General features: G+C 67.5%; 33 protein-coding genes and 1 tRNA gene. 17 read left to right on the top strand and 17 right to left on the bottom strand.

Going from position 1 to position 57,262, the window contains the following annotated elements; genetic code table 11:
- A partial coding sequence (locus tag NWF34_RS20040) for a non-ribosomal peptide synthetase (protein WP_258325921.1) occupies positions 1 to 11,706 on the bottom strand: 11,706 nt, incomplete at its 3' end.
- A complete protein-coding gene (locus NWF34_RS20035; protein WP_258325920.1) occupies positions 11,703 to 19,901 on the bottom strand; it encodes an amino acid adenylation domain-containing protein in 8,199 nt (2,732 codons plus the stop codon). The genes NWF34_RS20035 and NWF34_RS20040, both read right to left, overlap by 4 nt.
- A 333-nt stretch (positions 19,902 to 20,234) precedes the next feature.
- Here NWF34_RS20035 and NWF34_RS20030 point away from each other — a divergent pair, with 333 nt between their 5' ends.
- Positions 20,235 to 21,137 carry a hydroxymethylglutaryl-CoA lyase gene (locus NWF34_RS20030; RefSeq protein WP_258325919.1) on the top strand — a complete coding sequence of 301 codons (903 nt, stop codon included), beginning with the start codon at positions 20,235 to 20,237 and terminating at the stop codon, positions 21,135 to 21,137.
- A gap of 38 nt (positions 21,138 to 21,175) precedes the next feature.
- Here NWF34_RS20030 and NWF34_RS20025 read toward each other — a convergent pair whose 3' ends face one another.
- Positions 21,176 to 21,622, bottom strand: coding sequence for a universal stress protein (locus NWF34_RS20025; protein WP_024498713.1), 447 nt, complete (start codon positions 21,620 to 21,622; stop codon positions 21,176 to 21,178).
- Between the two features lie 178 nt (positions 21,623 to 21,800).
- Positions 21,801 to 23,957, bottom strand: a complete 2,157-nt coding sequence (uvrB, locus tag NWF34_RS20020; protein WP_024498714.1) for an excinuclease ABC subunit UvrB — start codon at positions 23,955 to 23,957, stop codon at positions 21,801 to 21,803.
- Positions 23,958 to 24,093: 136 nt separating this feature from the next.
- On the opposite strand from uvrB, the gene NWF34_RS20015 reads away from it, so the two are divergent.
- Positions 24,094 to 24,681, top strand: a complete 588-nt coding sequence (locus NWF34_RS20015) for a DUF402 domain-containing protein (protein ID WP_258325918.1) — start codon at positions 24,094 to 24,096, stop codon at positions 24,679 to 24,681.
- Positions 24,682 to 24,736: 55 nt separating this feature from the next.
- Here NWF34_RS20015 and NWF34_RS20010 read toward each other — a convergent pair whose 3' ends face one another.
- The 4 genes from NWF34_RS20010 to NWF34_RS19995 form a co-directional block, all read right to left on the bottom strand.
- The gene (locus NWF34_RS20010; protein WP_269551367.1) at positions 24,737 to 25,207 is read right to left on the bottom strand and encodes a hypothetical protein; all 471 of its coding nucleotides are present in this window, start codon (positions 25,205 to 25,207) and stop codon (positions 24,737 to 24,739) included.
- 130 nt (positions 25,208 to 25,337) lie between these two features.
- A complete protein-coding gene (gene coaE, locus NWF34_RS20005; RefSeq protein WP_258325916.1) occupies positions 25,338 to 26,234 on the bottom strand; it encodes a dephospho-CoA kinase in 897 nt (298 codons plus the stop codon).
- A gap of 65 nt (positions 26,235 to 26,299) precedes the next feature.
- Positions 26,300 to 27,535 carry a zinc metallochaperone AztD gene (aztD, locus tag NWF34_RS20000; protein WP_258325915.1) on the bottom strand — a complete coding sequence of 412 codons (1,236 nt, stop codon included), beginning with the start codon at positions 27,533 to 27,535 and terminating at the stop codon, positions 26,300 to 26,302.
- 71 nt (positions 27,536 to 27,606) lie between these two features.
- Positions 27,607 to 28,359, bottom strand: coding sequence for a TetR/AcrR family transcriptional regulator (locus NWF34_RS19995; RefSeq protein ID WP_024498719.1), 753 nt, complete (start codon positions 28,357 to 28,359; stop codon positions 27,607 to 27,609).
- A gap of 195 nt (positions 28,360 to 28,554) precedes the next feature.
- Between NWF34_RS19995 and NWF34_RS19990 the strand changes: the two genes are divergently transcribed.
- Positions 28,555 to 29,190: an SNF2-related protein gene (locus NWF34_RS19990; protein WP_258325914.1), complete on the top strand. Its 636-nt coding sequence runs from the start codon at positions 28,555 to 28,557 to the stop codon at positions 29,188 to 29,190.
- Positions 29,191 to 29,365: 175 nt separating this feature from the next.
- Positions 29,366 to 29,950: an SWIM zinc finger family protein gene (locus NWF34_RS19985; RefSeq protein WP_024498721.1), complete on the top strand. Its 585-nt coding sequence runs from the start codon at positions 29,366 to 29,368 to the stop codon at positions 29,948 to 29,950.
- Between the two features lie 68 nt (positions 29,951 to 30,018).
- Here NWF34_RS19985 and rpsA read toward each other — a convergent pair whose 3' ends face one another.
- A complete protein-coding gene (gene rpsA / locus NWF34_RS19980) occupies positions 30,019 to 31,488 on the bottom strand; it encodes a 30S ribosomal protein S1 (protein ID WP_024498722.1) in 1,470 nt (489 codons plus the stop codon).
- Between the two features lie 328 nt (positions 31,489 to 31,816).
- Between rpsA and NWF34_RS19975 the strand changes: the two genes are divergently transcribed.
- From NWF34_RS19975 to NWF34_RS19960, 4 genes are all read left to right on the top strand, one after another.
- Entirely contained in the window at positions 31,817 to 32,395 is a 579-nt protein-coding gene (locus NWF34_RS19975; protein WP_024498723.1) for a 2'-5' RNA ligase family protein, read from the top strand.
- Positions 32,396 to 32,470: 75 nt separating this feature from the next.
- Positions 32,471 to 33,298, top strand: coding sequence for a hypothetical protein (locus tag NWF34_RS19970; RefSeq protein ID WP_024498724.1), 828 nt, complete (start codon positions 32,471 to 32,473; stop codon positions 33,296 to 33,298).
- A gap of 123 nt (positions 33,299 to 33,421) precedes the next feature.
- A complete protein-coding gene (locus NWF34_RS19965) occupies positions 33,422 to 34,174 on the top strand; it encodes a hypothetical protein (RefSeq protein WP_024498725.1) in 753 nt (250 codons plus the stop codon).
- A gap of 94 nt (positions 34,175 to 34,268) precedes the next feature.
- Complete coding sequence (locus NWF34_RS19960) at positions 34,269 to 35,135, top strand: class I SAM-dependent methyltransferase (RefSeq protein WP_258325913.1); 867 nt, start codon at positions 34,269 to 34,271, stop codon at positions 35,133 to 35,135.
- Between the two features lie 18 nt (positions 35,136 to 35,153).
- Here the strand turns inward: NWF34_RS19960 and NWF34_RS19955 are convergent, their stop codons facing one another.
- The 6 genes from NWF34_RS19955 to NWF34_RS19930 form a co-directional block, all read right to left on the bottom strand.
- On the bottom strand, positions 35,154 to 35,927 hold the full coding sequence (locus NWF34_RS19955) for an amino acid ABC transporter ATP-binding protein (protein ID WP_309148652.1): 774 nt from the start codon (positions 35,925 to 35,927) through the stop codon (positions 35,154 to 35,156).
- The gene (locus tag NWF34_RS19950) at positions 35,924 to 36,904 is read right to left on the bottom strand and encodes an amino acid ABC transporter permease (protein ID WP_024498727.1); all 981 of its coding nucleotides are present in this window, start codon (positions 36,902 to 36,904) and stop codon (positions 35,924 to 35,926) included. The genes NWF34_RS19955 and NWF34_RS19950 overlap by 4 nt, the downstream gene beginning before the upstream one ends.
- A gap of 1 nt (position 36,905) precedes the next feature.
- Entirely contained in the window at positions 36,906 to 37,844 is a 939-nt protein-coding gene (locus NWF34_RS19945) for an ABC transporter substrate-binding protein (RefSeq protein ID WP_258325912.1), read from the bottom strand.
- Between the two features lie 106 nt (positions 37,845 to 37,950).
- Positions 37,951 to 39,039 carry an isocitrate/isopropylmalate dehydrogenase family protein gene (locus tag NWF34_RS19940; protein ID WP_258325911.1) on the bottom strand — a complete coding sequence of 363 codons (1,089 nt, stop codon included), beginning with the start codon at positions 39,037 to 39,039 and terminating at the stop codon, positions 37,951 to 37,953.
- Positions 39,039 to 41,786, bottom strand: a complete 2,748-nt coding sequence (gene polA, locus NWF34_RS19935; protein WP_258325910.1) for a DNA polymerase I — start codon at positions 41,784 to 41,786, stop codon at positions 39,039 to 39,041. Before polA ends, NWF34_RS19940 begins: the two co-directional genes overlap by 1 nt.
- Positions 41,787 to 41,865: 79 nt before the next feature.
- A complete protein-coding gene (locus NWF34_RS19930; protein WP_024498730.1) occupies positions 41,866 to 42,435 on the bottom strand; it encodes a GNAT family N-acetyltransferase in 570 nt (189 codons plus the stop codon).
- A 220-nt stretch (positions 42,436 to 42,655) separates the two neighbouring features.
- Here NWF34_RS19930 and NWF34_RS19925 point away from each other — a divergent pair, with 220 nt between their 5' ends.
- The 4 genes from NWF34_RS19925 to NWF34_RS19910 are packed head-to-tail and all read left to right on the top strand — an operon-like array spanning position 42,656 to position 46,999.
- Positions 42,656 to 44,077: a branched-chain amino acid ABC transporter permease gene (locus NWF34_RS19925; RefSeq protein WP_258325909.1), complete on the top strand. Its 1,422-nt coding sequence runs from the start codon at positions 42,656 to 42,658 to the stop codon at positions 44,075 to 44,077.
- Positions 44,078 to 44,080: 3 nt separating this feature from the next.
- Entirely contained in the window at positions 44,081 to 45,070 is a 990-nt protein-coding gene (locus NWF34_RS19920) for a branched-chain amino acid ABC transporter permease (RefSeq protein WP_159405683.1), read from the top strand.
- Positions 45,063 to 46,184: an ABC transporter ATP-binding protein gene (locus NWF34_RS19915; RefSeq protein WP_024498733.1), complete on the top strand. Its 1,122-nt coding sequence runs from the start codon at positions 45,063 to 45,065 to the stop codon at positions 46,182 to 46,184. Before NWF34_RS19920 ends, NWF34_RS19915 begins: the two co-directional genes overlap by 8 nt.
- A complete protein-coding gene (locus tag NWF34_RS19910; protein WP_024498734.1) occupies positions 46,184 to 46,999 on the top strand; it encodes an ABC transporter ATP-binding protein in 816 nt (271 codons plus the stop codon). Before NWF34_RS19915 ends, NWF34_RS19910 begins: the two co-directional genes overlap by 1 nt.
- Before the next feature lie 79 nt (positions 47,000 to 47,078).
- Here the strand turns inward: NWF34_RS19910 and NWF34_RS19905 are convergent, their stop codons facing one another.
- Positions 47,079 to 48,443: an ABC transporter substrate-binding protein gene (locus NWF34_RS19905; protein ID WP_258325908.1), complete on the bottom strand. Its 1,365-nt coding sequence runs from the start codon at positions 48,441 to 48,443 to the stop codon at positions 47,079 to 47,081.
- 167 nt (positions 48,444 to 48,610) lie between these two features.
- Positions 48,611 to 49,234 (bottom strand): ANTAR domain-containing response regulator, encoded by a 624-nt coding sequence (locus NWF34_RS19900; protein WP_159405680.1) that lies wholly within the window; start codon positions 49,232 to 49,234, stop codon positions 48,611 to 48,613.
- A gap of 100 nt (positions 49,235 to 49,334) precedes the next feature.
- On the opposite strand from NWF34_RS19900, the gene NWF34_RS19895 reads away from it, so the two are divergent.
- From NWF34_RS19895 to NWF34_RS19875, 5 genes are all read left to right on the top strand, one after another.
- Positions 49,335 to 49,408, top strand: a tRNA-Leu gene (locus NWF34_RS19895).
- A gap of 332 nt (positions 49,409 to 49,740) precedes the next feature.
- Complete coding sequence (locus tag NWF34_RS19890; RefSeq protein WP_258325907.1) at positions 49,741 to 51,171, top strand: DUF1254 domain-containing protein; 1,431 nt, start codon at positions 49,741 to 49,743, stop codon at positions 51,169 to 51,171.
- Between the two features lie 408 nt (positions 51,172 to 51,579).
- Entirely contained in the window at positions 51,580 to 52,464 is an 885-nt protein-coding gene (locus tag NWF34_RS19885; protein WP_024498738.1) for an alpha/beta hydrolase family protein, read from the top strand.
- Between the two features lie 257 nt (positions 52,465 to 52,721).
- Positions 52,722 to 53,486: an amino acid hydroxylase gene (locus NWF34_RS19880; protein WP_024498739.1), complete on the top strand. Its 765-nt coding sequence runs from the start codon at positions 52,722 to 52,724 to the stop codon at positions 53,484 to 53,486.
- Positions 53,487 to 53,549: 63 nt separating this feature from the next.
- Positions 53,550 to 57,262, top strand: a 3,713-nt coding sequence (locus NWF34_RS19875) for an amino acid adenylation domain-containing protein (RefSeq protein WP_309148651.1), incomplete at its 3' end; no start/stop codon positions are given.

Genomic DNA, 57,262 nt, shown 5'->3' with positions numbered 1-57,262 from the left:
CAAACCACCGAACTCCCCATACGACACCACCCGATCCCCACACCACACCGCCACCTCAGACCCCGACAACCCCACCCGCTCCGCCACCACCGAACCCACCGAACGACCACCCCACCCCAACTCCACCACCACACCCCGCGACCACGCCTCGACCGTGCCGCGCATCTCCGCGGGCATCGGATCGAGCGACGCGAGGCGCGTGGCGGGGTCGTCGGCGAAGGCCTCGAGGAGATCGACCATGCCGGACGCGATGACCTCGACGACCTCGGCGTCGACGGCAGTCAGATCCGCCTTCACGGTGAGCGACAACTCGTCCCCGTCCGGGGCCGCGATGAGCGCCAGCGGATAGTGGGTCGCGTCGGAGGTGGTCACGTCGCGGATCTCGAGTCCCGAGGTGCGCGATCCCTCCAGCACCGTTCCCGTGTCGACGGGATAGGACTCGTAGACGACCAGGGTGTCGAAGAGCGCGGCATGCCCCGTCGCCCGGGTGATCTCGCCCAGGCCGAGGAACTGGTGATCCACCAACCCGGTGCGCGACTCGTGGAGTGCTGTCACGAGATCGGCGACGGTCCGGTCCGGGTCGACGTCCGCGACGACCGGCACGGTGTTGATGAACAGGCCGATCATGGCGTCGGCGCCGTCGAGGTCGGCCGGCCTGCCGGAGACCGTCTCACCGAAGACCACGCGTTGTTCACCGGTCAGACGCGACAGCAGAATCGACCATGCCGCGTGGAGGGCCGTGCTCATCGTGCTGCCGAGTTGGCGGATCCGTTCCTCGACCCGGGCACGTGCGGCCGCATCCAGGCGGGCATCCAGCTCGTATGGACGACGCATCTCCGGGCGCGAGCGGGCGGCATGGTGGGGGGCCACCAGGGTCGGTGTGGCGTCTGCGAGAGCGTCCTGCCATGCCGCGCGGGCGGCGGCCCGGTCCCGGCGGTCGAGCCACTCGAGGTAGGACTCCATGTCGACGGACGGTGTGACCGGGGGACGGCCGAGATGCGCGGCGAGGAGATCGGCAACGAGGATCGGTCCCGACCACCCGTCGAGGATGATGTGGTGCGCGGTGATCACCACGGTGTGTGCGGGACCGGTGACGCTGCTGTGCGAGATGGCCGTGAATCGGATCAGCGGCGGCGAGTCCAGGTGGAACGCCCTGGTGCGATCTTCTTCGGCGAGTTCGGCGATGCGTACGGCCGCATCCGCGACGTCCGCACCCGTCAGGTCGATGCCGCGGAAGTCCGGGTCCGTCGCCGTGGGGTGATCGGCCGGCGGGATCACCACGACGGGCCGACCGGATGCGGTCTGGGTGAACGCGGATCGCAGGACCCGTTGCCGCGCCAGGAGTTCGCGGATCGCCGGCAGCAGCGCCGTGGGCGAGTGGTGTCCGGCGAACTCGATGATCGACTGTGTCACATAGGGATCGGTGGCAGGTGCGGTCTCGTCCACCGCTGCGGAACCGGCGAGACGTTCGGACTCGTAGAACAGTCCCTGCTGGAGGGGGGTCGGCGGCCAGATCGCCGGTGCGGTGCGGGACCGCCCGACCGAGTAGCGGTCGACGAGGTCGTCGATCTCCGTCTGGGAGAGTCCACCCCCGATGACGTCGGTCTCGCTGGGGCCTGGGTCTCCGACGGACTCCACGTACGCGGCCAGCGAGGACAGTGCCGCATCCCACCGGGTGGTGAGGTCGTCGAGGTGGTCGCGGCCGAGCACCGCCTCGGGTGCGGTGAGATCGAGCCGAAGCGTGCGTCCCCGCGTCGATGTCACCGTCCCGATGGTCGCGGTGAGCGCGGCGAGTGCCCTCATGTCGCCGCGCGCCGACGGCGGGAGGACCGGGGCGTCGCCGACCGGGAGGAATTCCGTCGCAACCGTGTTCGCAGCGTCGTCCGAACCGGCCAGGGCCCCCAGGTAATTGACGGTCACCGGTGGCAACGGGCGGTCTCGCAGTGGTGAACCGGGACGCAACCAGCGCAGGGCGCCAAAGGCGATGCCGTTGTCCGGCATGCGCTTCTGGCGGTCCTTGAGGGCCTTCAGCATCGTCGCCAGGTCGCGTGCGGATGATGTGCCGGGGTCGGGGATGTCGACGCTCACCGGCACGAAGGAGGTGAACCAGCCGACGGTCTCGCTCAGGTCGGCTCCCGGGGCGACGGACTCCTCCCGACCGTGGTTCTCCAGGAGCATCGACACTTCCGAGGCGCCGTAGCCGAGTCGACCCGCGGCCGTCCCGGTGGTGAGGGCGTGGGCGAGAGCCGCGGCGAGCACGGTGTCGGTGCGGGCGCCGAACGCGTCGGCCACCCGTAGCACGGTCTCGGTGCGCTCGGGGTCCATGATGTGGGTCGCCGAGACCATGGTCCGCAACCGGTCACGGACCGGGTCGAGCACCGCTGCGGTACCGACCGGCAGCTGGGCAGTCCACCAGCCGATCTCCTGCTCGCGGTCGGCGAGGCCGGACAACACCTCCGCCCACCGGCGGAACGACGTGCCACGAGCGGAGATGTGCGGATCGTCGCCGTTGCGGAACTGCCACCATGCGCGGGCCAGCCCGGACACGATCGTCGGCCACGACACCGCGTCGACACCGAGATGATGGATCGCGATCACCAACCGACCGACCGTCTCCCGGCCGTCACCGATCCGCACTCCCACCGCCGAGACGAGACGTCCCCGCGTCGGTGCGAGCGCGCCGAGGGCACGTCGATGTGCCTCTCGTACCGCCTCGTCGAGAGTCGGCGCCCCGGCGCTGTTCGCCGGTCGCGAGTGGTCGACGATCTCGACCACCACGTCATCGACACTGCCCTCCCCCGCGATCACGACGGGTTCGCCGGCCGCGTCGATCTGCAACGACGCGGTGAGCATCGGGTGCGCCGCCACGACCGCGACGATCACCTCGCGCAGCGCGGATTCGTCGATGTCGGCCGGCAGGGAGAGGACGGTGCTCTGGGAGAAGTCCGCGATGTCGGCGAGGTCATCCGCGAGGTCCAGCATCCAGGCCGCGGCTGGCGTCCGCCCGACGGGACCGACACCGCCGCCGGGCAGTTCGTCGAGGACCGCGTGGGGCTCGTGCCGGGACAGCTGCGCGAGATCGCGGACCGTGGCGGCGCCGAAAACGTCTCTCGGAGTAAGGGTGAAACCCGCGGCACGCATCATCGACGTCAGTCGGATCGACGCGATCGAGTCCCCGCCCAGCGCGAAGAACGAACTGGTCATCGGGACCTGTTCGACGCCGAGGACGGCGCTGACGATCCCCGCCACGACATGATCGGCGTCGGTGGCGGGCTCGGCGCCGGATTCGTCGTGCACGAGCATGTCGAACTGCGGAGCGGGAAGCGCCTTCCGGTCGAGCTTTCCCGCGCTGCTGAGGGGCGCGTCGGTCAACGCCACCCACAGGGTGGGCCGCATGTAGGCGGGCAGGGACCCCGCGACGGCCTCCCGCGCACGGCCGAGGCTATCCTCGCTCTCGGGTCCGATGAGGTAGCCGACGAGGTGTTCGGCGCCCCCCGGTACCTGGGTCAGGGTCACCGCGGCCTGCCGTACTCCGGAGACGGTCGCGAGCACCGCCTCGATCTCGCCCAGCTCGATCCGCTGGCCGCGGAGCTTGACCTGGAAGTCGCTACGGCCCAGGTATTCCAGCTCCCCGGACCGGTTGCGGCGGACCAGGTCGCCGGTGCGGTAGAGCCTGTTCCCCTGCCCGAACGGGTCGGCGACGAAGCGATCGGCGGTCAGATCGGCGCGCGCGGCGTATCCGCGGGCGAGTTGGACTCCGCCGAGATACAGCTCGCCCGCGACACCGGCCGGGACCGGCCGCAGACGGGCGTCCAGAACGAAGCTCTGGGTGTTCCAGATCGGCCGCCCGATCGGGACCACCTCGCGGTGGTCACCGAGCGTGGCGGCGGTGACCTCGACGGCGGCCTCGGTGGGACCGAAGAGGTTGTGGATCCGCACGTGAGGCAGCGCGGCACGGACCTCGCCGAGGGTGGCCGGCGCCAGCGCCTCGCCCGAACAGTAGAGATGTCGCAGACTCGGGAGCAGGCCGCCCGCGGTGTGGTCGAGGACTTCGGTGAACACCGCCAGCAGGGACGGGACGAAGTGCACGGTGGTGATGTGTTCGTCGTCGATCAACCGCGCGATGGCGTGCGGGTCGAGGTGTGCGTCGTCCGGCGCGATGACCATCCGCGCTCCGGTCATCGGCGGCGTGAACAGCTCCGGCACCGAGACGTCGAAGGTCACCGGCGTCTTCAGCAGGACGCTGCCATCCGGACCGATTCCGAATTCTTCTATGCCCCAGCGCAATCGGTTGAGCACAGCGCGGTGGGTCACCGTGACGCCCTTGGGACGCCCCGTCGACCCGGAGGTGAACAGGGTGTAGGCGGCGTGGTCCGCGAGGAGCGGCGCCCGACGCTCGGCATCGGTGACGGGCGTCGTGTCGAGATCCACCGGATTCGTGGAGTCGACCACGATGACCCGGTTCAGGAGGCCGCCGACCACTGTGATGCCCGCGGTGACGAGACCGATCTCCGCTCCCGCGATGTCGATCATGTAGCGGACCCGGTCCGCCGGCACATCGGTCGCCACCGGGACGTACTGCCCTCCCGCGGCGAGGACGGCGTGGATTGCGATGACCAGCTCGACCGACCGCGGAACGCACACGACGACGCTGTCCTCCGGACCGACGCCGGAGGCGATCAGCTCGCGGGCGAGTACCGACACGCGTGCCGCGAACTCCCGGTGTGTGACCGACCGGCCGGCGCAGCGCAGGGCGACCGCGTCCGGTGAGATCCGGGCCCCGGCGTCCGCCGCATCCACCAGCGTCTCGGGTGGCAGGCTCACCGCCTGGCCGATCGCCAGCTCGTACTGGGACCGCTCCTGCGCGTCGGTGAGGATCGGGATGTCCGCAACCGGCACGTCGGGATCGTCTGCCAGAACGGTCAGCGTCGACTGCAGCGCGGTGGCGACCATCTCCGCGGTGTCCTGGTCGAACAAGGCCTCGGCGTAGGTGACCGACCCCGCCAGCGCTCCGTCGGCGTCCTCCCAGGTACCGATCGACAGGTCGAATTTCGCTGTGGTGTCGTCGATCTCGACGAATTCGGCGACGAGGTCCCCCATGGTGGCGGCCGCCATCACCGGCTCGGCACCGGCCGTGTGTACCAGCATGACCTGGGCGAGCGGCTCGACGTTCTCCGTGCGCGGCGGGTCGACGGCGTCGACGACCCGCTCGAACGGGACCTCGGCGTGATCGAAGGCGGTCACATCGGCGAGCTTGACCCGGTCGAGCAGTGCCCCTCCGGTGAGCTGCGGGTCGACGTCGACGCGCAACACGACGGTGTTGACGAACATGCCGATGAGCTGGTCGAGAGCCCGGTGTCCGCGTCCCGCAACCGGTGTCGCGACGGCGATCTCGGTGGTCGACGTCAGACGTGCGAGCACCGCGGCCACCGCCGCGTGGATCACCATGAAGAGTGTCGCGCGTTGTTCGGAGGCGCGGCGTCGAAGCCCCGCGACCACCGGCGCCGACAACGACCACCGCACGGTCGCCGCGCGTGTATCGGGCGTGAGGGCGCGCGGACGGTCCACCGGCAACGGCAGCACGTCCGGCAGTCCCCGGAGCTGCTGCGTCCAGTAGGACAGCTGGCGCGACATCTCCGAATCCGAGTCGTCTGGTTCGCCCAGTCGATGACGTTGCCACACTGCGTAATCCGCGTACTGCAGCGTCAGAGGGAACCATCGGGGCGCGCGGTCGGTACGACGCGCGTCGTAGGCCTCGGCCACCTCGCGGGCGAGGATCGGTGCCGACTCGCCGTCGGCGGCAATGTGATGGAGCGCGATCAGGAGAACGTGGTCGACGCCGGAAGAACTGAGGATCCTCGCACGCAGAGGCAGGTCGCGGGTCACGTCGAAGGGCTGCGAGATGGTCGCGGCGATCTCCTCGGCGACCACGCTGTCCGGCTCCGCGACCCCCGAGACGACGGTGTGCCCGACCGGGACGAGGTCGGCGTGATACTCGAGCACGACCTGAAGGGGTTCGGCGGCGTCACCCGAATCGGAGCCCGCCGGGTAGATCGTGCGGAGCACTTCGTGCCGCTCGGCGACGTCGTTGATCGCGCCGTGCATCGCGTTCACGTCGAGTTCGCCGTGCAGTCGTACGACGATGGGGATCACGTATGCGGCGGAGCCGGGGTCGAACTGGTTGAGGAACCACATCCGCCGCTGGGCGTAGGACAACGGGACCTGCTCGGGCCGGGGCAGGACCCCGGGCACGGGACCCGTTGCGCGGCTGTCGAGTTCGCCGGTGTCGATCACCGACGCGAGGGCCTCGACCGTCGGCGCGTCGAAGATCACCCGCACCCCGATCTCGACACCGAGTTCGGCGCCGAGCCGTGCGACGACGCGCGTCGCGGACAGCGAGGTGCCGCCGAGGTCGAAGAACGAGTCGAGTGCGGACACGCCCGGTGCGTCGTCGGCGCCGTCCATGCCGAGGACCTCGGCGAAGACCGCGGCGACCGTGCGTTCGGTCGCGGTGCGCGGTTCGACGTGGACGCCGCGGGCGAACTCGGGTGCCGGCAGCGCGGCGCGGTCGAGTTTGCCGGTGGCGGAGAGGGGGATCTCGTCGAGCGGGACGATCGCGGTCGGCACCATGTGCGCGGGCAACTGCCGTGCGGCATGGGCTGCCAGCGCCGACACGTCGATGACCGCACCTTCGCTGTGGTGAACCCACGACACCAGCACGGTCTCGCCCGACGTCGGGTGGGCGACACCGGCGGTGGTCGAGAAGTCGACCGCTCCATGGCTTTCCAGCACGGCGTCGATCTCGCCCGTCTCGATCCGGAATCCGCGGATCTTGACCTGGAAGTCGCTGCGACCGAGGAAGTCGAGCTCCCAGCGGCCGTCCCGGCGACGGCGGCGGACGAGGTCACCGGTCCGGTACATCCGCTCGCCCGGTCGCCCGAACGGCGCGGCGACGAACCTCTCTGCGGTCAGGGCGGTGTGGTTCAGGTATCCGGCGGCCAGCGCCGGACCGACGAGGTACAGCTCGCCCGCGACGCCGGGTGGCACCGGATGCAGGCGGCCGTCGAGGACCAGCACACCGACTCCCGCGATCGGTCCGCCGATCGTGACGGGCCCGCCGGGACGCATGGCGCCGGACGCGGTCGACCAGATGGTGGCCTCGGTCGGACCGTACAGGTTGTACATGATGCGTCCGTCCGACCAGGCGCGGACGAGTTCGGGCGAGCAGGAGTCGCCGGCCACGCACACCACGCGGAGATCGGGGAACGCCTCGACGGGAACCGTGGCCAACGCACTAGGTGTGATCGTCATGTGCGAGACGGCCTCGTCGGTGATGACTGCCGCCAGCTCCCGGCCACCGGTGACGCCCGGTGGCACCACGACCAGGGTCGAGGCCGCGGCCACCGCGACCAGGGTCTCGAACACGGAGGCGTCGAACCCCGGTGCGGCGAAACGCAGTACCCGCGACGACGGGCTCAACTCGAAACGCGACCGGGCGTCGGCGACGAGATCGGCGAGCCCGCGGTGCGTCACCGCGACGCCCTTGGGACGACCGGTCGAGCCCGAGGTGAAGATGACGTAGGCCGTGTCGTCCATCCGGACGGACGGCAGCGGATCGTCGGACACGCCCGACCCCGGCGCGCGTCGCGCGCGGTCCGTCAGGTCGAGAAGATCCTCGACGACGAGCCAGGAGGTGCCGACGTCCGGCTCGCTCGGTGCGCCGGCACCGCCGACGGCATCCGCCGCCGCGCACGTCACGCCGAGCGTCGCGGCCAGTGTGCCGGTCATGTACCGGATCCGTTCGGCCGGCTGAGACGGGTCGATCAGTCCGGCCGCCGCCCCGGTCCGGGCGATCGCCCAGAAGGCCACCGTGCCGACCGACGAGCGGGGCACGGCCAGTGCCACGACCGTGCCCGGTCGTGCACCCCGCGACCGGAGTTCCGCGGCGAGCAATCGCGACGCCGCATCGAGTTCGGCGTAGGTCAGCGAGTGTTCACCGTCGGTGACGGCGACACCGTGCGGATGGTGGGCCACCGCGGAGTCGAGCAGCGCGGGCAGCGCGACCGCCGAATCCGCGAGGGCCGGAGACCTCACGAGTGCCGGGACGTCGTCGGACTCGCCGGTCGGCAGGTCACCGATCGCGGTCTCCGGTGCGTCGACGACCGACCGCGCGATGGTTTGCAGGCGATGCAGCAGGTCGGCGATGGTGTCCGCGTCGAACAATGCTGTCGCGTAGGTGATCACGACGGGCGTGTCCTCGTCGCGAGGCCGCCCCGGTGGGTCGACGACCGTCACCTGCAGATCCACCTTGGCGGTGGTGACCGGTACCTCGAGCTCGGAGACGATCAGTCCGGGTAGTTCGACGACCGGCCGTTCGGTGTTCTGAAAGGCGAGCGCGACCTGGAACAGCGGCGGGTGCGCGGTGCTGCGGGCGGTCGTGACCTCCTCCACGACCGTTTCGAACGGCACATCGGCGTGATCGAGGGCAGCGATGTCGGTCTCGCGGCAGATCTCGAGAACCGTGGCGAAGTCCGCGTCACGCCGCAACGGGGTGCGCAGCGCGAGCGTGTTCACGAACATCCCGACGAGGCTGTCGAGCTGACGCTCGCCGCGACCTTCCACCGGTGTGCCGATCACCAGATCCGCGCTGCTCCCCGACCGCAGCAGCGTGACCGCGAGAAGCGCGTGGACACACATGAACATGGTCGCGTCGTGCCGGTCGGCGAGTTCGAGCAGGCGGGACCACGTCGCGGCGTCGATCACTGCCGACAGTTCCGCTCCGCTCTCGTCCCGTACGGGCGCGCGCGGACGGTCCAAGGGCAGATCGGTGAGCTCGGGGACGCCGGCGAGCTGTGTCTTCCAGTAGGCGAGCTGACGGGCCGCGAGCGACTCGGGGTCGGCGCTGTCCCCGAGGATCTCGTGATGCCACACCGCATAGTCGACGTACTGGACGGGCAGTGGCGACCATTCCGGGGCACGACCGGCCAACCGGGCCTGGTATGCCTTGACGAAGTCCGCCACGAGCGGCGCCATCGACCCACCGTCGCCGATGATGTGATGGACGACCAGCACCAGCACCCATTCGTCGTCGGCGACCCGGATGAGCCGTGCCCGGACCGGCGCTTCGTTCTCGAGATCGAAACCGCGCGTGACGATGTCGGCGACCGTCGCGGTCACCCCGGGTGAGCCGGTACCGCGCATGTCGATCGGTGGATCCGCCCGGGCGTCGTGCCGCGCGGTATCGGGGCCGTCGATGATCTGTCGGGGAACCCCGTCACCGGCGACGAACCGCGTGCGCAACGTCTCGTGACGGACGATGAGGTCGTCGAGCGCCGCGGCCACGGCCGCTGGATCGACAGGTGTGCCCGGCGCGTCGGCGTCCGAGCGGCCTCGCAGGCGCAGGACGGCCGGGATCAGGTAGGCCGCTCCCCCTGGGTTCATCGTCTCCAGGAACCAGATCCGGCGCTGGGCCGGTGACAGCGGTAACGGCCCGGTGCGGTCCACCGGACGCAGCGGCGGCCGTGCGGGTCCCGGCTCATCGCCGTCGGCGAGTCGCTGGTCGATCACCTCGGCGAGGCCGCGGACCGTGGGCGTCGCGAAGAGGTCGCGCGCGGCCACCGTGGTCCCGAGGTCCTCGGTCGCGCGCGCCGCGACGCGGGTCGCGGTGAGTGAATTGCCGCCGAGGTCGAACAGCGAGGCGGTGACCCCGATCTCGTTCTCCCCGAGGATCTCCGCGACGAGAGCAGCCAGCCGTTCCTCGGTAGGGGTGGCGGGCGGTTCGTCGATCCCCGGGTCGTCGGTGGCGTCCGGTTCGGGCAGGAGCGTGCGGTCGAGTTTCCCGTTGACCGTGAGCGGCAGCGCGTCGAGCCACACGAACAGGGTCGGCACCATGTACTCCGGCAACGCGGCCGCGAGACGGGTCCGGACGGTGGCTTCGTCGGGTCCGTTCCCGGCGGTGGGTACGAGATAACCGACGAGATGTTCGGTGTCTCCGCGCATGCGGATGTCGGCGCCGGCCGCGTCGATGCCGTCGACCGCGGACATCGCCGACTCGACCTCGCCGAGTTCGATACGAAACCCACGCAGCTTCACCTGTCCATCGCGCCGGCCGACGAACTCGATCGATCCGTCCCGGGCGACGCCGATGTCACCGGTTCGGTACATCCGGCTGCCCGGCGGGCCGAACGGGTCGGCGACGTAACGCGTCGCCGTCAGGCCGTGGCGCCGGAGGAAACCCCGGGTCACCTGGACACCCGAGACGTACAGTTCGCCGGGCACACCGTCGGGCAGCGGCGCGAGCCGTGCGTCGAGGACGTGCACGCGGGACCCGAGAAGCGGTTGTCCGATGTCCGATGCCGTTGCGGCGTCGACGAATCCACGCGTGAGTTCGCGCCGCGTCATGTACACCGTCGTCTCCGTCGGCCCGTACATGTTGTTGAGCTGGGGCCCGGGGACGTCGGCTCCCGGCCTGGCCGGCGATCCGTCGGCGGCGCGGTCGGCCTGCCACTTCCGCACATGCTCGTAGTCGAGGAGCTCACCCGAGAAGTGGAGGCGCCGAATCGATTGCGGGAGAACCGAACCGTGCGGCGGCCGGACCGCCGCGGCGAACTGGTAGAAGGACGACGGCGTGAAGTTGACGACCGTGACGCCCTCGCGGTCGAACACCTCGACCACGTCGTCCGGCGCACGCGTGGTGGCGTGGTCGAGCACGACCAGACGGCCCCCGGCGAGGAGCGCCGCCCAGATCTCGCCCACCGACACGTCGAAGGCATACGAGTGGAACATCGACCACACGTCGTCGGGCGTGCTCTCGACCAGCGCGTCGAGCGCGACGAGCAGGGAGATCACGTTGTCGTGGGTGACCACAACGCCTTTCGGCACACCGGTCGATCCGGAGGTGTACATGACGTAGGCACTCGTATGTGCGCCGACCCGATCGGGAAGCGCCACCGGGACCGGTTCGGCCCACGCCGCCAGATCGTCGGGCGTCGAGACCCGGGCAGGCATGTCCGCCCATGCGGCGGCGGTCTCGGGGTCGGCGAGGACGAGTACCGGCGCGGCGTCGTCGACGATCGTTCGCAGCCGCGCGATGGGATGGGTGCGGTCCAGCGGCAGGTAGGCCGCGCCGGTCTTGAGCACCGCGAGCAGTGCGACGACGAGGTCGGCCGACCGTGGCATCGCCACGCCCACCAGCGATTCCGGCCCCGCTCCGGCGGCGGCCAGTGCGCGGGCGAGCCGGTCCGTCCGATCGTCGAGCTCGCGGTAGGTGATCGCCGCGCCGTCGAGATCGGTGAGCGCCACTGCGTCTGCGCGTCGGCGTGCCGACACCCGGAAGAGACCCGGGAGGGACTCGACGTCGCGCGTGCCGAGAACGTCCTCGATCCGCCGTTCGAGGTCGGCGAGGACCTCACCGGCGGTGGCCGCCAGTTGTGCCGGGGTGCTTCCGGTTCGGGGCAACAGCGCCGTGACCGTCGCGCGCACCGCCGGGGCCGGATCCACACCGCGGGCGGCCAGGGTGGTCGCTGCCGCCGTCACCCGTCGGTGCAACTCACGGAAGGTCACGGGCCCCGACGCACCGACCATCGCCTCGGCGTCGGCCGCGTGGGTCGCGGCGAAGGTGAGCCTGCGCAGCACCGTCGGCTGGTGTGTGGACCCCGCGGACGTGCGCGCCCCGACGCTGCGCGATACCGAGGTGTCCGACGTCACGCGGGGTCCGCCCGGTTCCGTCGGGGTTCACCGGTCACCGCATCGGCGCCTACGCACAGTGCGTTCGTCGCCGCGGTGCGGATGTACGCGAACACCTCGTCGATGGTGCGGTCCGCGTCGGCGAGGAGCGTGGTGACCGCGACCGTCAGCGCCTCACCCGGGTCCTCGTCCGGCACGGAGAAGGCCATGGCGACGGAGGTGGCCTCGAGGTCGGCGAAGGTCACCGACGGTGCCCCGGGGATGCCGATCACCGCATCGGGCACCGTCGCGGCGACTGCGGACACGAGCTCGTGGAGCGCCTGCTCCTCGTCGACGACATCCGACGACTGCCTGTCGGCCCAGATGGACAGGTCGCCGACCGGGGTGCCCGGACGGGCCGCGATGTCGTTGAGCAGGTTCCGGTAGCGCTCGACGATCCGTTCGGCACCGGCTCGGTCGAAGAGATCGGTGTCGTAGGCGATCTGGCCACCGAGTGCACCACCCCGATCCACCCCGTCCAGGTCGTCCGGGTACACCATGATCTCCAGATCGACCTTGGCCGCGATCGACGCCGGGGGCCGGACCCGGACGGACAGACCGTCGAGGCTCACCTCCGGGAAGTCGAGGTTCTGGTACGAGAGCATGACCGAGAACAACGGGTTGTGGCGGCCCCGCCGGACCGGTCCCGTCTCGGCGCGGTTCAGGTGGTCGACGATCTGGTCGAAGGCGACGTCGGCATGGGCCAGGTCGGTGACGTCCTCGGTCCGTACGCGTCGCAGAAGCTCGTCGAACGGCTCGTCGAGGCGCAGACGTGTCCAGAGCGGAACCGTGGTCGCGAGCATGCCGACCATCTCGGCCAGGGCGGGATCGTCACGGCCGGCGAACGGCGTCCCGATCACGATGTCCTCGCTTCCGGACAGACGGCCGATGAGGACCGCGAGCGCCGCGTGCATCACCACGAACTGCGTCGTGTTGTTCACACGCGCGAGATGTTTGAGAACCGTTGCGGTTTCGGGCGGGATGCTCAGATCGACGACACCTCCGCGGTGCCGGGGTTCGGTGGGCCGCGGCCGGTCCGTCGGGATCACCGCCGGTTCCCGTACCGACCCGAGGCGTCGTTCCCAGTACTCGAGTTGAGCCCGTTCCTCGGTGAGCCCACCGGGCGCCTCGGCCGCCAGCCGCTCGGCATGCCAGATCGCGTAGTCGGCGTACTGCACCCGCGGTGCGTTCACGACCGCCGTCCACGGTCCTGCCTGCCCACTGATCCGGGCACGGTAGGCCGTGGTCAGGTCGCGGGCCAAGGGCCGCAACGAACCCCCGTCGGCGTTGATGTGATGCACCACGAAGACGAGGAGGTGGCGGTCGGACGCCAGTCGCAGGATCACCGCCCGGATCGCGTTGGGGCCGGTCAGGTCGAAGCCCGGTTCGACGACGGCGGCGATCTCCTCCCCGACGCGGTCGGGGGTGGTGTCGACGAGGGCGACCCGGAATCCGCGGAGAGCATCAGCGGCCGGGATGATGACCTGAACCGGCCGCCCCTCGTGCAGCGGGTACCGCGTCCGGAGCGACTCGTGACGGGCGATCACGTCGCCGAGTGCCCCCGTCAGGGCCGGGATGTCGAGGGGCCCATCGAGTTCGAGAGTGAACCCGACGTTGTACGCCGACGACGACGGGTCGATCTGGTTGAGTGACCACAGTCCGCGCTGCACACCCGTGAGGTCGACCATGTGCGGCCGTTCCCGCGGTGTCAGGACACGTCCCGCCCCGACGGACTCGACGGTGTTCAGTGCGGCGACGAAACTCGCGACCGTCGGGTTCTCGAACAGCAGGGCGAGCGGCACCCGCCGGTCGACGTGCTGTTCGACCCGGTAGGTCACCTTGGTCGCCGACAGCGAACTGCCTCCGAGTTCGAAGAATCCGTCGTGCACGCTGACCGTCTGGAGTCCGAGGACATCGGCGAAGATCTGCGCCACTGCCGCCTCCAGACGGCTTCGGGGAGCGACGTATTCGCGAGCGGGTGAGATCTCGACGGCCGGCAGCGCACGGCGGTCGACCTTGCCGGTGCGGGTGACCGGGAACTCCTCGAGCACCTGGACGGTGTGCGGGACGAGATGTGCCGGCAGGTGGGCGACCGCGTGGTCGACGATCTGCTCGGGCGCCGGACTGCGGCCCGGCCGGCCGGTCACGTAGGACACCAGGACCGTGTCGCCGGCCGGCGTGGGCATCCCCACACTCACCGAGTGCTCGACGTCGGGGTGGGTGACGAGCACTGCGTCGACCTCCCCCGGCTCGACCCGCATGCCACGGATCTTGATCTGGAAGTCGTTGCGGCCGTGATAGATCAGCTCGCCCTCGGGTGTCCATGAGACGAGATCACCGGTGCGGTACATCCGTGTGCCGGCACCGAACGGGTCGGCGACGAACCGGCCCGCGGACAGCCCGGCGCGTCCGTGGTAGCCCCGTCCGAGCGCACGTCCGGCGAGGTAGAGCTCGCCGACGACGCCGGGCGGCACCGGTCGCAGACCCGGGTCGAGAACCCGTGCTCCGACGCCGGAGATGGGGCACCCGATGGTTACCGGCTCCGTTGCGCGCAACGGTCGGGACGCGGTCGCCCAGATCGTGGTCTCCGTGGGACCGTACAGGTTCAGCAGGCGTCGGCCATCGGCATCCCACCGAGCGACCAGTTCCGGCGGGCACTCCTCCCCCGCCACCATGATCGTCTCGACGTCCGGGACCGACGCCGGATCGATCGTCGCCAGAGCTGTCGGCGTGGCCACGGCGTGCGTGACCCGATGCCGTGCGATGACGTCCTCGAGTTCGGGTCCGGCGAACACGTCCGGCGGGCTGATCACCAGTTCCGCTCCCGCACAGATCGCGAGGATGATCTCCCAGACGGCGACGTCGAAACCCGGTGCGGCGAGCTGCAGTACACGGGACGCCGGCGTGGCCCCGAGCCGGGCCTGCTGTTCGGCGACCATCTCCGCCAGCCCCGCGTGGGTGACCGCGGCCGCCTTCGGACGTCCCGTCGATCCGGATGTGAAGAGCAGGTACGCGAGATCGTCGACACGGGTGCGACGCGTCCGGTCCGCGTCGGTGACCGGATGGTCGCGGCGACCGGCGATGTTCAGTTCCACCTCGAGGTCGTCGAGCAACCACTCCTCGACACCGAGGTCACGGACACCCGGATCACGCTGCTGCGGTGCGGCATCCGGTTCCGCGGCCCGGTCGGCGGCGACCACCGAGTCGACGGTGATCACCAGGGCGGCATCGCTGTCGGCGAGCATCGCCGCGCGGCGCTGTACCGGCAACCGCGCGTCGATGATGACGAACGCGGCCCCGCTCATGGCCACCCCGAGCATCGTGAGCACCATCCGGGGCGACCTGGGGATGCTGACGGCGACCACGTCTCCCGGCCCCAGTCCGCGGTCGGCGAGGACACGGGCGATCTGATGCGTCACGGTGGCCACTTCGGCCCAGGTCAGTCGTGCGGTACCGTTCGTGGCCTCACCAGTGAGGGCGACCGCGGCGGGGTCGGCAGTGGCGAATCCCCGGGCGATGAGCTCCGCGAGGGTCGTCTCCGGACGGGTGCCGCGGCGTGGTGCGGCGAGCTCCCGCAGCGCGTCGGGTTCGAGCAGATCGATCGCGGCCAGGACACGATCGGGCCCCGACACCATCTGGCTGAGCACCCGCCGCAGCCGGGACGCCACATCGTGGACCGTGCTCTCGTCGAAGAGATCGGTGGCGTAGGCGAATTCGACGACATAGTCGTCCGAACGCTCGGTCACCGAGACGGTGACGTCGTACTTCGCCGACGGAACCCGCGCATCGAGCAGTTCCGCCGACCCCGTCCAGTGCGACAGGTCGGTCAACTGGTCGGGCTGCACGCTCAACGCGACCTGGAACAGCGGCGAATGCGACGGCGACCGTTGCGGCGCGATGGCGTCGACGACGCGCTCGAAGGGCACGTCGGCATGACTCATGGCCCGAGCGCAACGGCGATGTGCCCCGGTGACCAGATCCCGCACGGTGTCACCGGGCCGCAGTGCGGTGCGCAGGACCACGGTGTTGACGAACATGCCGACCAGATCGGCGACGGCCGGATCGTCGCGCCCGGCAACCGCGGTACCGATGCTCACGTCGTCCACCGCGGCGAGCCTGCCCAGCGTGAGGGCCAGCGCGGACTGGAAGACCGCGAACGGGGTGACGGCCAGCGTGGTCGCCAGCCGACGGAGGTCGGCGGACAGCTCCGCGTCCAGGGTGACGTCGAGGTGGGCTCCCGCACTGGACATCACCCGCGGCCGCGGTCGGTCGGTGGGCAACTGGAGCAGATCGGGTGCTCCGTCCAGTTCCGCACGCCAGAATTCGAGACCGTCGACCAGCGCCGGTGAGGGTTGTTCAGGCGTGCCCAGGATCTCGGCGCGTTCGACCGCGATGTCGGCGTACTGCATCGGCAGCGGGGTGAACTCGGGGGACTCGCCGGCACGCCTGCTCTCGTAGGCGGTCATCAGATCCCGGAGCAACGGCCGCAACGAGTGTCCGTCGGCGGCGATGTGATGCAGCACGAGCACCACGACGTCGCCGCGGGGGTCCCCGGTGATCAGCCGGCACCGGAACGGAATCTCTTCTGCCAGGTCGAATCCCACGTCGGTGATGGCGGCGATCGCCGCTTCGAGCGGTTCCGCGGCGGAAGCCTCCCGGCGTCCCTCCGTGCTGATCCGGACAGGTTCGGAATCGAGTACGGCGCCGGCGGACGCGGTGTCGAGGATGCGTTGTTCGGGTTCGCCGTCGACGGCCGGGAACACGGTACGCAGGATCTCGTGCCGGTCGAGGACGTCGAGCGCCGCTCGACGCAGCACCGCGGGGTCCACCGCGTGGGTGAGCCGCAGCGCGCCGGACATGTTGTAGGTCGCCTCGGCGGGTGACATCCGGTTGATGAACCACAACCGGGTCTGTGCCTGGGACAACGGTATCCGTGCCGGGCGTGGCCGGTGTCGACGCTCCGTGGACACGGGCGGGGTGTCCGAGACGACGGCGCGGGATGCGAGATCGGCGAGGTCGTCGCTGTCGAAGACGTCGGTCAGGGCGATCGTCAGACCGTGCCCGATCCGGGCCCGGGACACCATGCGTGCCGCGAGGATCGAGTCAGCACCCAGGGCGAAGAGGTTGTCGGACAGGCTGATCCGTTCTCGACCCAACGCCTGGGCGACGAGGGAGACGATCGCCTTCTCAGCCGGTGTCCGCGCCTCGCGGAATTCCTTGGTGCCGGCTGTCAGGTCCGGGGCGGGCAACGACGACTGGTCCAGCTTTCCGGAGCGGGTCGTCGGGAAGGCGACGAGGAACACCACTGCGAGCGGCACCATGTGGCCGGGGAGCCGTCGGCGACAGAACGCGCGCACGGCATCCGCGTCCGGAGTGTCGGGGGTTTTCCGGAGATAGGCCACGAGCACCGGTGCCGGTCCGAGATCTCGCCGAGCCACCACGACGACCGCGTCGACGCCGGGCATCGAGGCGATCACCGACTCGACCTCGCCGAGTTCCACCCGCTGTCCGCGGATCTTCACCTGATGGTCGCCACGTCCCAGGTATTCGAGCTCTCCGTCCCGCGTCCATCTCACGAGGTCGCCGGTCCGGTACATCCGGCCGCCGGGCGCCCCCAGCGGGTCGGCCACGAAACGTGCCGTGGTCTGCGCCATCGCCCCGAGGTACCCGCTCGCGAGCTGCGGACCGACGAGGCACAGCTCTCCGGCCACTCCGGCCGGGACCGGCCGCAGGCGGCGGTCCAGTACCCGCACGACGGTGCCGGCCACGGGTCGTCCGATGGGCACGACGGTGTCGTCGGCGGTCACCCGGTGCGAGGTGACGTCGATCGCGGCCTCGGTGGGACCGTAGAGATTGACCAGGTCCGCAGACGAGCTCTGAACGAGACGTCGGGCCAGTTGCGCCGACAGTGCCTCACCCGACGTGAAGACCCAGCGCACCCGGTCGGGCAACGGCTTCGGTGCACCGGATCCCTCGCCGCTCTGGCCGACCACGTCGAGGTAGGCGTCGAGCATCGACGGGACGAAATGGACCACGGTGACCCCGGCGTCGTCGATGAGGGTGCGCAGATAGGTCGGGTCCCGGTGGCCGCCCGGTTCGGCGATCACCATCCGCGCTCCGGTCCGCAGGGGCCACAACAGCTCCCACACCGACACGTCGAAGGTCGCGGGGGTCTTGTAGAGCACCGCGTCGTCGGTGCCGAGCGGATGGTCACGCTGCATCCACGCAAGCCGGTGCCCGATGGCCGCGTGGTCGACCTCGACACCTTTGGGCACACCGGTCGAACCGGATGTGAAGATCACATACGCGGGCTGATGTGGCCACAGCGGCCCGTAGAGCGGTTGCGTCTCGGCCCGGCGCTCGGACACAGCGGTCGCGTCGATCCCACGGTCGGCGAGGAACGCGGCGTCCACGGTGAGCGCCGGCCGGACGATCGCCGCGATCGCGTGGCGCCGTTCCTCCGGCTCGGACGGATCGACCGGGACGTAGACGGCCCCGAGACCGAGTGCCGCATAGATCGAACACACCTGCTCCGGGGACCGTTCGAGGGCGACGATCACCCGGTCCCCCGGGCCGATCCCCTCGGCCGCGAAGAGCCGTGCGAATTCTCCGACGGCCCTTGACATCTCGACATAGGTCAGAGTCGAGTCCCCGAAGACGACCGCGACCCCCTCGGGTGTGGCGGCGACCTGTCGTACGAAGGGCGCCAGGATGTGTTCGTCGGCGATGTCGACCGCCGGGCCGCCGTCACCGAGGTCCTCGACCGTCGTCCGCTCACCGGGTAGGAGCAGGTCCAGCTCGGCCACCGGATGCCCCGGGGAGTCGACGAACTGCTCGAGCACATGCAGCAGACGCGCCCGGTGCATGCGCAACTCGTCGGAGTCGTACAACGCCGGATTGGCGTGGAGACCCACCTCGAGCGGCGCCTCGGGACCCGCGGCGAAGACGTTCATCACCAGGTCCTCGACGAGTCCGGCCGACAGCATGTGATAGCTGACGCGCGTTCCGTCGATCTCGATCGGCTTGTCGAAGAGCAGGAGGTTGACGAGCGGACCGAAGGATGTGCCCGTGGTGTCTCCGAACCCCGCTGCGGCGCGGATGTCCTCGGAGCGGTAACGCTGATGCCGGAGAACCGCGGTGATCTCGGAGGTGACCGCGGCCACGACATCCGCACAGGTCACCGCTCCCACGCCGTCGACGCGCAGCGGCAGCATGTTGGAGACCATGCCCATCGACTGTTTGACCCGGGCGGTCGTGCGCGCCGTCACCGGCAGACTCAGCACGATGTCGTCGGCGCCCGACATCCGGGCGAGAAAGGCGGCGAACGCCGCGGTGAGCACCGCGGCGACGGAGGCATCGAGTTCCCGGGCGCAACGCCGCAACCGGCGGTCGAGATCGGCTCCGAGCATCCCGGCCGCGACCACGGTCTCGTTGTGGATGCCGACGGTCGCCGGGTGGGTGGCCAGCGACACCCGCTCGGGCAATCCGGCCGCGCGTTCCGCCCAGAACGCACGGTCCCTGTCGTGGCGCGTGCTCTGGCGATAGGCGGCATCGTCGGCGATCACCTCGGCGAGAGTCGCCCGGCGCGGCGGGACGCGCGTCTCGGCCGCGACGGCGGCGTTGTAGCGCGCCACCGCCTCGTGAAGGCAGACGAGTGCGCCATAGCCGTCGAAGGCGACGTGGTGGCCCCTCATGTACCAATAGGTGCGGTTGTCCGCCACCCGGATGAAGGCCGCGAATCCGACCTGATCGGTCAGCAGGTCGACCGGACGCTCATGGTCCGCACGCATCCACTCGTCGGCGGCCGCGAGGGGGTCGGGCCGGTCCCGAAGGTCCACCTCGAGCACGTCGAAGGGCACCGACTCGTCGATGTACTGCATCGGCGTGCCATCCACGTCGGTGATCCGGGTGTAGGCGGTCTGCAGCTCCCGCGAACCCTCGATGACGCCACGACGGAACAACTCCCGGTCGAATGGGCGCCCGTCGTCGACGATGTCGAGGTAATGCGCGATGGTGACCGAGTGGTCGTCGTCGAGGTTCTCGGCAAACCACATGGCACGTTGAGCCGCCGTGAGATGGAGCAGGTCGACCCCCGTCGTACCGCTGCGCCCTCCCCGGCGCTCCTCCCCGTGCCCACCTTGTGGGCTCCCCTCATCGAGGGGTGATTTTTCATCCATACCTCGTCCGACACAGTCTTCGGCGAAATGGTCGTTCAACGGCGCCGCTGACCCGTCCCCCGAGGCGTTCGCCGAACAGCCACGAATCATACGCTTTACATCTCTTTTGAGATCGAAAGTGATACAGCGCATCTCGGCTCCACATGACGCTCCCTACGCTGCCGCGAACTAGTGTGACTGGTGGGACCACGGAAGTCCCACGGAGCCACTTCGTTCACTTCTGTAGCGCGACAGCAGTTACGTTGCGGTTTGGATTCGGTCGTTCGACCGACATCCGCTCGATGGAACGGATCTCCTCGCGCCCGCCATCCGCGACGGGGCAAGATTGGGCACATGAAAAGCGTGCAATTGGTCGAGGTCGGCCCCCGAGACGGCCTCCAGAACGAACAGACCCTTTTGTCGGTGGACGACAAGGTCGAGTTGATCTCCCGCAGTGTCGAAGCGGGGATCAGACGCGTCGAGGCGGTCAGCTTCGTCAACCCGAAGCGGGTGCCGCAGATGGCCGGCGCCGAAGAGGTCATGGCGCGGGTGCCGCGAGTCGACGGCGTCTCCTACATCGGACTGGTCCTCAACCGGCGAGGTCTCGACCGTGCACTCACCGCAGCCGTCGACGAGGTCAACGTCGTGGTCGTCGCGACCGAGGAGTTCAGTCAGCGGAACCAGGGCTGCAGTGTCGACGAGGGCGTCGCCGCCGCCGTCGACGTCGTGCGCGACGCTCGCGCGGCCGGTCTCCGGACGACGGTGACCATCGCCGTGTCCTTCGGCTGTCCGTTCTCCGGAGAGGTCGCACCGGAGTGGATCGGCGAGATCATCGCGCGGCTCACCGACGGTGCGGTGCCGGACGAGATCGCTCTGGCCGACACCATCGGCGTCGGCGTTCCGGCGCAGGTGCGCACGCTCGCCGATCTGGCCGCCGCGCACGCACCCGGGATTCCGCAGCGCTGGCATTTCCACAACACGCGCAACACCGGCTACGCCAATGCGCTGACCGCCCTGGATACCGGGGCCAGTGCTCTCGACGCGTCCATCGGCGGTTTCGGCGGTTGCCCCTTCGCGCCCGCGGCGACTGGCAACATCGCATCGGAGGATCTGCTGTATGCGCTCGACCGGTCGAACATCTCGACCGGTGTCGACATGTACGGACTGATCGACGCCGCGGAATGGCTGGGCAGGTCCCTGGAAAAGAGCGTCCCCGCTCTCCTCGGGCGCGCCGGAGGGTTTCCGGAGGCCCGCTGAGGCGGGGACTGGCTCGGCAGCTCGAAGCCGTCGGGCGACTAACCCGTGGTGTGCACGATCAGCACGTCGCACGCCGACTTGCGCGCCACATCGGCCGGCACCGATCCGAGCAGGCGCCCGGCGATCGAGTTCAGGCCGCGGTTACCGACGACCAGGAGATCGGCCTTCACGTCGCTCACGAGCTGGAGCAGTGCGTCGACCGGCGCGCCCTTGACGGGGCGCTGGACGATGGTGGCGGCTCCGGCCTTGGACGCGCGTTCCTTGGCGGTCCGCAGGATCTCCTCGGTCGGCGTCGAGCCGGTGACCTGGTAGGCCTCGTCCTTCAGGATGTCGGCCGCCTCCCCGGCACCGCGCTCGTTGGGGAAGTACGCGCACGCGATCACCAACTGCGCGCGTTCGCCCGCGAGTGCCCCCGCACGTTCCACCGCCTTCATCGACGACTCCGAGCCGTCGGTCCCGACGACGATGGTCTCGTATGCGCTCATCCCAACCTCCGACATGAATTCGCCTCGCTGCCCATCAGCGAGGCGTCACCTAACATTCCCCATATTGCAGGGTTCTTTCACCGGGACATTAGTTTGCCACGGCGTGTCTGTCCGCCGATCGTGGTGATCGGCACACCGTCCGGAAGCAATGGTCCCGGGGACTTAGCAGGTCACCGCCCTACTTGATGCCTGCCGCGTCCATTCCCCGCAGTTCTTTCTTCAGGTCGGCGATCTCGTCGCGCAGCCGGCCCGCCAGCTCGAACTGCAGGTCGCGGGCGGCGCTCATCATCTGATCGGTCAGCTGCGACACCAGGTCGGCGAGTTCGGCGCGCGGCATCGTCGACACGTCCCGCTTCTCGATCACGCCCGCACTGCCGGCCTTCGACACCTCGCCCTGCGCCCGGCGGCCACGGCTGGCGTTGCGGCCCGAACCGCCGACCGCGACCGCCTCGTCCTCGGCTTCGCGGTACACCTGGTCGAGGATGTCGGCGATCTTCTTGCGCAACGGCTTCGGGTCGAGACCGCGCTCCTTGTTGTAGGCGATCTGCTTCTCGCGGCGACGCTCGGTCTCGTCGATGGCATTGCGCATCGAGTCGGTGATCTTGTCGGCATACATGTGCACTTCGCCCGACACGTTGCGGGCCGCACGGCCGATGGTCTGGATCAGCGAGGTGGTGCTCCGCAGGAACCCTTCCTTGTCGGCGTCGAGGATCGCGACCAGCGACACCTCTGGGAGGTCGAGACCCTCGCGGAGGAGGTTGATGCCGACGAGGACGTCGTAGTCACCGGAGCGGAGCTGACGCAGCAACTCGACACGACGGAGTGTGTCGACCTCGGAATGCAGGTATCGCACGCGGATTCCCAGTTCCAGGAGATAGTCGGTGAGGTCTTCGGCCATCTTCTTGGTCAAGGTGGTGACGAGGACGCGTTCGTCGCGCTCGGTGCGCTGGCGGATCTCGTGGACCAGGTCGTCGATCTGCCCCTTGGTCGGTTTGACCACGACCTGCGGATCGACCAGACCGGTCGGGCGGATCACCTGCTCGACGAACTCCCCGTTCGACTGACCGAGCTCATACGGCCCCGGCGTCGCCGACAGATAGACGGTCTGACCGATGCGGTCGACGAACTCGTCCCAGGTCAGCGGCCGGTTGTCGACGGCCGACGGTAGACGGAAGCCGTACTCTACGAGATTGCGCTTGCGGGACATGTCGCCCTCGTACATGCCGCCGATCTGCGGCACGGTCACGTGCGACTCGTCGATGACCAGGAGGAAGTCGTCCGGGAAGTAGTCGATCAGCGTGGCGGGTGCACTTCCCGCCGCGCGGCCGTCGATGTGACGGGAGTAGTTCTCGATGCCGGAGCAGAACCCGACCTGGCGCATCATCTCGAGGTCGTAGGTCGTCCTCATCCGCAGGCGCTGGGCCTCGAGCAACTTGCCCTTCGCCTCGAGCTCGGCGAGCCGTTCCTCGAGTTCCTGCTCGATGGAGGCCATCGCCCGCTCCATCCGCTCCGGGCCGGCGACGTAGTGGGTGGCCGGGAAGATGCGCAGCGAGTCGACCTGTCGGACCACATCGCCGGTGAGCGGATGCAGGTAGTAGAGGGATTCCACCTCGTCGCCGAAGAACTCGATGCGTACGGCGAGCTCCTCGTAGGACGGGATGATCTCGACGGTGTCGCCCCGCACGCGGAAGCTGCCGCGGGTGAAGGCCGTGTCGTTGCGGGTGTATTGCACGTCGACGAGCAGCCGGAGCAGGGCGTCGCGGTCGATCTCCTGGCCCACCTCGAGCTCGACCGAACGGTCGAGGTAGGACTGCGGTGTACCGAGGCCGTAGATGCACGACACGGAGGCGACCACCACCACGTCGCGACGCGAGAGCAGGCTCGACGTCGCCGAGTGGCGGAGTCGTTCGACGTCGTCGTTGATCGACGAGTCCTTCTCGATGTAGGTGTCGGTCTGCGCGATGTACGCCTCGGGTTGGTAGTAGTCGTAGTACGACACGAAGTACTCGACCGCGTTGTTGGGCAGCATCTCGCGGAGTTCGTTCGCGAGTTGCGCGGCGAGTGTCTTGTTGGGTGCCATCACCAGGGTGGGGCGTTGGACCTGCTCGATGAGCCACGCGGTGGTGGCCGACTTGCCGGTACCCGTGGCACCGAGAAGCACGATGTCCTTCTCCCCGGCCTGGATCCGCTCGGTCAGATCCTTGATGGCGGCGGGCTGGTCCCCTGCGGGCTCGTACTCGCTGACCACCTCGAAACGGGCTTCGGTGCGCTCGATCTCGCCGATCGGACGGAACTCGGAGTGCGCGAGCACCGGACGTTCTGCTGCAAAAGCCATAGTGCCAGGGTAAACGCGCCGTACGACAGGAGTGTTCCCGCGCGGTCGCGGCCCCCGGGTCCGAGGCGGGACGCAGACCGGGAACAACTCCGGTTTTCGGGCTGAGTTCGGCGGCGGCCGCCACTACATTCGGGGCATGACGAGCAACAGCGGTCCGACCACCGCCGCGCCGGCCACCGCAACCCATTCGATGCACCCGCCCAAGCGGGAGGTGTTCGATGTGCCCGCCATGACGAACACCGACAACAAGGGATTCGTCCGCGAGGTCGAGGAGTACCGCGTCACCGATTACGGCCTCTACATGTCGCGCCCCGCGCCCGGTCACCCGCGGTTCGACCACCTCGAGTCGTGGCTGCTCCCAGGACTGGGGTTGCGCGCCAACATCTTTCACTATCAAGGTGGCTATCGGGCGGATCAGCGTCTGTACCTCGACATCGGGCGGTTCGCCGGACCCGACGAACGCGGCCGCTGGTACGCCCAGGACTGGTACCTCGACCTCGTCGACGTGCCGGGCTCACCGCTGGAGCTCATCGACGTCGACGAGATCTTCGAGGCGCACCGGTGCGGATTGCTCGACAACACCCGGTGCGTGGAGGCGGTCGAGATCGCGACCCGCGCGCTCGTCGGGGCGGCCGCGCACGGCAACGATGTGCAGGCGTGGCTCGACGACGCGGCCGGCGGCGTGGTGTTCTTCCGGGACCACCGGCCCGGCTACGGCCGGTAGACCCAGTCGGGTCGGGGGTCCCGGTACATCGGGGATCCCAGTAGGTCGGGGGATCTCAGTAGGTCGGGAGCACGAAGCATGCCCCGTTCCGGATGAACTGCGGCAGCTGCACTCCGGTTCCGACGTCGACGGTCCGCGTCTTGACCACGCCGTCGAGGCTCGCGGTGAGCACATGACGTCCGGGTTCGGTGGGCCGCCAGTTCGGCTTGATCTCCACGGTTGTCGGCTTGGCGTTGTAGATCGTGACCGTCCGGCCGGCGCGGGTGGACGTGATCTTCAACGTCGACTTGGCCGATTTGGGTTCACCGACGATCACCGACAGCTTGTAGGAACAACCCGTCCCGTACATGCCGTAGTTCGCCGAACCGTTCGCCGACGAGCCGTAGCCGGGCAGTGTGTCGACGGCGATCCCCTGCAGGGCTGCATTCGCCGGCGCCGCGGTCACCGCGGCGGCCGTGACCGCCGCTCCCACAGCGATACCTCCGATGACGGCTCGCACGCGATTCGAATTCCCCGGACCCCACATGTGTGCTCCTCACAGCGCATGACAGCTTGATCGTCCGCACCGCGATCGGTGCGTGTTGGCAAAGCTAACAGCGCAGAGGACGCCATGCGGCCCATTTAGGCAACATTCGTAGTCAGTTCTGCTGAACGCCTCACGCGGTCTCGACGCGTATGGTTGCGGGCCGTCCCGGGTCGCAGGACCCGTGGACGCCGGGTTCGACGGGAGCGAACCCACCGACCGCCAGGAGGTCGACCAGTTCCGCCGACGAGGCATCGTCGCGTGCGGTGATTCGCAGTTCGCTCTTCGCCGCGTCGGTGATCTCGACGGCCGTCGCCCGCTCGCCCGCGATCGCCCAGAGCCGGTTGACCAGTCGCACCGCCGGACCGTCCGGATTGGGTTCGGCCGCAACGAGTCCGGGGACCGGCTCGGCGACTCGGCGTGCACGGACGTTGGCCTCGAACGGTACGAGCCGGTCATCCCAGACCCGCGCGGCGGCGGCCGCGAGATCGTCGGCCGATCCGGAATTGTCGAGCCAGACATCCGCGACCGCGCGCCGCTGCTCGTCGGTGGCCTGAGCCGCGATTCGCGCTCGCGCATCGGCTTCGTCGACGCCGCGCATCGTGGTGAGGCGATGCAGTCGGACGTCGGCGTCTGCGAACACGATCACCACGAGATGGAAGAACGGCGCCGTGTGGTTTTCCACCAGCAGCGGGATGTCCTGGACGACGATCGCATCGTCGGGCGCCGCTTCGAGCAACTCCTGGGTGCGTGCGCCGATCAGCGGGTGGGTGATCCCGTTGAGCGTCTTCCGCGATTCGTCGTCGACGAACGCCTTGGCCGCGAGCGCAGGTCGGTCGAGGCTGCCGTCGGCGGACAGGATGTCCGAGCCGAAGGCCTCGACGAGCGCGGCGAGACCGTCCGACCCGGGTTCGACCACCTCGCGGGCGATCTTGTCCGCGTCGATGATGTACGCGCCCCGTTCGACGAAGGTCTTTGCCACGGTCGATTTGCCGGCGCCGATGCCGCCGGTCAGTCCAAGCCTGATCACGTCACCAGTCTGGCAAACCCACCGACGCCTCGCGCACACCGGCTGCACCAGTGTGTCGCGCCGGGTCAGCCGGTGACCGCGGCGAGTTCGACGGTCTCGTACGGCAGGCCCGCCTCGACGACCTTCGCCCCCGTCTCCAGGTTGATCGCGACGATCTTCTTCGACGCCGGTTCACTCACATAGGCGACACCGTCCTGCACGACGAGATTCGGCATCGGCGACTGCCATTCGTCGGGTTCGCTCCACTCCCCGATCGCCGGGATTCGAGCCGTGCGGGTCCCGGATTCCACGTCGAAGACATGCAGCGCGCCGTCGGTTCCGAGAATCACCGCAGACCCCCCGGGGCCACGTTCCAGCGACCGGAAGCTGTACGAGGTGCCGAGATCGACCAGTCGGAGCTCGCCGGTACGGGTGTCGGTGAGCGAGAATCGGGTCGGCCGTTCGAGTTCGGCGTCCCGGTCACTCTTGTAGTCCCCCAGCACGATCGGCGATCCATGGTCACCGGCCTGGTTTCCGATGCGGCCGTAGGGGTCCGGACTGGCCACCTTGCGGATGTTGTTGCCGTCGACGATCAGGATGCCGTCCTCACAGCCGAAGGTGAGGCGGCCGGCGGACGCGGCGGCCTCGCCGTGAACGCCGGGACATTCGTCGTTGCGGGCGATCTCGGTCCGCTCCTTGTCCAGAATTGCGATGCCGCTGCGCGATTCGTCGTCTCCGCGCGTGACGACGACCGATCCGTCGCCGCGGAACACCGCGACCCCGTGGTGGGGTTGCGCGACCGTGAACGTGGTGGCGACCGGGTTGCCGCGCAGTAGTTCGGCCGGTTCGACGATGTCGACCTGCCCGGCGCCGTCGCTGAAGAGGCTGATGCGCGAGTCGTGGACCACGACGTGACCGGGTTCTGCTCCGCCGAAGCGCATCTCGGTGAGAGAAGGCTCGGCGGTGTAGTGATGCCCGTGGTCGCCGTGCGCCTTGGTCCAGGTTCCGGCGTCGAGGACCCGGAACCCGCCGGTTTCGGAGACGAGGACATGCCGCCCGTTGCCCGCGCTGTTGAGACGGACGAATCCGTCGACCGGTAAGTCGGCGACCTGTTCGAGCGTGGTCGCGTCAAGAACGAGGATTCCGCCGTCGTAACTGAGGCTGAGACGCGGCGTCGCACTGTGCCGTTCCGCCGGGGGCGTCGACGAATCCCCGTGGCGCGCCGCCTCCCCGGGGTCGGAGTCCCCGCATGCGACGAGTGCGAAGGAGGCTGCAGCGAGCAGCGCGAGAGAACGGGTCAGGGTTGTCCGTGGTGATAGCACTCGGACAGTGAACAACCTAATGAAAATGATTGTCAACAACGCATGGTTGCCACCATCCGCGCGAGAGAACCTCAGTCGTCGCCGATGAGTGGCTCCAAACCATCGAGCAGGCAGACCAGGCCGAAGTCGAATACTTCGTCGGGAGCACCCGGCGCCTGATGACGTTCGCCGGCCGCAGTTCCCACGCGTTCCGAGAGGGGAAACTTTCCGTCCGGGATCACCGCGTCGAGTTCGGGAGCGACCACCTCCCACCACTGGGCGTCGGTCATGCCGCTGACGGTCGCCGCGGCGCCAGCGGCCAGCGCATCCCGGGCGTTGCCGGTCACGAAGGCCACCAGGAGGGCGAGAATGTGGTCGCGATCGAGGTCGGAGATGTCCAGGGATTCGAGGACTTCGAGTTGCCGCTCGTAGCGGGTGAGACGGTGAGGCCCGAGAACCTGACGCCATGGGTTGGCATCGAGCAACCAGGGATGTGCCAGGTACTCCGCTCGCAGCACGCGTGCGACCGAGGCGAGGGATTCCCGAACCGTCGTCGTCGAGCTCGGCATCGGCGAGTCGCCGGCAACATGGTCCACCATGAGAGCAACGAGGACATCTCGCGTGGGCACGTAGGTGTAGAGAGTCATCGGGCCGACACCGAGTTCGGCCGCTAGCGCCCGCATCGAGAGCGCGTTCAAACCTCGATCGTCGGCGAGCGAGATCGCCTTGGCGACCATCTCGTCGACGGTGACCCGTTGTCGCGGACCGCGTTTCGGCACTTCTGGCTCGGCACTTCCGCGCCACAGCAAGCGCACAAGGGTCCGCGCGTCTTCGGCAGTCGACATGTGCATCCCTTTCCCGTACGGTGTACGGAGACTAATTCCGTACACCGTACCAAGTGAGGAGTTCCGCTGACCACACAGGCCACCTACCTCCCCGACCTGCACCAGTTCGCGATCTGGTCGTCCCACGACTCCGGGACACGCTCGAACACGTGCCGTCTCGCGGTCCCGGCCGGGCGTCACCTCGTGGTCCGCGACGTGTCGTGCGACCTCGTCGACGTCGACGCCCTTGCCACCCAGGCATCCGATGCGCCTTCGGTACAGGTTTGGCAGCAACTCCTTCGGGGCGAGGACGAGACTCCTCTCCCGCTCGCCGCCCATGCCGAGGTCGATCCGACCGGCACGGCGATGACCACCGCAGATTTCGCTCGGACGGCGATGCGCGCATGCCTCACCACCGATCAACTCCTCCGCGATCGCCTCCGTGCGCAGCTACGGCCCTACCAGGTCCGGGGTGTCGCGTGGCTGGCATCCACCGCCGAATCCGAAGGCGGAGCGGTACTCGCCGACGAGATGGGACTGGGCAAGACGGTTCAGGCCGTGGGCCTCCTGTCGCTCCGCGTCGAGACCGGACCGCAACTCGTCGTGTGCCCGACGAGCCTGGTCACCAACTGGGCGCATGAGATCACCCGATTCGCACCCGGACTCACCGTGTACACCGGCGCGGCACGCCGCGTCGATGCGCAGGCGCGGATCGCCCTGACCGGCACGCCGATCGAGAACAGTCTCGACGAGTTGTGGGCGATCCTTCGGGTGGTCGCCCCGTCCGTCTTCCCGCACCGGATCGTGTCCATCGGATCGGGCAGGAGCGACCGGTCACCGTCACCACGCTGACGACCGCCACGACGCTGGAGGAACACATCGACAACCTCCACCGGCGTAAGGCGGCGCTCAGCGCACATCCCGACGAGTCCTCGGCTCTCGCAGAACTCACCGCGCTCAGCGACGAACGCCTCATCACCGTCCTCCGGCGCAACCGAAGTCTGGACCCGGCAATCCGGGAGGCGGAATGACCACGACTCCAGCCGAATTCGGATTCACCGCGTGGGGCGCCGAGATCGTCCGGCTCGCCGAACCGCTCTCGACCCGGACCCCGAACCCGTTGGCACCGCGGGCCCGCAGCATCGCCCGCAACGGGGGTGTCACCCTGACCGTCGACGGTCGGCACGTGGAGGGACTGGTCCAGCGCGGTGGCGAGGCATCGGTCGCACACCTGGAGTTCTCGGCGATGACCTCCACGACAGCCGTCGTGCTCCGCGACCTGCTGGGCTCGTCGGCCGAACCGTCCGACGAGGTCCACCGTCGGCTGAAGGAGTCGGGTGCGTGGTCGCCTGCGGTCCTCGACGTCACAGACTGTTCATGCCGGGCACGCGGTGACCGATGCCTGCACATTCTGGCCGGGCTCTACGCGGTGGCGGCTGCGGTCGATCGGCAACCGTCACTGGCACTGGAGCTACGGGACTTCCGGGCAGCGACCGACGACTCGCCGACGGACTCCGGCACCTGCTCGCCAGGATCCCGGTGGGTGTCGCTGACCGCCTTCGACGTCGCCGACTACTACGAGATCACGACGGCATCCGAGCACGACGATTGAACTCGGACATACGAAAAGCCCTCCCGGGAATCCCGGGAGGGCTTTCGTGTGCTCAGTGAGCAGAGGTGTCAGGCGTTGCCCGACAGCTTCTCGCGCAGGGCGGCGAGCTGCTCGTCGCTGGCCAGCGAGCCGCCGGCGGACGAACCGCTGGTGCTGCTCGACGCGCCACCGCGGCTCTCCGAAGCCGACGAGTAGTCGGTCGGGGCGTTGGCAGCCTCGGCTGCGGCAGCAGCGAACTTCTCCATCTGGGCGGTGTGCATCTTGTGGCGACGCTCGGCCTCGGCGTACCGGGCCTCCCATGCCTCACGCTGCTTCTCGTAGCCTTCGAGCCATTCGTTGGTCTCGGCGTCGAAGCCCTCGGGGAAGATGTAGTTGCCCTGCTCGTCGTAGCTGTCGGCCATGCCGTACTTCGAGGGGTCGAACTCCTCGGTGTAGTCCTCGTTGGCCTGCTTGAGGCTCAGCGAGATACGACGACGCTCGAGGTCGATGTCGATGACCTTGACCATTGCATCGTCGTTGACGGCGACAACCTGATCCGGCACCTCGACGTGGCGCTCGGCCAGCTCGGAGATGTGGACGAGACCCTCGATGCCCTCGTCGACGCGGACGAACGCACCGAACGGCACCAGCTTGGTGACCTTGCCCGGAACGATCTGGCCGATAGCGTGGGTGCGGGCGAACTGACGCCACGGGTCTTCCTGAGTGGCCTTGAGCGACAGCGAAACACGCTCGCGGTCCAGGTCGACGTCGAGGACCTCGACGGTGACCTCGTCGCCCACGGCGACGACCTCGGACGGGTGATCGATGTGCTTCCAGGACAGCTCGGAGACGTGGACCAGACCGTCGACGCCGCCGAGATCGACGAACGCACCGAAGTTGACGATCGAGGACACGACGCCCTTGCGGACCTGGCCCTTCTGGAGCTGGTGCAGGAACTCGCTGCGGACCTCGGACTGGGTCTGCTCGAGCCATGCACGACGCGACAGGACCACGTTGTTGCGGTTCTTGTCGAGCTCGATGATCTTGGCCTCGATCTCCTTGCCGATGTACGGCTGCAGATCGCGGACGCGACGCATCTCCACGAGCGATGCCGGGAGGAAGCCGCGCAGGCCGATGTCCAGGATCAGGCCGCCCTTGACGACCTCGATGACGGTGCCCTTGACGGCCTCGTCCTTCTCCTTGAGCTCCTCGATGGTGCCCCAAGCCCGCTCGTACTGCGCACGCTTCTTGGAGAGGATCAGACGACCTTCTTTGTCCTCCTTGGTGAGGACCAGGGCCTCGACCTCGTCACCGACGTTGACGACCTCGTTGGGGTCAACATCGTGCTTGATCGACAGTTCGCGAGAAGGGATGACGCCTTCGGTCTTGTAACCGATGTCGAGCAGAACCTCGTCCCGATCGACCTTGACGATCGTGCCTTCGACGATGTCGCCATCGTTGAAGTACTTGATCGTGGAGTCGATGGCGGCGAGAAAGTCCTCGGCAGTGCCAATGTCATTGATGGCTACTTGCGGCGAGGTGATCGTGGGGGACGACATATGTTGAGTTGCTCCGGACAGGTGTGTAGTAGGTACGGTTCTTGAGGTATTTCACGGCATGAAACCCCTGATCAGAAGCATTTCGATCGGGGCGCGTGCCTGTCGCGCGTCACCGAGCACACGCGCGTTCGTCAAGCCTACTCCAGCGGCGTTGTGCTGGGCAAATGGCCGTGAGACCACCGGTGGGACGTCCACTCCGGGCCACCGGGAACCGAGGACACGTGCCGTCCGGACACAGTGCACAGTCGGTGCCCGCCCGCCTTTTCCTGGTGCACGATCGCGAGCTGGATCACCCGGTACAGCGGGAGAGCTCTGGTTCACTACATCCGTGGCACATTCGATCGAGTTGTTACCCGACGACGATACCGACCACTGGTTCCGGCACCGCTGGGCTGCGCTCGCCGACGCCGGCCTGCCCAGCGCCCAGCGCATCCGTTCGGACACCAACCGTCCACACGTCACCCTGCTGGCGGCCCGCCACATCGCGACGGCCGCCGACGTCGCCCTCGGCCCCGCCGCCCAGCGTCTCCCACTGAACTGCATCATCGGTGCGCCCATCGTGTTCGGCCATGGGTCGCGCCATACGCTCGCGCTGCTCGTCGTCCCGAGCACCGAGTTGCTGTCGCTGCATGCCCAGGTCGCACGGACGGTTCGCGAGCACACCGCCCACCGCGACGAGGACGTGGAGGACGACGGCCCGACACCGAGCACCTTCGCTCATGTGGACCCAGGCGCCTGGACCCCGCACATCACCCTCGCCCGACGCCTGTCGTTCACACAGGTCGGCGAAGCACTGGGCACACTCGAGTCGCTGGGCAAACCCGACCGGATCTGCACGTTCACCGCATTGCGGCGCTGGGACCCCGACGCCCGAACCGAACACGTGGTGGCCGGGCGGGCGTGCTGAGGCGGAGAGGACCTGCGGACCGAGTCGAAACCGCACCGTGACCGGCTCGAGAGCCAACGCTGCCATCGTTCGATCATGTCGATCACACCCGAGGGCACCGAGCCGCCCGAACAGAGTCCGCACCGCACGACCAACGCACCGACGGCGCCGAGTGCCGATGAATTCGCCGAGCGATTCCTCGACTCCACGCTGGCCACCGCGGAGACCATGAGCGTCTACCTCGGGGAGCGCCTCGGCTGGTATCAGTGCCTCGCCGATCATGGACCACTCACCGCAGCCGATCTCGCCGCCCGGACCACCACCGACGCACGGTACGCACGCGAATGGTTGGAGATGCAGGCGGCCTTCGGCATCCTCGCTGCCGACCTGTCCCGCACCCCAACGACATTCGCCATCTCCCCCGGCGTCGCCGAGGTCCTCACCGACACCTCGAGCCGTTCCTATCTGGGCGCGCTGCCCCGGATGTTCGCCGCCTCGTTCGGCCGGCTGCCCGAACTGCTCGATGCTTATCGCACCGGAGGCGGTGTCAGCTGGGAACAACTCGGAGCGGACGCGCGTGAATGCCAGGCCGCACTCAACAAGCCGTGGTTCGACACCGAACTCGGGCCCGCTCTCGGCGGGGTCACCCACCTCCATCAGCGACTGTCGCGACCGGACGCGAAGATCGCCGACATCGGCTTCGGCGCGGGTCATTCGACCATCGCCCTGGCCCGCGCCTTGTACGGGTTCTCACTCTTCGTCTGCCTACCGGATTCGATGAGTTCGCCGCCCTCGGTGGCCACCGGCACAGTGATGCGACCCGCCACCCTCCGGTCCTACGCCGAGCAGGCCGGCTTACAGAGCGTCGAGGTGTTGCCGATCGCGGGTTTCGGCTTCTTCCGGTTCTACGAACTCATCCCGTGACCCGGACGTCACTCGACCCGCCCGACTGCCCTAGGCCCAACACATGCCTTGACGATAAATAATTTGTCATGCGACTATTTTTGGGTGCCGGGTTTTGGGCCGGCGCCGGACGGTAGGAGACGCGTGACCTATACACCAGATCGACTTCTCGAGGCGATCGACGCCAACGCTGTCGGACTGCTGGTGGGGCTGGGCGTGGCGATGCTCTGCCAGACGGTGTGGCTGATCGAGGCAGCACGGGTCGCCCGCCGCGACTCGAGCTACTCGATACCGCTGGCCTGCACCCTCTTCTGGTTTGCCCACGACATCGCCTATGTCGTCCGCTTCCGTGACTGGTTCTTCACCTATGACCACTGGTTCCTCCAGCTGTTCTGGCTCGGCCTGCTGAGCGCCGCGCTCCTGGAGTTCGTGTTCTTCGCCCAGCTCATCCGGTACGGCCGTCGAGAACTGGCACCGGCGTGGTCCCCTTTCCAGTTCACTCTGCTGATCATCGCGGCGACGACCGGTTCCATCCTCGCGTGGGAGTATCTGCGACTCCTGTTCGACGACCCGCTCTACCTCGCGAGTTCGGCGCTGACTCTCATGTCATATGCACTGTTCGGCCCGTCGATGACACTGCGCCGCAGATCATTCCGCGGTCAAACCCTGTTGATGTGGCAGTGCTTCACGACGATGACTTTCGCCTGGTGGATCGCGACAGTCGCATTTCTGCCGGGCCCCTTCCGGTCGTGGCAGTACCTCGCCGTCGGCGTCTTCACGGCCGCGGTCGGCGTGGCCATGATGATCGCCATCCGCCACGCACCGCAGTCGCCGAACGCGACCGAACCGGCCCGTTCCGACCTCACATCCGACGAACCGGTCCCCGGCACCCGGTGACACCGCGCACGCGTCCGTGGTGATCGGGTCCCCCGTCCGCTCGACCGGCTCTGCCGCCGCCGGGCCGAACCGGACGGGGACCTATCATCGCAGGATGCCCACGAAGGACGACGACCGCGAGAACTCGGAGACCACCGAACAGGAGACCTCCGTACGACCTCCACGCGTCCTGGGCGACGTCGACTCCGCGACAAGTGACCGGGCCAGCCGCTGGTGGTGGGACCACGACGCGGAGAATTACCACGACGAGCACGGCGCCTTCCTCGGCACCTACACCGGGGGCGGCGACTTCGTGTGGTGTCCCGAAGGTGTCCGCGAGTCCGAGGCCGGCCTTCTCGGCGAGATCCAGGGCCGCACGATCCTCGAGATCGGCTGCGGCTCAGCACCATGCGCCCGCTGGCTGGCGGCGCACGGCGCGCACGCCGTCGGTGTCGACCTGTCCCGTCGCATGCTCGGGATCGGACTCGACGCCATGGACGCCGACGAGGTGCACGTGCCGCTGATCCAGGCGACCGCCGAAACGCTTCCGTTCGCCGACGAGTCATTCGACACCGCCTGCTCGGCCTTCGGCGCGATCCCCTTCGTCGCCGACTCCGCCGGCGTCATGGCCGAGGTCGCCCGCGTCCTGAAGCCCGGCGGCCGTTGGGTTTTCGCGGTCAACCATCCGATGCGGTGGATGTTCCTCGACGACCCGGGGCCCGAGGGGCTGACCGTGCACATCCCGTACTTCAACCGGACGCCATACACCGAAACCGACCCGAGTGGTCAGATCACCTACGTCGAGCACCACCGGACCATCGGCGACCGGGTGCGCGAGCTCCGGGCGGCCGGATTCATCCTCGACGACATCATCGAACCCGAGTGGCCTGACGATCACGATCGCGAATGGGGGCAGTGGAGCCCATTTCGCGGACGCTATTTCCCCGGCACCGCGATCTTCTGTAGCCACAAACCTGCATGACGAGCCGGGGTCCCGGCCTCAGAGCAGCTTCGACAGGAACTCCCGCGTCCGCCCCTCCTGCGGATTGGCGAGAAGTTCGCGCGGGTCACCCTTCTCCACGACGACGCCGCCGTCCATGAAGACCAGCTGGTCGGCGACCTCGCGCGCGAATCCCATCTCGTGGGTCACGACCACCATGGTCATTCCCGACGCGGCGAGTTCGCGCATCACGTTGAGGACGTCGCCCACGAGTTCGGGGTCGAGTGCCGAGGTCGGCTCATCGAAGAGCATGAGCTTGGGTTCCATCGCCAGGGCCCGGGCGATGGCGACGCGCTGCTGCTGACCGCCGGACAACTGCGCCGGATAGGCGTCGGCACGATCCGACAGACCGACCCGTTCGAGCAGGTACTCGGCCCGTTCGATGGCCTCGGCCCGTTGCTGCTTCTTCACCTGGATCGGCGCCTCGATGATGTTCTCGAGGGCTGTCCGGTGCGGGAAGAGATTGAAGTGCTGGAACACCATGCCGATGTCGCGGCGTTGGGTTGCAGCAGCTTTGGCGCTCATCTCGTAGAGCTTGCCGTTGCGCTCCCGGTAGCCGATGAGGTCACCGTCGACGTAGAGCCGGCCGGCGTTGACCACGTCGAGATGGTTGACGCACCGCAGGAACGTCGACTTGCCCGAGCCGGACGGACCGATCAGACACGTCACCTCGCCCCGGGCGACCTCGAGTGAGATGCCCTTGAGGACCTGGACCGATCCGAAGCTCTTGCACACCCGGTCGGCGAGGACCATCGGTGTCTCGGCGGAACTCATGCGTTCTCTCCCCCGGTCGTGCGGCCTGCTCCCGGTCCGCCCGCGACGTCGTCGGCCGCAGCCGCCTGCCCGTCGGCCATCGCCTTCAGCTGTCGTGCGGTCAGCGCGCGGGTGGCGCCCCGTGAGTAGTGGCGCTCCACGTAGTACTGGCCGACCATCAGGATGCTGGTGACGACGAGGTACCAGGTCGAGGCGACGAGCAGCAGCGGGATCGGTTCGAAGTTGACGCCGGAGATGTCACGCACCCGTCCATAGAGGTCGAGGGTCAGCGGTACCGCTGCCACGAGGCTCGTGGTCTTGAGCATGGAGATCAACTCGTTGCCGGTGGGCGGGATGATCACCCGCATGGCCTGCGGCAGCACGGTCCGGCGCATCGTCTGCGCCCACGACATGCCCAATGCGATCGACGCCTCGGACTGTCCCTCGCCGACCGACGAGACGCCCGCGCGCACGATCTCGGCCATGTACGCGGCTTCGTTGAGACCGAGGCCGATGACCGCGAACAGGAATGCGGCGTTGAGGGTCTGGATGTCGAAGGACGCGAACTGGTGAACGAAGGGGATGCCGACGTCGATCTGCTTGTAGATCGCCGGGAACAGACCCCAGAAGACGAGCTGCACGTACACCGGTGTGCCGCGGAAGATCCACAGGTACACCCAGGCGGTGCCGCGCAGGACGGGATTCGGCGAGAGCCGCATGATGGCGAGGGCGACACCGAGGACGATCGCGATCGTCATCGCCAGCACCGTGAGTGCGAGCGTGTACCCGACGCCGGACAGCACGCGTTCGTCGAACAGGTAGCGGCCGTAGGTGCCCCAGGCGTAGGCCTTGTTGGTGGCGGCCCCGTAGACGAACAGCGCCGCCAGCACGAGGATGATGACGGCGGCGATCCACTGCCCCGGTCGGCGAAGCGGTACCGCCTTGATCGGTTCGGGCTCGCCGGTCGTGGTGGTGGTGTCGGTCTGCGGTGAGGTCATCTCAGCTCACCGCTCCGTTGATGACGGAGACATCGATCATCCCCTCCTGCAGGCCCCAGTTGGCCGCGATCTCGTCGTACTGTCCGTTGTCCATCAGATATTGCACGGCCTTCTGCAGCGCGGGCCCCAAGCCGGAACCCTTCCGAACCGGCCATCCGTAAGGCGCCGAGTCGAACAGTTCACCGGCGGCCTTGAGCTTTCCGTTGGTGCGTTTGATCGCATAGGCGGTGACCGGCGAATCCGCCGACATCGCGTCGACCCGGCCGAGGATCAGCGCGTTGACCGCCTCGTCCTGGCTGTCGAATTTCACCTTGTCGATCGGCCGGAGACCTCTGGCCACGCATTCGGCGCTCTTGGCCGGGATCTCGTCGGTGTCCTCGTAGGTGGTGGTCTGCACCGCGACCCGCTTGCCGCACGCGTTCGACGGGTCGATGGCCTCGTCGGAGTCGGCGGCCTGTGCCCACTGCACGCCGGCGCTGTAGTAGGTCACGAAGTCGACCTGCTTCTCCCGCTCGAGCGTGTCGGTGAACGACGACATGCCCAGCTGGTACGTCCCCGCCTGCACCGACGGGATGATCGTGTCGAACTGCGATTCCTTGTACACCGGCGTCAGGCCGAGGACCTTGCCGACGGCGTTCATGAGGTCGACGTCGTATCCGATGATCTTGCCGTCCGGTCCTTTGAACTCGTTGGGCTGGTATGGCACGTTGACGCCGACGACGAGCCGACCGGTGCGAGCGATCTCCGGCGGAACCAGCGCGGCGATCGCCGGCACCTTCGCGACGTCGACGTTGATCGGGGTCACCTGGTTGGCGCGCTCGCGTTCCTCGTTGTTCACACAGCCGGTGACCACGACCGCGAGCGTCAGGAGCACGCCGAGCAACCGGGCCACGCGTGGTCGAAGGGAACGTCGGTCGACCCGCGTCGAGGCCCGTGTCACAACACATCCCTTCGATCTCGAACGATCACCTGGTCAGACAACACACTGTAGTTGCCACCCGTCCCACCGGCTGACCACCCGGAGTTCACGCACGTCCGCGTGCGCGTCACGGGCCGGTCACCCGCCGGACCGCCTCCGCGACGAACTCGGTGGTCGACGCCGTCCCGCCCAGGTCGGCGGTCGCGATCGCGGCCGCGAGGGTGCCGGCGACCGCCGAATCCATGCGGTCGGCAGCCGCTATGAGTCCCGGGTCGTCCGCGATGAGCCCGTAGCGCCGGAACCCCATGGCCACCGACGCGACCATGGCGACGGGATTCGCGACGCCCCGCCCGGCGATGTCCGGGGCGGCTCCGTGGGTGGCCTGCGCCATCACCTGGGTCGTCGAACAGTTCACCGAACCGGCGATCCCGAGCGAGCCGGCGAGTTCGCCCGCCAGGTCGGACAGGATGTCGCCGAAGAGGCTCTCGGTGACGATGACGTCGAAGTCGGCGGGTCGGCGGACGAGCAGCGCCGCCATGGCGTCGACGTGTTGTTCGGTGACCTCCACGTCGGGGAACTCCTTGCCGACCTCCCGGCACGCGTCGCGGAACAGGCCCGTGGTCAGGCGCAGCACGTTCGCCTTGTGCACGATGGTCAGCCGTGCCGGACGACCGGAATCAGCGCGGTCCCGTGCCGCTTCGAAGGCGACCCGCGCGATGCGCTCGCTGGCCGACCGGGTCACGAGCCCCACGGCCAGTGCGACATCCGGGGTCGGCATGAACTCACCGCTGCCCACGGTCATGTTGCGGTCGGCGTAGAGGCCTTCGGAGTTCTCCCGGACGATCAACACATCGATGTCGGGCTTCGTCGCCGGCACGCCCGGAAATGCCTTGGCGGGACGGAGATTGGCGAACAGTCCGTACCTGGTGCGCAGCACCGCCCCCGGGGTGCGGCTGCGGTGCTCGACCGGGTACGACGCCGAATCGTGCGGCCCGACGATCCACAGACCGAGGTCGTCGAGGGCCAACAGCGTCGCATCGGGTACCGCGTCGTCGTGGGAGGCGATGGCGGCGGCACCGAACGGGAGTTCCTCCCAAGCGATCCCGAAGCCCTCCACGGCCGCTGCCGCGTCGGCCACCGTCATCGCGGCCGGCACGACCTCGGGACCGATGCCGTCGCCGATGAGAACACCGACCCGCCTGGGCGAGGAGACCATCAGTGGGCCGCGTCGTCCCAGGACCGACCGAACCCGACCGACACCTCGAGCGGGACCGACAGCGTGATGGCGTTACCCATCTCCTCGCGCACCGCGGCCTCCACCGCGTCCCGCTCGCCGGGCGCCACCTCGACCACGAGTTCGTCGTGGACCTGCAGCAGCACCCGCGATGTCAGCTTCTCCGCGACGAATCGCTTGTGGACGTTGATCATCGCGACCTTGATGATGTCGGCCGCGGTGCCCTGGATGGGTGCGTTGAGCGCCATCCGCTCCGCGGACTGGCGCCGCTGCCAGTTGTCGCTGTTCAGGTCGGGCAGGTAACGCCGGCGGCCGAACAGGGTCGCGGTGTACTCGTTGCGCCGGGCCTCGGCGACCACATCGTGCAGATAGTCACGCACGCCGCCGAAGCGCGCGAAGTACGCCTCCATCTGTTCCTTGGCCTCCTCGCGGCTGATCTTCAGCTGTGCCGCGAGTCCGAAAGCGCTGAGGCCGTAGGCAAGTCCGTACGACATCGCCTTCACGCGGTGACGCATCTCGATGGTCACCTCGTCGATCGGCACCCCGAAGGCACGCGATCCGACGAAGTTGTGCAGGTCCTCGCCGGTGTTGAAGGCCTCGATCAGTCCCTCGTCCTCCGACAGGTGCGCCATGATCCGCATCTCGATCTGGCTGTAGTCGGCGGTCATCAGACTTTCGTAGTTGACGTCGGACGCCTGGTCGGTGCCGACGATGAAGCCGCGGCGGATCTCGCGTCCGGCCTCGGTGCGGACCGGGATGTTCTGCAGGTTCGGCTCGGTCGACGACAACCGGCCGGTGGCCGCGATGGTCTGGTTGAAGGTGGTGTGGATGCGACCGTCGTCCGCCACCGATTTCAGCAGACCATCGACGGTGACCTTCAGCCTCGTGGCGTCGCGATGCTCGAGAAGGTGTGCGAGGAAAGGATGTTCGGTCTTCTCGTACAGCGACTGCAGGGCGTCGGCGTCGGTGGTGTAACCGGTCTTGGTCTTCTTGGTCTTCGGCATGTCGAGCTTGTCGAAGAGCACGGTCTGCAACTGCTTGGGCGAGCCCAGGTTGATCTGTTCGCCGATGACCTCGTAGGCCGATTCCGCGGCTGCACGAATCCGGTCGTTGAACATCTGCGCGAGTGCATTGAAGTGGTCGACGTCGACGGCGATGCCGGCGGCCTCGAGGTCGGCCAGCACGAACGACAGCGGCAGCTCCATCTCGGTCAGCAGCGGCTTGGAGTCGATGCGGTCGAGCTCGATGTCGAGCGTGTCGGCGAGTTCCTGTACCGCCCGCGCCTCGAGCATGTGCTGTTCGGCGACCTTGCCCTCGGTGTCGTCGTCGAGCAGTGACATCTGGCCGTCACCCGCACCCGTGTCGGCGCGCAGTTCCCGGCGCAGATACCGCAGGGCCAGGTCGTCGAGGTTGAAGGTCCGCTGTCCGGGGCGGACGAGATATGCGGCCAGCGAGGTGTCGCTGGTGACCCCGTCGAGCTTCCAGCCGCGCGAGCGCAGCGCGTGCACCGCCCACTTGGCCTCGTGAACAGCCTTCAGCGCGTCGGGATCGGCAAGCCAGTTGGCCAGTACCGCATCGTCTTCCGGCGTCAGCGTGGTCACATCGACGTACGCCGACGAGCCGTCGGCGGCCGCGATCGCCAGACCGGTCGGGTCCGAGCCCACGACGACGTGCGGCGCGGTCACCGCGAGACCCGTTCGGCCGGTTCGGGCGTGTTCGGTGAGCCAGCTCGCGACCTCACCGGCACCGAGGACCGAACCGTCGAGGTCGAATCCGGCTTCGGCCTCGGGCTCAACGGAACTCAGGGTCGAGAACAGGCGGTCGCGCAGGACGCGGAACTCGAGGTCGTCGAAGAGCTGGTGGATTCGGTCGCGATCCCAGCCGACCATCGCGAGGTCGTCGGGGCCGGCCGGCAGTTGCATGTCGCGGATGAGTTCGGTGAGCTGACGGTTGGTCTGCACCGAGGCGAGATGAGCACGCAGGGCGTCGCCGACCTTGCCCTTCACCTCGTCGACGTGATCGACCAGCGAGGCCAGCGAACCGTATTCACGAATCCACTTCGACGCGGTCTTCTCCCCCACCCCGGGGATGCCGGGCAGGTTGTCGCTGGGGTCGCCGCGCAGTGCGGCGTAGTCCGGGTACTGCGCCGGGGTGAGACCGTACTTCTTCTCCACCTCTTCGGGGGTGAAACGCGTGAGGTCCGAGACACCCTTGCGCGGGTAGAGGACCGTGGTCGAGGCGTCGACGAGCTGGAGCGAATCGCGGTCACCGGTGACGATCAGCACCTTGAAACCCTGTTCGCGGGCCTGGGTCGCGAGGGTCGCGATGATGTCGTCGGCCTCGTAGCCCTCGATGGCCATGACCGTGACGCCCAGCGCGTCGAGAACCTCCTTGGTGAGGTCGACCTGCCCGTTGAACTCGTCGGGCGACTTGGAGCGCTGCGCCTTGTACTCCGGGTACATCTCCGAGCGGAACGTCTTCCGCGAGACGTCGAAGGCGGCCGCGATGTGGGTCGGCTCCTCGTCGCGCAGCAGGTTGATCAGCATCGAGGTGAAGCCGTAGACGGCGTTCGTGGTCTGCCCGGAGTGCGTCTTGAAGTTCTCAGCCGGGAGCGCGAAGAACGCCCGATATGCCAGGGAATGTCCGTCGAGGAGCATGAGGACCGGTTGCTTGGTCTTGACCTTGCTGCCGGTACGGGTTGCTGCCGGGGAACTCTGCGCTGGACTCACAGTCGCTGAGTCTAGTGATCCGTTCCGACACCCGGACCCCGCCCGCCGGGTGATCGACTCGGAGGTGGAGGACCAGGTGTCACATCGGGCGGTACATCGCCCAGACCTTCGGGCCGTCGAGCGGCAGTTCGAACTCCTCGGTGACCTGGAAGCCGAACCGCTCGTACAGCGGCACGTTGAGAGCATTGGAGCATTCCAGGTACGCGGGTCCGTCGATCTGCTCGAGCCGGTGCGTCAGCAGCGCCGTGCCGATGCCGGCACCTTTGACCGGGGCACCGATCTGCCCCAGATACCAGTGGGGTTCTTTGGGACGATACTTCGCGAACTCCGTCTCGAGCTTGATCCCGCGGTTGACGCGAGACCCGAGAGTACGGAAGAACTCCCACGACGACACGATCTGAGCCCACGTCGAGATCTTGTGCCCAGGAGGGTCCCAGGCGGCCGCACCGACCGGTTGCCCGTCGCGCATCGCGAGATCGAGCGTCGAACCTCGTCCGTGACTGTGGACCAGCAGCGTGCGGAACATCGCGCGGTGTCGAGACGTGTCGGGGTCCATCCACACCGTCACCGGATCGTCGGCGAAGGCCTGTGCGAGCAACGCACTCGCGAGTTCGACGTCTTTGGTCTGCGTGATGGTCACCGGCACCATCCGACCAGCGTACGGCGCGATCGTCGAGCCGACACGACATTGCGTCGATCGAACCGATCGCGTCGCGCCGCAGATGTAACTTCCGGGAAACGTCGTTGTCGTCACGTGGCGACGATGCTGCGGCTAAGTTCCCCAAGTGACCCGCCGCACAGCAACACCGGCGGGCTCATGCGCCGACCGATGCCAACCCGCACGGGTCAACAGGGAGGTACCACCCTCGATGACAGAGCCTGACCGGCAGGCCCCACTCGTGTCCGATGACCACACCGAACGGATTCACGCGCATCGCACCGAGTGCCAGCCCGCCTGCCAGACCCGTTCACCGTCCTCCCGCCCGCCATCTCGGCGATCACCGACACGCAGGACTTCCACCCGGCGCACCGCATCGACCATCCTGCTGTTCATCGCGGCATCGATCCTGTGCGGGCTGTTCGGGACCCCGTCGGCCGACGCCGCTCCCGACGAGGTGCGGGTCTTCGGCGTCCTGCGGAACGGCACGGAGAAGGTCGCGGGTGTGAAACTCGAGGCCAAGGACGCCGCCGGCAGCGTCGTCGGGACGGCGACCTCGTCCGCGACCGGCGCCTGGTCGGTCATGGTCCCACCCGGAAAGTACACGATCGTCGTCGACACCGGTTCTCTCCCAGACGATGTCGAGGTCCAGAAGTCCGAGTTACCGGTCGATGTCAGCGGTGGGACCGCCCGGCCGGTCATCTTCTCGTTCGGCGAGGTCCGAACCGGCACCGAGGTGTCGGCGGTCTCCGAACTCACGCGCCTGGCGATCGACGGCATCCGCTTCGGCCTCATCATCGCCATCACCGGCGTCGGGCTCAGCCTGATCTTCGGTACGACGGGCCTGACCAACTTCGCCCACGGGGAGCTGGTGACACTGGGAGCCGTCGTCGCGTGGGTGTTCAACGTGAGGGTCGGGCTGCAGCTGATACCGGCGACGATCCTCGCCGTCATCGTCGGCGTCGGCATCGGCATCCTGAACGAGCTCGGCCTCTGGAGACCGTTGCGACGACGACGAACCGGGCTGATCGCCATGCTCGTCGTGTCGATCGGTCTGGCCCTGGTGATGCGGTATCTGATCCTGATCTTCTTCTCCGACCGGGCCGAACCATTCGACGACTATCAGGCGCAGACCCAGATCGGGTCGGGTCCGTTCGCGATCACACCGGTCAATCTCGCCTGCATCATCATCTGCATCGTCGTGCTGCTCGGCGTGGCTCTGCTGTTGCAGCGCACCAGGATCGGCAAGGCGATGCGCGCCGTCGCCGACAACAAGGATCTCGCCGAGTCGTCGGGCATCGACGTCGACCGCGTCATCCTGTTCGTGTGGGCACTCGCCGGCGGGCTGGCAACGCTCGGCGGCGTGATGTTCGCGCTCTCCGAACTCGGTGGCCGCGTGCAGTGGGAAATGGGTTTCAAGCTCCTGCTGCTGATGTTCGCGGGCATCACCCTCGGCGGTCTCGGCACCGCCTACGGCGCGCTGCTCGGCTGCCTCATCGTCGGACTGCTCGTCCAGCTGTCGACGTACATCCTCAGTCCCGACCTCAAATACATCGGCGGCCTGTTGATCCTGATCATCATCCTGACCATCCGGCCCCAGGGCATTCTCGGGTCGCGAGCGAGGATCGGCTGACCCATGGACATCATCTCCGCGCTACAGATTGCACTCGCGCAGCTCGTCGGCCCGTCGGCGATCTTCTACGCTCTGCTGGCCATCGGTCTCAACCTGCACTTCGGCTATGCCGGGCTGCTCAACTTCGGCCAGATCGCCTTCGCGCTCCTCGGCGGCTACGGCGTCGGCATCATGGCCGTCAACTACGACCAGCCACTGTGGCTGGGCGCCATCGTGGGAATCGCCGCCGCCGGCATGCTCGCGGTGGTCCTCGGCATCCCGACGCTACGTCTGCGAGCGGACTATCTGGCGATCGTGACGATCGCCGCGTCGGAGATCCTGCGACTGGTGTTCCGTTCGACGTCGGCCGACGATTTCACCCACTCCACCAACGGCATCTACGGATACGCGAGCGGTTTCTTCACGATCAGCCCGTTCGACAACGGCAAGCAGTACTCGTTCCTCGGGGTCACATTCCTCGGTGGCGACCTGTGGTCGATGGTGGTGGGCTGGATCGTCGTCGGTCTCCTCTGCCTCATGGTCTATCTCCTCGTGCGCAGCCCGTGGGGGCGTGTACTCAAGGCGGTGCGCGAAGACGAGGACGCGGCCCGTTCGCTCGGCAAGAACGCCTACTTCTTCAAGATGCAGGCGCTGATCCTCGGCGGTTGCATCGGCGGCCTCGCAGGCGTGTTCAACGCGCTTGCAACGCAATCGATCAACCCCGACTTCTACTCGACCGCCCAGACCTTCTTCGCCTACGGCGCACTGATCCTCGGCGGTGCGGCGACCGTGTTCGGACCGGTTCTCGGTGCGATGCTCTTCTGGTTCCTCCTTGCCATCCCCGACGCACTGCTGCGCCAGGCGACGGCCGGCGACGACCCCCTGCTCGACCTGTCGGCACAGCAGGTCGGCGCGATCCGCTACGTGCTGCTCGGTCTGGCGATCATTCTGATGATGGTGTTCCGGCCCCAGGGACTCCTCGGCAACAAGAGGGAGGTGCAACTCGATGCCTGATGACGGTCGCCATACGGCTCACGACGACGAACCCTCGACGCCCACCGGATCGGCCGCCGGGGTCACGGTCGACGGGACAGACCCCGACATCGCCGACACCAGGGCGACGCGCCGCGACCTCAAGACGCTGTCCGCTCCCGAACGTTCGCGCCTGTTCGCCGACGTCTCACCCGAACCCGGGTCCGCCAAACCCGACCCGATCATCGTGGTGGACAACATCTCTCGCACCTTCGGGGGGATCAAGGCCGTCCAGGTGGATCACCTGGAGGTGCAGCGCGGGGCCATCACCGGTCTCATCGGCCCCAACGGCGCCGGCAAGACCACCTTCTTCAACCTGATCACCGGTTTCGACAAGCCTGATTCCGGTACCTGGTCGCTCAACGGCGAATCCCTCGGCCGGATGGTTCCGCACCAGGTCGCCCGACGGGGCATGGTCCGTACCTTCCAGCTGACGAAGGCACTGTCGAAGCTGTCGGTGCTCGACAACGTCAAACTCGGTGCGACAGGGCAGCGTGGCGAGCATTTCCTCGCCGCCCTCGCACCGTGGACGTGGCGCAAGCAGGAGGCCGAGATCACCGAGCGCGCCCACGAACTGCTGCGTCGGTTCAAGCTCGACGCCAAGGCGGGCGACTTCGCCGGGTCGCTCTCGGGTGGGCAGCGCAAGCTGCTGGAGATGGCGCGCGCGCTGATGACCGATCCGGAGATAGTGATGCTCGACGAGCCGATGGCGGGTGTGAACCCGGCTCTGACGCAGAGCCTGCTCGAACACATCAAGTCGCTGCGGGACGAGGGCGTCACAGTGGTGTTCGTCGAACACGACATGGACGTGATCCGCAACATCAGCGACTGGGTCGTGGTGATGGCCCAGGGACAGATCATCGCCGAATCCCTGCCGGATCGCCTGGGCGACAACGAGGCCGTCGTCGACGCCTATCTCGGGGGGCATCACGATCAGGCGCTGGAGTTCGACGACCGGGGGCAACCGGTCGGCGCGACCGCCGTGCTCGCGGAGAAGGTCGAGGCGGCCATCGAGGCCACTCTGGAGGTGGGCGGCGATCTGTCGGAGGTCACCGAGTTACCGCCCACCATCGCGGACGAGAAGGAGGCGCAGTGATGAGCACCGGTTCGGACGCCGGGTCGCTGACGCCGGCACAGCTCGCGGCCACGCCGGAGGAACACCGCAGGCTCGCCACGAATGCCCTGCTACGTGCCGACGACATCACCGCCGGCTACCTACCGGGCATCAACATTCTCGAGGAGTGCAACTTCTTCCTGGACGACGGCGAGATCGTGGGCATCATCGGGCCCAACGGTGCCGGCAAGTCGACACTGCTCAAGACCCTGTTCGGGCTGATCCCGGTGCGAGAGGGCTCGGTCACCCTACGGGGCGACGACATCACGTCGGCCAAGGCCCACGTCCTCGTCGACAAGGGCGTCGGGTATGTCCCGCAGACGCAGAACGTGTTCCCCGCGTTGTCGATCGAAGAAAACCTCGAGATGGGCGTCTACCTGCGTCCGAAGACCTTCGTCAAGCGGTTCGAGTTCGTCTCGGAACTGTTCCCGCTGCTGGCCGAACGCCGAAAGGTCAAGGCGGGTGCGCTGTCCGGCGGCGAACGACAGATGGTCGCGATGGGACGTGCGCTGATGATGGATCCGGCGGTGCTGCTGCTCGACGAGCCGTCGGCCGGCCTGTCCCCCATGTTCCAGGACGAGGTGTTCATCCGCTGCAAGGCGATCAACGCCACCGGCGTCTCGATCATCATGGTCGAGCAGAACGCCCGCCGCTGCCTCCAGATCTGCGACCGCGGTTACGTTCTCGACCAGGGCCGCAACGCCTACACCGACACCGGCCGCAACCTCGCGAACGACCCCAAGATCATCGAGCTCTATCTGGGCACCCTGGCGGGCAGCTCGGAGAAGAAGAAGTAGCGTCGCTCACCGGATCTCATGAGCGGACAGACGCAGGGACCCTCGGCTCGCGAGCCGAGGGTCCCTGGTTCCGTTGTGGCTACTGCGCGGCCACTGACACGTACTTGCGGGTCGGGGTCAGCAGCTTGTTGTCCCCGTCGAACTCGAGGACACCGTACGAGCCGACGCTGGGCTCACCGGCGGCGTTGAACGCCAGGTTGCCGGTCTTGCCGACGTAGGCGATCGTCTTGCCGCTCTTCAGCAGGTCCAGGCAGGCCTGGTACGAGTCGCAGTCCTCGTCGCCGTTGGTCACGCCGATGATGTCGGCGGCGATGGTGCGACCGTCGGTCGACTTGGCCGCTGTCGCCGCGAGGGCACTCAGCACCGCGGCGTCGTAGCTCTCACCCGAGTAGTTGTAATCGATGAGCTCGGGATCGAGCTCCTTGAGGGCGGACTGGAACTCACCGCTGGTCTGCGTGAGCGGCGTGGTGCCCTTCATGCCCTTGAGCAGACCGGAACCGACCGATTGGCCCAGCGCGTTGCCCATGTTCCCGTCGACGCCGTACACGAGCTTGCCGTCGCTCGGCCCGATGCCGACCTCGTGCATACGGGTCAGGATCTTGGCGCTCTCCTCGAACCCGATGAGCGCGATGCCATCCGGGTTGAAGTTCTTCACCTGGTCGACCTCGGCGTTGAACGACTGGGCGTTCGGGTCGTAGATGATCTTCTGGATCTGGTCGGCGGGCACACCGGCGGCCTCCAGGTCACGAACGGTGTTGTCGGCCAGGCCTGTTCCGTACGGGTCGTTGAGCGCGAGGACCGACACGCGCTGAACGCCGTCTTCGGCCATCGTCTGCGAGAGTGCCTGTGCCTGCAGGACATCCGCGGGAGCGGTACGGAAGTACTGACCCTTGTCCTGATAGCAGGTGAACTCGTCGGAGGTGTTGGCCGGCGAGAACACGACGGCGCCCGCGTTGGCGATCTTGTCGATGACCTTCAGCGACACCGAGGACGACGCCGCGCCGATGATCACCTGGGTACCGGCGGACAGTTCGCGGTCGACAGTGGCGTTGGCCGTGTCGGTGGTGGTGTCGCCGGAGTCGCCGGTGACCAGCGCAACGGGCTGATCGAGCACACCGCCGGCGGCGTTGATGTCTTTGATGGCGAGGTTGACGCCGGCGACCATGGGCGGTCCCAGGAAGGCCAGGGAGCCGGTCTCGGGGAGCAGCGTTCCGATCTTCAGCGGCGCGGTGCTCGCCGGTCCCGGGGTGGCCTTCGGCGGATTACAGGCCAGTTTCTGGGCGAGGCCCGGTCCGGGAGGCGCGGGCGTGGACTCGACAGCTGCGCTCGCCGACCCTCCCGAGCCTTCGTCGGAACCGGAGTCAGAGCTGCTGCAGCCGGCGACGACGAGCGCTGCCGCCGCCGTCATGACCACCGCCCCGCTCGTCAGGAAACGAAAGGACATCGGTGTTCTCCTTGCGATTGGAGGTATCCCACGAAGGCGGCGCATCGACATCGACGCATCGAACCGCGCCTCGCTGGAAGAAAGCTAGCGCGATCTTGTTGCCCCTGCGTAAAGACAGTGAAACTGACTTGCGCGCACAGGCATTGCGTCAACGGACCCTCGGTCGCTCAGTTCGCTCCGAGGGTCTCCACCACCACCTGGGCCACGGCTTTCATCGTGGTCCGACGGTCCATCGCAGCGCGCTGGATCCATTTGAACGCCTCGGGCTCCGACAGCCCCTGTTTCTGCATGAGCAGACCCTTGGCACGTTCGACGAGCTTGCGGGTTTCGAGGCGCTCGTTCATCGTCGCGACCTCACGCTCGAGCAGCTTGAGCTCGTGATAGCGGCTGACGGCGACCTCGATGGCGGGCACCAGGTCGGCCTTGGTGAACGGTTTGACCAGGTAGGCCATGGCACCGGCGTCGCGCGCCTTCTCGATGAAGTCGCGCTGGCTGAAGGCGGTGAGCATGACCACCGGCGCCAGCCGCTTCTCCGCGATCTCGGTCGCCGCGTCGATGCCGTCCCGGATGGGCATCTTGATGTCCATGATCACCAGGTCGGGCCTCAGCGACTCGGTGAGCTCGACGGCGACCTGCCCGTTGGGGGCCTCGCCCACGACGTCGTAGCCCTCTTCACGGAGCATCTCGATGAGATCCATGCGGATCAACGAGTCGTCCTCGGCCACCAGAACCCGGTGTGTCTTCGTGGTCTCACCAGCTGTTGTCGTCGCACTGTCGGTCACCGTCACCATCCCCTCCTCCACGCCATAGTTGCTCCGAAAGAGTACCGGCTGCCGGCCCGGTCGGCCGATCATCTAAAGTTGGCTCCTGCACGGGGCAACCCGAGCACTGGCCCCCGTAGCCCAATTGGCAGAGGCAACGGATTCAAAACCCGTCCAGTGTGAGTTCGAGTCTCACCGGGGGCACTGCAGAGGCAGAGTATGAATCTGCTGGTCGATGTATTCCCACGCAACGTAGAAACGAGCAGCTGGGCCGCAAAGTCTTGCGCTTCCTTCTTGATGCGGAGTCCCCGGCGGGTCGTCTGCCGGTTCTCTGGCGTTCGATAGGTAACCCGTTAGCGGACACCGGACTTCGTGCTGTAGCGGTCGACGGACGCCACCATTCCCGATCCGTCACGTGTTCCCTCGTCGATCCGGCAGACAGGGCGGGCCGAGACGGCGCATCCTGAGTGGGTGGCGGGAGCCGTGGGGTCGGCGGCGGAGAATCTCGGCAAGGGCTATCGACTCAGGAGGACTCGATGACCTCACACGTGAACCGAACCCCGATTCCGCCCGGCATCGAGATGCCGGATGAGGTCCACACCCGGTTGGGCACGCTGCGGTTCTTCGACGGAGTCCCGGACGACGAGACGACCCGGACACTGTTCGACAACCTGGACTTCCAGCGGGCGGTGCAGGCGTACCTGCTGGCGGAGCATCCGGTGTCTTGGGGGGCGTGGCGCCGAGGGCTGTCGCGCTGGGGCCCGGCCAACACCACGATGGCGCTCTGGGAGGACCTGTGCCACCCGTGCACCGTCGGACCGACGATGCACACGACCGTCGTCTACTTCTACATGTGGATCGACCTCCACGACGGACCCATCGTCCTGGAAGCCCCTCCCGACGTGTACGGCCTGATCGACGACTCGTGGGGGCGATGGGTCGTCGACATCGGCGCGACCGGACCCGACAAGGGCCAGGGCGGCAAGTACCTGTTCCTGCCGCCTGCATACGACGGCGAGGTCCCGGACGGCTACTTCGTGTTGCGGTCCCGTAGCTACGGGTTGGTCCTCGTCTCGCGCGGTTTCCGCGACGAGCATGGCGACCCGCATCCGGCCGCCGACATGATCAAGGCGAAGGCCCGGGCTTACCCCCTGGCTCAGGCCGACGACCCGCCGCCAATGCGATTCGTGAACGTCTCCTTCGAGCCGTGGGTCACCATCCCGGCCGCCGACTACCAGTACTGGGAGCTGCTCAACGAGGTGGTCCAGTCCGACCCGCCGGAGTCATCCGACCCGGTCACGCTGGGGATGTTCGCCGCCGTCGGCATCCAGCACGGCAAACCGTTCGACCCCGACGAGCGGATGCGGGCAATCCTGACCGAGGCAGCCGCGGTCGGCGATGCGACCGCCCGCGCGCTCCTCTACCGGATCCGCCAGCCCGAGGCACGCTACTACCCGGACGGCGCCTGGCGGGTCTTCCTCTTCGCCGGCTACCAATTGCAGGACAATGGCGCCGCCATGCTCGACACCGGTGCCGCCCTCGGCTTCATCGGGAGCGGATCAAGTCCGGCGTACCTGACGGAAATGGTCGGCGCCGGATCGCAGTATGTGACGGCGTTCGTCGATGCCACCGGTGTGCCCTTCGACGGCGGCAGGACCTACCGGCTGCACGTCCCGCCGAACGTACCGGTCAACAACTTCTGGTCGATCGTCGTCTACGACACCCAGACCCGGTCGATGCTGCAGACCAACCAGGAATGGCCCACCGTTGCCAGCGACCGCGACATGATCTCGAACGAGGACGGCTCAGTCGACGTCCACTTCGGTCCCGAACAGCCCGAGGGAAGCCGCAACTGGATCCAGACCCTGCCCGGCAAGAGCTGGTTCGCGATAGTCCGGCTCTACGGTCCGCTGGAACCGTGGTTCGACAAGACATGGAGACTGCCCGACATAGAACCGGTCGGGTAACGCCACTGGTGCGTCGTCAGCCCGTCCACGTGTTCGATGAAATTCACACGCGCACAGCTGGTTTCCATTCATTTGAACGGCAAATCCGCCGTCATTACGCACCGGTTCGCCGACGATCGCGGTGTAGACGACAGCGCGTTCACAGCAGCCGTGCACCCCGCTCAACACTGCATCACGAAATTCGCGCCGGGACCATTCCCGCGGCGGCTACGATTCCGGGATGTATGAACAGAACGCTCGGCGGCGTGTACCTGCTTGCAGCGAATCGGTCCGATGACGGTGCGCCGGCGGGGCCCACTGTTGATGGCCGTCGGCGCGTGGATGGTGGTCTGCGCGATGGCCGCATCTTCCACGGTTGCATTCGCAGCGCCCAACCCGGCAGGACCAGTTGGGTCGGATCGATCCGCTGTGGTGTCCGTGACGGCTCTGGGCGGACGCCAGTTCGCGGTGACGGTGTATTCGGCGGCGATGAATCGCCGGATACCGCTGTGGGTGTCGCACCCGAATGCGTCGGCACCCGCGCTGTATCTCCTCAACGCCGTCGACGGCGGCGAGGGCGGGGGCGCGTGGACCGGACGAACCGACGTGGCCTCGTTTTTCGCTGACAAGAACGTCAACGTGGTGATCCCGATGGGAGGCCGCGCCAGCTACTACACCGATTGGCAACATCACGATCCCGTCTTGGGCACCAACAAATTGGCGACGTTCCTGACCCGCGAGTTGCCGCCATTGCTCAACGCCAGATTCTCCATGACCGGTCGAAATGCAGTTGCCGGATTGTCGATGTCGGCGACCTCGGCCCTGGACCTGGCGGCCCATGCACGCGGGCTCTATCAGGCGGTGGGTTCCTACAGCGGCTGCACACGCATGAGCGACCCCGTGGTGCAGGCGTCGGTGTACGCGGAGTTGGCGATCTTCGGCGCCAATGCGGCCAACATGTGGGGTCCACCCGGCGATCCTGCGTGGGCCGACCACGATGTGACGCTGCACGCGGATCGACTGCGTGGCACCCACGTGTACATTTCGGTCGGCACCGGCCTTCCGGGCCCGCACGAAACACCCAATGCGCCGGGGATCGGCGGCAATGTCGGTGCGCTGGTCGATCGAGTTGTCGTCGGCGGAGCGTTGGAGGCGTTTGTCAATCAGTGCACGCGGCCATTGGTGGACCGCTTACGTGCCCTGCGCATCCCGGTGACTGTGGGCATGCCTGCGGCCGGCACACACTCATGGCCGTACTGGCAAGACCAGCTGCACAGATCTTGGCCCACACTGGCTGCCGCGATCGGCGCATGAGCCGAATCCCGAAACGTGTCGCAGATCGGCCACATTCAAAGCGCCCATTTCGCACATTCCGGACGACATCGCTGGTTTCGCAAAACATTTCGCCGGGTACTGCTTTCTCCAGATGTTGTCAGTCTGTGGTGAGTTCGCAGCACGGGTGGCAAGATTACCGTTCATAATCGGAGAACCCGAACACATTTGAGCTGAGCGTCAACAGGAGCAACTGAGACTGGCAGGAAGATTCCAGCAACGAGAAAGTACCGATTGCGATGACAGCATGTCTCGATATCCGAGCCGAGCGCGAGCGGGTCACCCGCGCGTTTCGCCCGGGGCGACCGTTGCCCGATTTTGGCTACAGCAGCGAAGAGGACGCCTTGTGGTCGCGTGTGTTCGCGACCCTTCGCGGCATGCATGAGGATCTCAGCTGCATGGCGTATCAGGGGGCCGCACAACGCGTGAAGCTGCCCACCGGCCGGGTGCCGCAGCTCAGTGAGGTCTCACGTACCCTTCGGTCCTTGACCGGCTTCGAGCTCGCACCGGCGATGGGGGCAGTACCGGGCCCGCTGTTCTACGGACCACTTGCCAAGGGCATTCTCACGTCAACCCCGGATGTGCGCCCGGTCACGGAGCAATCATTCTCGCCTGACCCCGATGTCATTCATGAACTGGTCGGCCATGGGGTGATGCTTGCCGATCCGGAGTTCGCGGAGCTGTACCGCCGGTTCGGACGAGCTGCCTTACACGCCGACTCTGACGAGGTGCGGACGGCGATCTCACGGTTGTTCTGGTTCACCATGGAGGTCGGCCTGGTCATCGAGAACGGCCGCCCGCGAGCGTGTGGTGCCGCCATCTTGTCCTCGGTTGCAGAGATGGAGTCTTTCGAGGATGCGGAGTTGAGAGACTTCCGGGTCGAGGATGTCATTGCCAGCGACATCGACGACAGCATCTGTCAGCCAGTGCTGTATGTCGCCGATTCGGTCAGCCAGATGATGGACGCCGTTGAACGTTTCCTCGCAGCTGGTGCCGAACTGTGACAGTGCAATCAAGCACAGTCGCCGTCGCTGACGCCCTCGCCGTCGAGCGCTGAGGACTTTGCCGTGCTGGACCTGTCGGGCGACGTGCGCCAGAATGGCAGCGCGATACCGGCGGCGAGCACCTTCGAATTGTCGGTCGCGCAGTCCGAACTGTGGATGGCGCAACAACTTCACCCGCGCACGCCGTTCTCCATTTCTCAGTATGCCGATCTGCACGGACCCGTCGATCTCGAACTGCTACAGGACTGTTGGCGACGGGCCGGTCGAGAATTGCAGTCGCCACATGTGCGTTTCACGGTCGTCGGTGGTAGGCCGCGCCAATACGTCGACCATGATCTACCGGCGGGGTTCGACTGCATCGATGTGAGCGATCAACCCGATCCAGACCATGCCACTCGTGTCTGGATGAGCAACGACCTTGAGGCCGCCATCGACTTGTCGGGTCCCGATGTCACCAGGACGGTGATATTCACCCTCGGTCCCGACCGATACCGCTGGTGCGCGCGCAGCCACCATATTGCGATGGACGGCTTCGGCGCCGCGCAACTATCGCAGCGAACGGCCGAACTGTACTCCGCCGCAACCGAAGGTACGGCCGCTCCACCGTGTCGGGCGATGCTACTGACCGAGATTGTGGCGACCGAGCAGCGGTATCGGTGCTCGCCACGATTCGACGCCGACCGCGCGTACTGGGCTGGGCAGCTCGCCGGTCTGGATCACATCACCAAGCTGACCGATCGGTACGCTGCACCGTCGACAAGGCCGCATTCGGCGCAGGCAACGGTTGATGCAGCAGCAACGGCGCGGCTCGATGCCGTGGCCGGCCGGTACGGCACCGGAATGGCAGAGGTGTTGGTCGCGGCAGCAGTCGGGTTCCTGGCGCACATGACCGGTGACCGCGATGTCACAGTGTCACTGCCGGTGGCCGCCAGAACCACCGGGGCACTGCGTCGATCGGCGGGGATGGTCTCGAACGTGGTGCCCATACGCGTGCGAGGCGTAGCCGAGAGCACGGTCGCTGAACTGGTGCAACAGGTGCGCCTGACCATCATCGGCGCGTTGCGGCACCAACTGTATCGCCACGAAGACCTGCTCCGCGACCACGGTGTGGGGCTGGCCGGTCGCAGTGGCTATGGTCCGCTGATCAACGTCCTCACCCTTCCCGAGAGCATCGGCTTCGGTGGCGCCCGCGGTCGGGCGCACCTGCTCTCGGCCGGGCCGGTAGAAGATCTGTCGGTCAGCTGCTACCGAGTCGGTACCGGACCCCTCAGCATCGATTTTCATGCCAACCCCGCCCTGTACACCGCAGATGAGCTGGATCGGTATCACCAGCAGTTCATGGACTGGTTGTCCCGATTCCTGCGGGCTTCGGCCGGGGAGAAGGTGTTCGCACTCAGGGCCGGCACACGGAGCGTCGCGGCCCCGCAGTCCCGGCGTCGGTCGCGGTTGCTGCCGGAGCTGCTGGCGGCCGGGATCGGTGCCGGTGAACGGATTGCACTGAGCGGGCCGGACCGGTCGGTGTCGTATCGCGAACTCGACGAGGTGACCGCACAGTGGGCACGTGAGCTGACAGCACGTGGGGCCGGTCCGGAAGTCGTTGTAGCGGTGGCCTTGTCCCGATCGGTGGAATCGGTCATGGCGCTGTGGGCGGTAGCCCGGGCAGGGGCGGTGTTCTTCCCGGTGAATCCCACCGATCCGCCGGCGCGGGTGACGAAGCTGATTGCAGATTCTGGGGCGATGTCGGGAATCACCCTCACCAGATGGTGCACACTGCTGGACGCCACGGCGGTGGATTGGTTGCTACTCGACAGCGACGAATTCACCTGCGCCGCAGCAACACAGCCGGTTGTGGCAGTGACCGATGCGGATCGGACACGGCCGCTGCGCGCCGCTCACCCCGCTTATCTGATCTACACCTCCGGATCCACCGGCGAGCCGAAGGGTGTGCTCAGCACTCACGAGGGCCTGCCGGCACTGAGTGACGAACTGCTCGCTCGGGGCCGGATTCGCCCGGAATCGGTGGTGCTGCTGGCGCATTCACCCTTCTGCGACGCGTCGATGCTCGAATACCTCTCCGCATTCGTGTCCGGTGCGAAGCTGGTCGTGCCGGCCCCGGACATCGTGGCCGGCGAACAACTCTCCCAGGTGATCGAGCAGGAGGCGATCACCCATTTGAACGTCACGCCGACCATTTTGGCGACACTCGACCCGCATCGACTGACGTCGCTGCAATGCGTCACCGTCGGCGGCGACAAATGCCCACCGGCACTTGCAGGCCGCTGGGCCACCCGGGTGCCCATGTTCAATTCCTACGGCCCGACCGAAGCCACTGTGATCGTGACCCACACCGGTGCGCTCGATCCCAACGCGACCATGACGATCGGCGGGGCACTCCCCGGAGTGCAGACTCTCGTGCTGGATGCCAGGCTCGGCCTCGCACCGCCCGGGGCCCGCGGCGAACTCTATGTCGCCGGTGACGCGTTGGCGCGAGGCTATCTGGGACGGCCCGCGACCACGGTCCATTGTTACGTGGCAAACCCGTACGGCCCCGAGGGAACCCGAATGTATCGCACCGGTGATGTGGTTCGCGAGCAGCCGGACGGCACCCTGGAGTACCTCGGACGAAGCGATCTCCAGATCTCGCTACGCGGGCAGCGCATCGAACCGTCCGAAGTCGAGCGTGCTCTGACCGCGGACGAGGCAGTTGATCAGGCCGTGGTGCGGATGTGGACGTCCGACACACTCGGCGACCGGTTGATCGGTTATGTCGTCGCGGCTGATGGCGACGGCTTCGACCGCGCCGCCGTGTTGGCGCGGTTGCGGACGGTGTTGCCGCCGGCCATGGTTCCGGCAGCGTTGGTGCCGCTGACCGCGATACCGATCAACCCCGGCAGCGGTAAGGCCGACCGATCCGCACTGCCTGATCCACAAGTGCTGGCGCGTCCCGCATTTCGCCCGCCGCAAACACAGATCGAGCACATCGTGGCAGCGGCGATCGCCGAAGTGACCGGACACTCGCTCGTCGGTCTGGACGACAATTTCTTCGAACTCGGTGGCAATTCGCTGCTGGGAGTGGATCTGTGTCAACGATTGTCGGAGCAGAGCGGCACCGCGGTGGCGATGTCGTCGTTGTTCACCCCGACGGTGGGCACCTTGGCAGCCGCCATCGAGTCCTCGGCGACGGTCGGCACGAACAGTGATCCGACGGCAGGTGTGTCCGCGCTGGAGACAATTCTTCCGTTGCGTGGCACCGGTTCAGGGACGCCGTTGATCTGCCTGCATTCCGCCGTGCCGCTGTCGTGGTGTTACACCGGCTTGCTGCAATACGTCAGCGACCGGCCGATCTACGGGCTGCAGTCCCCAGCCATCGCCGCCGGAGGGCAGCGGTGGCGAACCGTCGAGGAGTTGGCGCAGGTATACCTCGACGAGCTCACCCGTGTGCAACCACAGGGGCCCTACCACCTGTTGGGATGGTCGCTGGGCGGGCAACTCGCGCACGCGCTTGCCATCGGGCTACGCGCTCGTGGGCATGACGTGGATTTGCTCATCATGCTCGACAGCGTCGTGTTCGCCGACGGCACACCCCGACCGCCATCGCCGACGCTGCGCGATCTGATCACCCACCTACAAGGCAACGAGACAGACACTCCTGACAGCAGGCCGCTGGCCATCGACGACGCAGTCGATCTGCTCGCCCACACCACCGGGCCGGGCCGGGGGTTGACCCGTCAGCAGCTCGAGCGCCTGCACCAAGGATATGTCGACTGCGTTGGCAT

It is taken from the genome of Gordonia sp. GONU, from assembly GCF_024733855.1.
GTDB lineage: Bacteria > Actinomycetota > Actinomycetes > Mycobacteriales > Mycobacteriaceae > Gordonia > Gordonia amicalis.
Note: the sequence above shows the minus strand (reverse complement) of the source record. Positions and strands in the feature narration are given on the sequence as shown.

Bases quoted from the DNA above. Each gene is read 5' to 3' on its own strand.
- NWF34_RS20035 (WP_258325920.1), bottom strand. From the start codon at position 19,901: ATGGATGAAAAATCACCCCTCGATGAGGGGAGCCCACAAGGTGGGCAC.
- NWF34_RS20030 (WP_258325919.1), top strand. From the start codon at position 20,235: ATGAAAAGCGTGCAATTGGTCGAGGTCGGCCCCCGAGACGGCCTCCAG.
- NWF34_RS20025 (WP_024498713.1), bottom strand. From the start codon at position 21,622: ATGAGCGCATACGAGACCATCGTCGTCGGGACCGACGGCTCGGAGTCG.
- uvrB (WP_024498714.1), bottom strand. From the start codon at position 23,957: ATGGCTTTTGCAGCAGAACGTCCGGTGCTCGCGCACTCCGAGTTCCGT.
- NWF34_RS20015 (WP_258325918.1), top strand. From the start codon at position 24,094: ATGACGAGCAACAGCGGTCCGACCACCGCCGCGCCGGCCACCGCAACC.
- NWF34_RS20010 (WP_269551367.1), bottom strand. From the start codon at position 25,207: ATGTGGGGTCCGGGGAATTCGAATCGCGTGCGAGCCGTCATCGGAGGT.
- NWF34_RS19995 (WP_024498719.1), bottom strand. From the start codon at position 28,359: ATGTCGACTGCCGAAGACGCGCGGACCCTTGTGCGCTTGCTGTGGCGC.
- NWF34_RS19985 (WP_024498721.1), top strand. From the start codon at position 29,366: ATGACCACGACTCCAGCCGAATTCGGATTCACCGCGTGGGGCGCCGAG.
- rpsA (WP_024498722.1), bottom strand. From the start codon at position 31,488: ATGTCGTCCCCCACGATCACCTCGCCGCAAGTAGCCATCAATGACATT.
- NWF34_RS19970 (WP_024498724.1), top strand. From the start codon at position 32,471: ATGTCGATCACACCCGAGGGCACCGAGCCGCCCGAACAGAGTCCGCAC.
- NWF34_RS19960 (WP_258325913.1), top strand. From the start codon at position 34,269: ATGCCCACGAAGGACGACGACCGCGAGAACTCGGAGACCACCGAACAG.
- NWF34_RS19955 (WP_309148652.1), bottom strand. From the start codon at position 35,927: ATGAGTTCCGCCGAGACACCGATGGTCCTCGCCGACCGGGTGTGCAAG.
- NWF34_RS19950 (WP_024498727.1), bottom strand. From the start codon at position 36,904: ATGACCTCACCGCAGACCGACACCACCACCACGACCGGCGAGCCCGAA.
- NWF34_RS19940 (WP_258325911.1), bottom strand. From the start codon at position 39,039: ATGGTCTCCTCGCCCAGGCGGGTCGGTGTTCTCATCGGCGACGGCATC.
- NWF34_RS19930 (WP_024498730.1), bottom strand. From the start codon at position 42,435: ATGGTGCCGGTGACCATCACGCAGACCAAAGACGTCGAACTCGCGAGT.
- NWF34_RS19925 (WP_258325909.1), top strand. From the start codon at position 42,656: ATGACAGAGCCTGACCGGCAGGCCCCACTCGTGTCCGATGACCACACC.
- NWF34_RS19920 (WP_159405683.1), top strand. From the start codon at position 44,081: ATGGACATCATCTCCGCGCTACAGATTGCACTCGCGCAGCTCGTCGGC.
- NWF34_RS19915 (WP_024498733.1), top strand. From the start codon at position 45,063: ATGCCTGATGACGGTCGCCATACGGCTCACGACGACGAACCCTCGACG.
- NWF34_RS19910 (WP_024498734.1), top strand. From the start codon at position 46,184: ATGAGCACCGGTTCGGACGCCGGGTCGCTGACGCCGGCACAGCTCGCG.
- NWF34_RS19905 (WP_258325908.1), bottom strand. From the start codon at position 48,443: ATGTCCTTTCGTTTCCTGACGAGCGGGGCGGTGGTCATGACGGCGGCG.
- NWF34_RS19900 (WP_159405680.1), bottom strand. From the start codon at position 49,234: ATGGTGACGGTGACCGACAGTGCGACGACAACAGCTGGTGAGACCACG.
- NWF34_RS19890 (WP_258325907.1), top strand. From the start codon at position 49,741: ATGACCTCACACGTGAACCGAACCCCGATTCCGCCCGGCATCGAGATG.
- NWF34_RS19880 (WP_024498739.1), top strand. From the start codon at position 52,722: ATGACAGCATGTCTCGATATCCGAGCCGAGCGCGAGCGGGTCACCCGC.